Genomic DNA, 56126 nt, shown 5'->3' on the forward strand with positions numbered 1-56126 from the left:
GCTGTGGCAGGGGCCGGCGGCCTCGACCAACGCCCAGAACCCCGAGCCCCAGACCTGGACCACCTGCGTGCTGGTGGCTCCGACCGGCCAGGGCCCGGTGCGTCCGGCCACCCCGCGCGAGATCGCCAGCATCCGCGACCCGGGCGCCTGCAAGACCTTCCTGTGGGCGCCGATGAGCACCTTCTACTCGGTCAAGCTCAGCGCCGCCGAGGCCAAGGACTACAACACCGCCAACAGCCTGACCGGCGCCGACGCGGCCGCGGCCGGCGACTTCGCCGTGCTGCAGGCCATGCACGTCAACAGCAAGGAAATCCCGTTCTGGACCTGGCAGACCTTCTGGTGGCAGCCGGGCGCCGACACGCCCAATGGCTTCCCCGGCAGCAAGCAGGGCCAGCCGGCGAGCCTGACCGGTCCGTGGACCAACTACGCCACCTGCACGGCCTACGACCAGACGACCACGCAAGGCGGCTCGACCATGACCGTCTGCTTCAACCCCTATCTGGAGACCAGCACCGGCATCCCGGCCGGCATCACCTCCAACTGCATGAGCTGCCACGGCGTGGCGGTGATCACCGCCGGCAACGCGCCCTATCCGGCCGACTACAAGAAGCCGATCGCGTTCTTCAGCGACCCGCTCTACTTCACGACCAGCAACACCCACGCCGACTTCTCGTGGGCGCTGGCGGGCAATTCCGACCCGAACTGACGACCCCGCGCCCGTCCCTTCGGGGGCGGGCGCGCGCCTCTCCCGATCCCGGCTCTCGCGCAACCGCATGCTGCGTCGCGGCATTGCTCGCAGGTGCGAAAGGGATCAAAGTGCCGGAAAACATAAGTACGGCGCAGGGGAGTTTGAGAGCATGACCGACGCGGTCGCCCAGGAGTCCAAGTCCCTGATCCTGCCGGGCCTGACGGGCCTGCTGCGCGAGGCGGCGACTTCGGCCCAGACCTTCGTCGCCGAAGCCCGGCCCGCGGTGAAGGCCGCCGTCGTCGGCGCCGACGGCAGGATCGACCGCAAGCTCGCCGACGCCCAGCAGCACGCCGTCCACGGCTTTGGCTGGTACGCCGCCTATGCCGAGCTGATGAACCAGGTCGCCGGCTGGGCCGAGCGGCTGGAAGGCGAGGGGCGTTTCGGCGAGATCGAGGCCCTGCTGGCCCAGCTCCTGTTCTCCGAATACGCCGCCCAGCTGATCGGCGGCGTGCCGATGAACCAGGGCGAGATCGTCCGCCCCGCCCACCTGGTCACCGACCGCGCGGTGATGAACCGCCTGTTCTCCAACGGGATCATGAAGCTGATGGTCGAGGGCGGGACGCAAGCGGTGAAGACCCGCATCGCCCAGCGCCTGGCCGAAGCCAAGGGCCGCCCGACCCTGGAGCACACCGGTCTCGACGAGACCTTCGAGATGATCCGCGACCAGTTCCACGCCTTCGCCGAGGAGAAGGTCACGCCCTTCGCCCACGAGTGGCACCTGAAGGACCAGCTGATCCCGATCGAGCTCGTCGAGGAGCTGGGCGAGCTGGGCGTCTTCGGCCTGACCATCCCCGAGGAGTACGGCGGCAGCGGCATGGGCAAGACCGCCATGTGCGTGGTTTCCGAAGAGCTGTCGCGGGCCTGGATCGGCGTCGGTTCGCTGGCCACCCGCTCGGAGATCGCCGGCGAGCTGATCCTGACCGGCGGCACGGAAGACCAGAAGCAATACTGGCTGCCCAGGATCGCCAGCGCCGAGATCCTGCCGACCGCCGTGTTCACCGAACCCAACACCGGCTCGGATCTCGGCTCCTTGCGCACCCGCGCCGTGCTGGAGGGCGAGGCCTATGTGGTGACGGGCGCCAAGACCTGGATCACCCACGCCGCCCGCGCCGACGTCATGACCCTGCTGGTGCGCACCGACCCGGCCACCGCCGACTATCGCGGGCTGTCCATGCTGCTGGCCCCCAAGCCGCGCGGCGTCGAGGGCGACGATTTTCCGGCGCAGGGCATGAGCGGCGGCGAGATCGGCGTCATCGGCTATCGCGGCATGAAGGAATACGAGCTCGCCTTCGACGGCTTTTCCGTGCCGGCCGAGAACCTGCTGGGCGGCGTCCCGGGCCAGGGCTTCAAGCAGTTGATGGCCACCTTCGAGAGCGCCCGCATCCAGACGGCGGCGCGGGCGGTGGGCGTGGCCCAGGCGGCGCTCGAGGTGGGGCTTTCCTACGCGCTGGACCGCAAGCAGTTCGGCGACGCGATCTTCGCCTTCCCCCGGGTGCACAACAAGCTGGCGATGATGGCCGCCGAGATCATGGGCGTGCGCCAGCTGACCTATTTCGCCGCCCGCCAGAAGGACGAGGGCAAGCGCTGCGACCTTGAGGCCGGTATGGCCAAGCTGGTCGCCGCCCGCGTGGCCTGGGCCGCGGCCGACAACGCCTTGCAGATCCACGGCGGCAACGGCTTCGCCATGGAATACGCCGCCAGCCGCCTGCTGGCCGACGCCCGCATCCTCAACATCTTCGAGGGGGCCGGCGAGATCCAGGCCCAGGTCATCGCCCGGCGGCTGCTGGAGGACGGGAACTAGGGGCGCCCCCCTGAAGGGGGAGCTGTCGCGAAGCGACCGAGGGGGATGTGGTTTCAGGGCCGGCAGCCGCCTCGACGTCGGCAGGGACTTCTCCCTCCGGCCCTCCGGGCCGCCTCCCCCTTCAGGGGGAGGACCTTACGGCCGCGGCGTCCAGCCGGCGGCGATCAGGGCCACCTGCTTGTCCATGGCCGCCGACATCTCCTCCGCGCCCGCGCCGCGCGCGGCGGCCAGGCGGTAGTTGGAGGCGTAGCAGGCCTTCAGCACTTCCACCGTCAGGCCCAGATCGAGGTCGCCGCGCACGTCGCCGCGCGCCACGCCGTCATGCAGCACCTGCTCGAGCATGTCCGACAGCCGCTCGTTACGGCCGTAGGGGGTCACCCCCGGGTCGTTGCTCGGGCTGTAGGAGGCGGCGATGTGGGCCAGGAACAGCCGCACCCGCCGGGTCTCGAACTCGTAGTGGATGGCGAAGATCGAGCACAGCCGATCGGCCGTGGAGCCGCGCAGGAACGGCAGCACCCGGTCGAATTCGGCATAGAGGTCGCCGAGGCGCCGCTCCATCACGTGGCTGAGAACCTCGGCCTTGGACGCAAAGGTCGTGAAGACGCTGCCCACGGACACGCCCGCCCGTTCGGCGATGGCGCGGATCGTGGTCTCTTCGTAACCGGTCTCATTGAACAGGTCTCGCGCGGCTTCGAGCACGCGCTCGCGCGTCGCCTGTTTCTGTTCGTCGCGTACGCCCACGCAGTTCCCCCTCCGGACACGCAGCGCTGATTTCAAAACATCGAAACGCGCGCCCGACCCCAACGGGCGCTCGTCTCGTTCTTATTGTCGTTGACCTGGACGACCGGGGGGCGCTTCCGCCCCCCGGCGGAACCGTCCTCAGGCGCGCACGCCGGCGAGGATCAGCTTCAGCTGTTCACGCAGGTGAGCCACCAGGTTTTCGACCGTCCAGCCGTCGTAGACGGCGCGGCGGTAGTTGGCGACATACACGTCCCAAGCGATCTCGGCCACGAGTTTCGCGTCGACGTCGGCCTTCAGCTCGCCGGCCTGCACGCCGCGCTCCAGAGCGTCGGTGATCAGGGCGAACAGGTGCTTGATATCGGTGCGGGCGCGCTTTTCGGCGGCGTCCGAACGGGTCCAGCTGACCGCGATGCTGGCTTGCAGCAGCGGCAGTTGCTCCAGGTGGAAGCTGTAGGCGACGCCGAACAGGCCGATCAGGGCGTCGGCGACGGTCTCGCCTTCGCGGGCGGCCTGCTTCATCTGGGCGTAGATGACTTCGTAGTCGGCGGTCAGGATCTCGTCGAACAGTTCCGACTTGTCCGAGAAGCTGGCGAACACCGCGCCGGTCGACATGCCGGCGGCCTGGGCGATGTCACGGATCGTGGCGCCCTCATAGCCGCGCTCGCTGAACAGGCGGCGGGCGGCCGACAGGACGCGTTCGCGGGTGCGCTGCTTGGCGAGCGCCCGGCGGGTCAGCTTCACCGGGGTTTCGGAACCGGACTCGATGTTGACGGAAACAAAGCTCATGCGGCGGCCTCCAGGCGGGCGAGCGCGGCTTCGGCGCGCTTCTCAAATTCGATGCAATACTCGTCGACGACGTTTTGCAGGACGTCGGCGTAGCGGCGGGCGAGATCGCGCCCGTCCTGGGCGGCGTCTCGAAGGTCGATGATCAGTTGGCGGACTTCCGCGAGGGCTTCGTCCCTCTCGGATGGGGCCGCGGCGAGCCGTGCGCTCTGCGACATGATTTCTCTCTCCAGGCCGGCCGCGGGAACAAACTGCGCTGAACGATCCGCGGCTTGGCGTCGATCATGTTCAACGAACGCGCACTGTGAATTCAGGTGGGGCCGTCTACCCTTGCAAACAAGGCTTTTCAACCCACAAAACGTGTCAAAGTCTGTCAAACTTTGCTGGAAATCGTTCTATGGTAGCGCTGCTCATCCGTCGATGCGGCAAATGCGCTCAACGAACACACTCGGCGAACGTGTTTTGCGATTTTGAGGCGAGCGGGGCGGCGCTGGCGTTCGCTAGACGAGAGGCCTAGGTTGCGCCGCATGGCCAACCTGTTCCAAATCGCCATCCCCGTCGCCCTGTTCGCCGTGCTGGCGACGCTGTGCGTGGGGATCTACGCCCTCTTCCGCGGCGGCGACTTCGGCCGCTCCTATTCCAACCGGCTGATGCGCCTGCGCGTGGTGCTGCAGTTCGTCGCCGTGCTGGTCCTGGTGGCCGCCTTCTGGTGGAGCCACCGGTAAGGCTGTAGCCGGCTGATTTTGCAGCTTTGTTTCAGGAGGTAACGGCGTGGTCGTGCTCAACCGCATCTATACGCGCACGGGCGACAAGGGTTCGACCCGCCTGTCGACCGGCGAGCCGGTCAGCAAGGCCTCCCTGCGGGTCGAGGCCTATGGTGGCGTCGACGAGACCAACGCCTTCATCGGCGTGGCCCGCCAGCACGCCGGCGGCGACCCCGACCTGGACGCCATGCTCGAGCGGATCCAGAACGACCTCTTCGACCTGGGCGCGGACCTGGCCACCCCCGAGCAGAACGAAAAGCCCGAGTGGGAGCCGCTGCGCGTGGTCGAGAGCCAGGTCGAGCGGCTGGAGGCCGAGATCGACCTGATCAACGAGCGCCTGTCGCCCCTGACCTCGTTCGTGCTGCCGGCGGGTTCGCCGCTGTCGGCCGCCCTGCACGTGGCCCGCACCGTCTGCCGCCGGGCCGAGCGCACCTGCGTGGCGCTGGCCGCGACCGAGGGCGAGATCGTCGGTCAGCCGGCGTTGAAATATCTCAATCGCCTGTCGGACCTCTTGTTCGTGGCCGCCCGGCGCGCCAATTCCGACGGCGCGAGCGACGTGCTGTGGAAGCCCGGCGCGACGCGATAGGATCTCTTCGATGCGCATCGGCCTCCTGGAAACGGGCGAACCGCCCGAAAGCCTGATTTCGGACTACGGCCGCTACGGCGGCATGTTCCAGCGCCTGCTGGGGCCGGGCCACGACTACGCGACCTTCGACGTCCAGGCCGGGGCGCTGCCCAAGGCGATCGACGCTTGCGACGCCTATGTCGTCACCGGCAGCTCGGCCGGGGTCTATGACGACCTGCCGTGGATTGACCCGCTGAAGGGCTTTCTCGCCACGGCCCGCGACCAGGTTCCGCTGGTGGGCGTGTGCTTCGGCCACCAGGTGATGGCCGAGGCCTTCGGCGGCAGCGCGGTGAAGTCCGACAAGGGCTGGGGCATCGGCCTGCAGAGCTATTCGGTTGCGAAGCCGGCGGCCTGGATGGACGACGTGGCCCATGTCAGCGCGCCGGGTTCGCACCAGGACCAGGTCGTGGCCCTGGCGCCGGGCGGCCAGGTGCTGGCCGGCAGCGACTTCACCCCGTTCGGCGTGCTGGCCTATGGCGACAAGGCCTTCTCGATGCAGTTCCACCCGGAGTTCGATCCGGCCTACGCCGCGGCCCTGATCGAGAGCCGGCGCGGCACGCGTTTCTCCGAGGAACAGGCCGACGCGGCCGTGGCCTCGCTGGCCGCGCCCAACGACAGCAATCGCATCGCCGGCTGGATCGATAGCTTCTTGCGGAAAGCAACCAAGGCCTGACTTGGCCGTTGCGGCTGGGCAAGCGGGAGAACAACGCCATGCGTCTCGCCACCGTGATGCTCGCCGCCGGCCTGACCCTCGCGGGCGGCGCCGTGATCGCCATGACCCAGGGCGCGGCCGGTCCCGCGCCCGCCGCGCCGCCAGCCGAGGGCCTGAAGACCGTCGCCAGCTTCCAGTCGATCAAGGATCCGGCCGCCCGCTCGGCCGCCCTGTTCACCGAGGCCGGCAAGGTGATTCAGAGCCCGCGCTGCCTCAACTGCCACCCGGTCGAGCGCGCGCCCACGCAAGGCGACGACCTGCATCCGCACAATCCGCCGATGGTCGCCGGCCAGAGCGGCCATGGTCCCACCGGCATGCCCTGCCTGTCGTGCCACGGCCCTGCCAACGTCAGGACCTTCGGACAGCAGGTCAAAAGCATCCCCGGCGACCCGCACTGGGCGCTGGCTCCAGCCGAGATGGCCTGGCAGGGCAAGTCGCTGGGTCAGATCTGCGCCCAGCTGAAGGATCCGGCCCGCAACGGCGGCAAGACCCTGGCCCAGATCCACGAGCACATGGCCCGCGACCACCTGGTCGGCTGGGGCTGGAACCCCGGCGAAGGCCGCAAGCCGGCGCCGGGCACGCAGGCTCAGTTCGGCGAGATCATCAAGGCCTGGATCGACACCGGGGCCAAGTGCCCGAAGGCGTGAGGGAGCGCGCGAGCCTCACCCTTTGCCTCCAGCGGACGCTTCTTGACCCTCTCTCCATGAGAGAGGGTTTCTTTGGGCCGCCCTCCACCCTTAGCTGACACCAATTGTGTTCGTTCACCGGGGGCTATGCCGATAGCGGTGGAGATCCCCGGTTCCAGGGCGGAATGACGCGAAGACTTGAGATGGCAGCCTAGACAACCCGCAACCGGCCTGACCAATATTCCGGCCAATGACAACGTTGGCATTACCAGCGTTGCGAAGGCAGGGAGAGGCGGATGCGGCGGGTGTTCGAGCGCGTTCTGGCGGCTGCGGCCGTGCTGGTCATGGCCGCGTCGGCGGCGCAGGCGGGGCCGACCCTGACGCGGGCCGACCGGCGCGACGGCCAGGACCTGTCGGGAACCTGGAACTACTCGGTCGACCCCTATCGAGACGGGATCGCCGGCTTCCATCGCGGCCCGCCCGGCGTCGGCCACCGACGCTACGACGACAGCGACGTCGAGCAGGTCACCCGCGCCGATCCCAAGGCGCTCTATGAATACGACATGCAGCGCTCGCCGACCGCGACCCTGCCGGCCTCGTGGCTGACCCATGCGCCCGAGATGCGCCACTATCAAGGCCTGGTCTGGTACCAGCGGCGGTTCGAGACGCCGGCGCTGAAGCCCGGCCAGCGGGCCTTCCTGCGCTTCGAGGCCGCCAACTACACCGCCAAGGTCTATCTGAACGGCCAGGCCGTGGGCGAGCACGAGGGCGGCTTCACCCCGTTCTCGCTGGAGGTGACCAGGCTGCTGCGCGCCGGCCAGAACCAGGTGACGGTCGGCGTCGACTCCACCCCCGCCGTCGACGGCGCCCCGCCGCCGGTCACCGACTGGGAGACCTATGGCGGCATCACCCGGCCGGTGCGGCTGGTGATCACGCCCGCCACCTTCGTCGACGAGGCCTGGGTGCGCCTGACCCGCGACGGCAAGGCGATCGCCGCCGACGTGCGCCTCGACGGTCCGGCCGCCGCAGGCCAGACGGTCAGCGTCAAGGTCGCGGGCCTGAACCTCACCCTCTCCGGCCAGGCCGGTTCGGATGGCGTGGCCAGGCTGTCGGCCCCCGCCCCCAAGGGCCTCAAGCGCTGGGCGCCGGGAGCGCCCGTGCTCTATAACGTCCGCGTCGAGGCCGGCGACGACGTGCTGACCGATCGTGTCGGCTTCCGCACCGTCGAGGTGCGCGGCGGCGAGATCCTGGTCAACGGCAAGCCGGTGTTCCTGCGCGGCATCTGCCTGCATGAGGAAGAGCTGGGCGAGAACCCGGCCCGCACCATCACCGAAGCCTCCGCCCACGCCCTGCTGGCCGAGGCCCGCGACGGCCTGCACGCCAACTTCGTGCGCCTGGCCCACTATCCGCATTCGGAGGTGACCACGCGCCTGGCCGACGAGATGGGCCTTCTGGTCTGGAGCGAGATCCCGATCTACTGGCTGGTCGATTTCGGCAACGCCCGCACCCTGAAGCTGGCCCGCGACATGCTGGCCGACTCCATCCGCCGCGATCGCAACCGCGCCTCGATCGCGCTGTGGAGCGTGGCCAACGAGACCCCGATCAGCGACGCCCGCAACGCCTTCCTGGGAACCCTGGCCGACGACGTCCGCGCGCTGGACGATACCCGCCTGGTCACCGCCGCCCTGCTGGCCGACCGCAAGATCGAGGGCGGCAAGCAGGTGATGGGCATCGACGATCCGCTGGCCGCCAAGCTCGACGTGCTGGCGGTCAACACCTATGCCGGCTGGTATTCCGACGATGGCCTGGACGCGGTGGCCGCGATCGCCTGGCGGCCCACCGACAAGCCGATGGTGTTCTCCGAGTTCGGCGCCGACGCCCTGGCCGGCTTCAGCGACCCGGCGCTGATGCGCAAGTTCTCCGAGGACTTTCAGGCCCGCTACTACGTCCAGACCCTGGCCATGGCCGCCAACGCGCCGTCCCTGCGGGGTATGTCGCCGTGGATCCTGAAGGACTTCCGCTCGCCGCGCCGCCAGCACCCGGTCTACCAGCAGGGCTGGAACCGCAAGGGCCTGATCTCGCCCACCGGCCGGCGCAAGGCCGCCTTCAAGGTGCTGGCCGACTACTACGAGAAGTTGACCATCGGCGCGAGGTAAGCGATCATCGCAAATACACTTCGATGGGGGCAAGGGTGAGAAAATATTTCAAAAATATTGAAAATTGCTCAAATCTTAATTACAAATCAGGCTCATCTATAGTTGTTGCTCATGATTTTTATGTTTTAAGCGCAATTGTTGTTTCTAAGTGCTCATTTATTCAAGATCAAATACAGCAGATAATATACAGAACTCATGGTCGCGAGTTATTGGGAGCGAAAAGGGCGCTTAAAAATTTTCCAAATCCAAAGTCTAGAGTCGATTTTCTGTGCTCATACCCGTATAGTAATAACGACAATACAATAAAAATTGTATTCGATTATGTGAGAACTATTTTTAGTAATTTATATGAGTTGAGAAATATTCTTTCCCACGAAGTATGGTTCTCAAGTGATGATTTTCCGAGCAAGGTGCTTTTCCATACTTTGGATGAGAATTCCAAACTCCTAATGGCGCAAGGCAAGATATGGCACGATGAAGATGCAGGCGCTCAATACACCTATGATGCAATCATAAAATTCATAAAAAGCGTTAAGGTTATTGATAAGTTTGATCTCGAAATGTCCATAAAAGACATAGATGTGTGCAGCTGGTCATTGATGATTATTAGTGGCATTCTTGATTGCGACGATGAGGAGCGTAGGGAGGCGGCTCGTCAATCTTTTCTGGTTTTTCGTGGAACGTCTCATCTGTTTGATGAGGCGCCAGCTTCGCCGGGGGGCGTTGAATTTTCGTCCTCTCGGAACAAAACTATAAACCAATAAATAATCGGTCGAATTTTTCCTCACCACATCGGTCCGAAATTCCTGCCGTGAGACCTAAAGCCTTGCCGCCAGGGCCGCCATCTGGTCGGCGGCGATCCCCCAGCCTTCGTGGAAGCCCATCTGCTCGTGCATGGCCTTGTCCTCGGCCGACCAGTGGCGGGCGATGGCGGTGTAGCGGGTCTTGCCGCCGCCCAGGTCCTCGAAGCGGACGACGCCGACCATGAACGGCTTGTCGGAAGGAACCCAGGCGCTGGTGAAGGCGTCGGTGAAGACGATCAGCTGGTTCTCGACGACCTCCAGATAGACGCCTTGATTAGGCATCTCTTCGCCGTTCGGGCCGCTCATGACGATCAGGCTGGAGCCGCCGGTGCGCACGTCCATCTGCGCATGGCTGACGCGCCAGGGCGGCGGGCAGAACCATTCGGGCAGCAACTCGGGCGTGGTCCAGCACTTGAAGAGCTTTTCGGCCGGCTGGTCGATGATCCGGGTCAGGACCAGTTCGTGGGCGGCGGCCTGCGGGGCGGCGGCCTGCGGGGCGGCGGCGTCGAGAGCCATGGCGTTTTCTCCGTATCGTTGGAAACAGTGTTCGGCCCAAGGACGCGCCGGGTCGACCCGTCCCGACAGGCGCCCCGCATTTTTTCGAAGCCGGTTGACCCGCTCCCTCCCGGGGGCCACTGTGCCGGAAATTCAAACAAACGTTTAGGGTGCGCGCCGTGAGCCTCTTCGACCTTTCCGGCAAGGTGGCCATCATCACCGGATCCTCGCGCGGGATCGGCAAGGCCATCGCCGAGCGCATGGCCGAGCACGGCGCCAAGGTGGTGATCTCGTCGCGCAAGGCCGGTCCCTGCGAGGAGGTGGCGGCGGCCCTCAACGACAGGCATGGCGAAGGAACCGCCATCGCCGTGCCGGCCAACATCGCCTCGAAGGAGGACCTGCAGCGCCTGGTCGACGAGACCCGCGCCGCCTTCGGCCGCGTCGACGTCTGCGTCTGCAACGCCGCCAGCAATCCCTATTACGGCCCGCTGGCCGGGATCAGCGACGACCAGTTCCGCAAGATCCTCGACAACAACATCATCAGCAATCACTGGCTGATCTCGATGGTCGCGCCGGAGATGCGCGAGCGCAAGGATGGCGCGATCGTCATCGTCAGCTCGATCGGCGGCCTGCGCGGCAACGCTATCATCGGGGCCTACAACATCTCCAAGGCCGCCGACTTCCAGCTGGCCCGCAACCTCGCCCACGAGTTCGGCCCCGACAACGTGCGGGTCAACTGCATCGCGCCGGGCCTGATCAAGACCGATTTCGCCAAGGCCCTGTGGGACGATCCCAAGACCCTGGAGCGCTCGACCGCGGGGGTGCCGCTGCGCCGGATCGGCGAGCCGGACGAGATCGCCGGGGCGGCGGTCTACCTCGCGTCAAGCGCGGGCAGCTTCATGACGGGGCAAGCCCTGGTGGTGGACGGCGGGGCGACCATCTGAGCCGGGCTCCACCGATACGCGATAACGGCGGTTTCTGGTGCGGCCTAGAGACGCGCCCCGCCGGAAATTAACCGTCAGCGTAAGAGGTTGCCGCTAGGAGATACGGGTCAATCGAGGACCCGCCGTTTGAAGCGTATCCTGCCCCTGCTGCTCGCGCTCGTCGCCCTGGTCGGCGTGGCGCCGGCTCGCGCCGCGTCGCCTGAGGTCGGCGGACAGGCCAGCAAGCTGCAGACCCTCTATCGCGAGATCGGCGTCCAACGGGCGGGACCCGCGCCGCAAGCCAACGAGGACGTCGAACGGGCGGGCCGCCGGGCCCTGCGCCAGCGTGGCGACACGCGGCTCTACGCCCTGTGGCGGGTGCTGTACGCCTACAAGAGCAATCACGTCGACCAGGCCTTCAAGGACTGGATCGCCACGGTGCGCGCCACGGCCCGCGCCGACGACGACGCCGAACTGACCACACTGGCCGAGATGATGGAGGCCGCCTACGAGCTGGAGACCCGCGGACCGAGCGGTGTCGACGACGCCCGCTGGGCCCGGTTCCTGGAGGGCTCGGGGCGCGAGATCGGCCTGATGGCTGGCGTCGAGCGCATCCGCCTGCTGGCCCGCAGCGGCCGCTGGACCCAGGCCAGCCAGTTCGCCGGCGAGCTGTTCGAGGACCTGGAGGAGCGCGGCTCCATCGCCCGGCCGCTGCTGGCCGAGGCCCACCAGGTGCACTCCTACACGCTGTCGGAAATCGGCGACAAGGACGGGGCCCTGGACCACATGGCCGAGGCCGCGCGGCTGGACGAGCGCGACGCCTTCTACATGCGCAAGATCGAGCGATTGTACGACATCGCCTACACCGCCGCCGAGCTGGGCGAGATCCAGGCCGCCGAGCGGTTCGCCGACATGCACCACCGGATGAGCGAGGCCACCGGCGACCAGGACCTGCTGACCTGGGACCAGAACCTGTGCGCGGTGATCGCTGACGCCCGCGACGACCCGCGCGCGGTGCTGCGCTGCCTGGTCGACGCGGGACCGGCCCTGGCCGCGCCGCGCGACCGGGTGTCGGTGTCGATGCTGCGCCTGCGGGCCAAGGCCCTGGCGCGCACGGGATATGCGGCCCGGGCGCGCGCGGATCTGGCCGTGCTCGACCAGGCGCCGCCGCGCGCCGCGCGTCCCGATCCGATCGGCCGCCTGCTGGTCGAGGCCTACATCGCCAACGCCGAGGGGCGCGGCAAGGACGCCTTCGCCCTGTTCGACCGCTGGCGCGCCACCCACGCCCGCGAGGCCAGCGCCACCCAGGCCGCCACCGCCGCCCAGATTTCGTCGGCCCTCGAGGCCGAGCTTCGCGCCAAGCGCAGCGAGAGCCGCCGCCTGACCGCCGAGGTCGAGCTGACCCGGCGCCTGGCCCAGGCCACCGGCGTGATCGCCGCCCTGATGGCCCTGCTGGTGGTCGGCGGGATCGCCTGGGCGCTCTACATGCGCCGGGCCCAGGCCAACCTGAAGGACGCCCGCGGCCGGGCCGAGGCCGCCAGCGACGCCAAGTCGTCGTTCCTGGCGGTGATGAGCCACGAGCTGCGCACGCCGCTGAACGGCATGCTGGGCATGGCCCAGGCCCTGCGCGCCGACGACCTGGGCGCGGGCCAGCGCGAGCAGGTCGACCTCTTGATCGACTCCGGCGAGACCCTGCTGGTGCTGCTGAACGACATCCTCGACCTGTCGAAGATCGAGGCCGGCAAGCTGGAGATCGCCCCCACGGCCGGCGACCTGGTCCAGACGGTGAGCCGCCTCGTCAACGGCTTCCAGCCGACCGCGCGCGAGAAGGGCATCGTCCTGTCGTTCAACATCGACGGCGATCCGCCGCCGTGCCTGATGTTCGACGTGGTGCGGGTGCGCCAGTGCGTCGCCAACCTGGTGTCCAACGCCCTGAAGTTCACCAGCGAGGGCCGCGTCGAGGTGACCCTGGCCTGCGCCGTCGAGCCGAACAGCGGCCGCCAGGCCGTGCGGCTGACGGTCAGCGACACCGGCATCGGCATGAGCTCGGCCACGCTGGACAAGCTGTTCGGCGCCTTCACCCAGGCCGACGCCTCGACCACCCGCAATTACGGCGGCTCGGGCCTGGGACTGAACATCACCCGGCGGCTGGCCGAGCTGATGGGCGGTTCGGTCAATGTGCGCAGCCGCGAGGGCGAGGGCTCGCTGTTCACGCTGAGGTTCATGGCCGACGTGGCCGAGACCCCGGCCATGGCGGTTCCGGCCGAGGCGCCGACGGCGGTGTTCGAGCTGGACGCCCTGACCTCGCTGGGCGGGCGGCGGGTGCTGGTGGTCGACGACCATCCCGTCAACCGCCGGGTCATCCGCCTGTTCCTCGAGCCGTTCGGCTGCGAGCTGGTCGAGGTCGAGAACGGCCAGGAGGCGCTGGCGGCCGTCGAGGCCGAAGCCTTCGACATCGTGCTGATGGACGTCAACATGCCGGTGATGGACGGACTGGAGGCCACGCGCCGCCTGCGCGCCGATCCGCGCTGGCGCAACCTGCCGATCGTCGCCCTGACCGCCGACGTGATGAGCACCCAGATCCGCACCTGCCTGGAGGCGGGCATGGACGCCCACGTCGCCAAGCCGATCGACATGCGCAACTTGCTGACCATCCTGGCCCAGGTGGTGGTCGCCGCCCAGGCGCGCACGGCCGCGCGTGTTCGCAAGGTCGCGGCGGGCGCCTGACGCGACGATCGCGTCTGGATCGCCTCACCCTTCTCCTGGAATAGTCGGGTCATCAAGGGGGCTGTCAGATGATGATCCTGTTCGCGAGCCTGCTGGTCGCGGGAGAGCCGCAAGGGCTGAAGCTCCTGACGGGCGAGGAACTGAAGGCGACGGTAGTCGGCTCCAGGATTTCGTATGGCGGGCGCGAAGGCGACGAAAGTTTCGGGCCTGGCGGCGCATACACCGTCTTCAATCGGGCGCCGTTGGCGGGAACCTATGTCGTCACGGGTGACCAGGTGTGCGTCACCCTCTCCGGGACGCGCCGTTGCTGGCGACTGCTGCGCAACCAGGAGGGCGGCCATGTCATGGACTTCGCGTTGCCGGGAGGGCAGCACGCCCTGCAACGCGTCCTGATCCGGCCGGGCGACTAGTCGATCTCGAAGGTGTCGGGCTGCCGCGGCGCGGCGGGCGCCGGAACCGGCGCGGGCGGCGGCGTCACGGCCTTGGGTTCGTGGCTCAGCAGGGCGTTGACCCGCTTGGACAGGTCGGCGGCGGTGAACGGCTTGACGATGTAGCCGTTGGCGCCCTCGTTCAGGGCCAGCTTGACGGTGTCGATGTCGCCGCGGGCGGTGATCATCATCACCGGCGTGCGCAGCTTGCGGTGCTTGCGCATCAGCCGCAGCATCTCCAGCCCGCTCATGCCGGGCATCTGGATGTCGAGCAGCACGAGGTCGGCGCGAACGTGGCTGAGGGCTTCCAGTCCGATCGTACCGTTGGGCGCGGCCGAGACCCGGTGGCCCGACTGGCTCAGCACCAGGTCGACGAAGTCGCGGATCAGGGGATCGTCGTCGATCACCAGGACAGAGTGCGGCATCGGCGGGATTTCCAGAATCTACGCGTCGGGTACTCGACCAACTATAGCGCGCGTTGCGAGCCTGTCGCACCCCCGCGTGCGCGCCGGGGGCGCGCTTATTGTCGCGGTGTCAGCGGCACAGGCGGTAGGAACTGAGGTCCAGGTGCAGGTGGTCGGCGTGAGCGGCGTTGTAGTCGGGGCCCAGCACCGCGCCGAACAGCTCGCAGGCGCCGGCCCGGGCGACCCGCAGGAAGCGGCCCTCGGGGCTGTCTTTGCGGAAATCGGCCGCGATGGTCAGCCGGCGTCCGTCGGCCAGCCGCACGCCGGAGACATCAAGGGCCGAGGCGCTGGCGTGCTGGCTGGGGCGTTCGCCCTCGCGGCCGTAGATCGTCCGGCAGGCATAGGTTCCCAGGTGCTCGACCCTGACCAGATCGCTGTCCAGCAGGTGCTCGGCGGCGGGGTCCAGCACCTGCCGTTCCCAGACCGCATAGCGCAGCGCCAGCGGGCAGGTCATCACCGGCGCGGCTGGGGAGAGGCGGGTTTGCGCCCGCACCGTGTCGCGGGTCGAGCAGAAGCCGTCCTCTCTGACGGGCTGGTCGACCGAGACGATCCCGACGTCGCGCAGGGCGGCGCGGCAGGCGGCCGGATCGGCGCCGACCCTGGCCAGCTTGGCCTGCGTCGCCAGGCCCAGCGGCTGGTCGATGGAGAACGGCTTCCAGGCCAGGTCCTGATGCGGCGCGATGCGGTCGACCAGCGCGAAGACGAGCAGGCCGACGAGGGCCGCGTCGAGCAGCAGGCCGCCGATCTCGGCCAGAGCCAGGGACTGGGGCGAAGCGGGTTTCACCCAGGCTGCAACGGTCCGCCCGAGCGGAGGTTTCGCCACGTGGTGCTCGCCGAAGGGCGAGGACGGCGCGCATGGCCTTGGCGGTCGGCGCTGAACAGGGCATGACCGCCTGCCCGGTCCGAAGGGATCGCACCAGAGACCTTGGATGTCCGCCGACCGCATCGTCCTGCTCGACCGCGCCCTGCTGCCGCGCTTTGGCCTGCTGTGCCTGGGCATCTGGCTGAACGCCGCCGACACCCTGGTCACCGCCACCATCATGCCCAGCGTCGCCCGCGAGATCGGCGGCCACCAGTATTTCGGCTGGTCGGTGGCGGCCTACCTGATCGGCTCGATCGTCGCCGGCGCGTGCAGCGGCAAGTTTTCGCAAGGGCTTGGCCTTCGGCGGGCCACGGCCTTCGCAGGCGTGGTCTATGCGATCGGCTGCGCCATGAGCGCGCTGGCCCCCGACTTCGTCACCTTCGTCGCCGGCCGCTTGGTGCAGGGTCTGGGCGCGGGGGCGGTGGTGGCGCTGTGCTACGTGGCGATCACGGCCCTCTTTCCCGAAAGCCTTTGGCCGCGCGTCTATGGCGCGGTGGCCGGGGTGTGGGGCGGGGCGACCCTGCTGGGGCCGATGCTGGGCGGGCTGTTCGCCGCCGCCGGCTTCTGGCGCGGGGCGTTCTGGGCCTTCGTCATCCAGGGCGTCGTCTTCGTCGTCGCCGTGCTGGCCATGCTGCCGGGCGAGAAGCGCGAGGCTGGCCGCACCCGCATTCCCAGCCGCCAGCTGCTGCTGCTGGTCGTCGGCGTCGGCCTGATCGGCGCGGCCGGGGTCGTGGCCTCGCCGGCGGTGGCGGGCGCCTGCGCCGTCCTCGGCGTCGTGGCCATGGCCGCGATGCTGGCCGTCAACCACGCCTCGCCCGACCGCCTGTTGCCGCGCTCGGCCGCCGACCTGTCGACCGCTACCGGTCTTGGCCTTCTGACCATGTTCGCCTGCGAGGCCGCCGCCATCGGTTTCACGGTCTATGGCCCCGCCTTCATCCAGGCTCGCCACGGCGCCTCGCCCCTGGTCGCCGGCTATGTCACCGGCGGCATCGCCGCGGGCTGGACCGTCTGCGCCATGCTGGTGGCCCGGCTGAAGGCTAAGCGCGAGCCCCTGGCCATTCGCGCCGGCGCCCTGGTGATCCTGCTCGGGGTGGCGCTGGCCGCGCTGGCGGTGACGCGCGGCGGCCTGTGGAGCACGGGCCTGTCGCTGCTGGCCGTCGGCTGCGGCTTTGGCCTCTGCTGGGCGTTCCTGGCCCGCCGCACCATCGCCGGCGCGCCGGTCGAGGAGCAGGCCCTGGCCTCGTCCGCCGTACCCACGGTGCAGCTGATCGGCGGCGCGGCCGGCTCGGCCGCCGCCGGGGCCATGGCCAACCTGCTGGGTTTCGGCCACGGCATCGATCCGGCCGCCGCCTTCGTCCATGGGCCGTGGTTGTTCGCCGCCTTCGCGCCGCTGGCCCTGGTGGGCTGCCTCGCGGCCTGGCGGCTGGCGAGGGCCTAGAGCCGCTCTATTCGCTGCCGCCCAGCGTCAGCAGGATGGCCGGGTTCTGGGCGATCAGGATGACCCCCACCGCGCCCAGCGCCGTCTCGTCGCGCTCGTCGGACTCGGTGGCCGCGCCGACGATGGGGGCGACGATCAGGCCGCCGGGCAGGTCGGCCGGCGGCGCGGCCTCCAGGTCGGGGCGGTGCTTGAAGATTTCGGCGCGGATCGTGTCGACGCCCACGGCCATCGGCGCCAGGTCGATCTCGATGTCGGTTCCCACCGTGCGGTCGGCGAGGCTGAGGTTCGGCAGATCGCTTGGGCCCAGACGCAGGCCGAGCTTGCCGCGCCGGTCGCGGCTGCGCGGACGCACCGCCTGGATGGCCGCCCAAGGGATGGTCCAGCCCAGGCCTCGATCGTAGATCCCGGCCTCGTCGATCCGCAGTTCCACGGCGGCGGGCTCCAGCGGCGGGCGTCGCCAGATCAGCCAGCCGAAGCCCAGGTTCAGGGCCATGGCGTAGATCACGCCCCAGAGGTCGCCGTACCACCAGGACTGGCCGGTCAGCAGCAGGGCGATCGCCAGGCCGGCGAAGGGGATGCGGTTCTTCCAGCGCGCCTCGAGCTGCGCCTTGCGGCTGGTCCGCCAGACGCCGGGCGCGGGCTGGTCGGGCGCATCTTCGCGCCGGCCCGCGATCCAGAAGGCCAGGGCCAGGCCGAAACCCGCGATCCACAGCGGCGGCTGCACCTCCGGCGAGCCGCCCCAGACGCCCAGGGCCAGGCCGCTCCAGATCGCCGTCGGCGCGATCTCCTGGCCCAGCTGGGCGGCGGACATGTGGACGCGGATGCCGTCCGAAACCTTGCGAAGCGGGTTCATGCGCGGAAAGGTAGCGCTTGCCTGGGCGGACTCAAGCCTGCTCCAGCGCGGTCGCTTCGACCAGCCGCACCACGTCGCCCATGATCTGCGTGATCCTGAAATCCTTGGGGGTATAGATCCGCGCCACGCCCATCTGTTTCAGGATCAGGGCGTCGGCCTCGGGGATGATGCCGCCGGCCACCACGGGCACGTGGTCCAGCCCCTCGGCGCGCATCAGCCGCACGACCTCCTGCACCAGGTCGAGGTGCGAGCCCGACAGGATCGACAGGCCCACGACGTGGGCGCGGCTTTCCTTGGCGCGGCGGACGATCTCTTCCGGGGTCGAGCGGATGCCGTCATAGACCACTTCCATGCCGCAGGCCCGGGCGCGGGTGGCGATCTGCTCGGCGCCGTTGGAGTGGCCGTCCAGGCCCGGCTTGCCGACGAGGTAGGTCAGGGTGCGGCCCAGCACTTCGGACACCCGCTCGACCTCGGCCTTCACCGCCTCGACATCCTCGGCCTCGCCGGTCGAGACCACGATCGCCACGCCGGTCGGGCCGCGATACTCGCCGAACACCTCGCGCAGGGCGCCGGCCCATTCGCCGGTGGTGACCCCGGCCTTGGCGGCGGTGATCGAGGGCTCCATGATGTTTCGGCCATCGATCGCGGCGGCCTTCAGGTCGGCCAGGGCGGCCTCGACGGCGGCCGCGTCGCGGGCCGCGCGCCAGGCCTGGATGCGGGCGACGACCTCGGCTTCCAGCTTCGGGTCGATGGTCTCGATGGCGCCTTCGCCCGCCGACAGGGGCGAGGGCTCGCTGTCGGTCCAGCGGTTGACGCCGACCACGGTCAGCTCGCCGGTCTCGACCGCCCGCACCCGCTTGGCGTTGGAGGCGACAAGCTCGGCCTTCATGTAGTCGATGGCGCTGGCCGCCCCGCCCATCTGGTCGATCAGGCCCAGTTGCTCCAGCGCGCCCTTCGACAGCTCGGCGACCTTGGCCTCGACCACGTGGGAGCCGGCGAACAGGTCCTCGTATTCCAAGAGGTCGGTCTCGTAGGCGAGGACCTGTTGCAGCCGCAGCGACCACTGCTGGTCCCACGGGCGCGGCAGGCCCAGGGCCTCGTTCCAGGCCGGCAGCTGCAAGGCCCGGCAGCGGGCGTCCTTGGAAAGGGTGACGGCCAGGGCCTCTATGAGAATGCGGTAGACGTTGTTCTCGGGCTGCGGCTCGGTCAGGCCCAGCGAGTTGACCTGCACGCCGTAGCGGAAGCGCCGGGCCTTCCTGTCCTGCACGCCGTAGCGCTTGAGCAGGATCTCGTCCCACAGCTTGGTGAAGCTGCGCATCTTGCAAAGCTCGGTGACGAACCTCACCCCGGCGTTGACGAAGAAGCTGATCCGCGAGGCGACGATCTCGAAGTCTTCCTCGGGCACCTGGCCGCCGGCGCGGACGGTGTCGAGCACGCTGATCGCGGTGGCCAGGGCGAAGGCCAGCTCCTGCTCCGGCGTCGCCCCGGCCTCCTGCAGGTGGTAGCTGCAGACGTTCATCGGGTTCCATTTCGGAACCTCGCGATAGCACCAGGCGATCATGTCGCCGATCAGCCGCAGGCTCGGGCCGGGCGGGAAGATGTAGGTGCCGCGGGAGAGGTATTCCTTGATCAGGTCGTTCTGGGTGGTCCCCTGCAGGAGCCTGCGGTCGGCCCCCTGCTCGTCGGCCAGGGCGACGTACATCGCCAGCAGCCAGGCGGCCGGGGCGTTGATGGTCATGGAGGTGTTCATCTTCTCCAGCGGGATCTCGCTGAAGAGGGCGCGCATGTCGCCCAGGTGGCTGATCGGCACGCCCACCTTGCCCACCTCGCCGCGCGACAGGATGTGGTCGGGGTCGTAGCCGGTCTGGGTGGGCAGGTCGAAGGCCACCGACAGGCCGGTCTGGCCCCGCGCCAGGTTCGAGCGATAGAGCGCGTTGGACTTCTCGGCCGTCGAGTGGCCGGCATAGGTGCGGAAGATCCACGGCGGATCGGGCGCGTGCTGATAGGCCTTGTCCGACATCCTCGCGCTCCCGGCGGTCTTTTATGTTTATCGCCGGATGATGCGCTCGTGTTGGGTGCGGTGCAATATGAGGCTTCGCAGGTGCGAGTTCAGATCCTCCCCCTGTAGGGGGAGGTGGCCCGGAGGGCCGGAGGGGGAAGAGACCGCAGCCTCCCATCCCGCTCTGAGTTCAGCAGACACGTCCCCCTCCGTCGGCTTCGCCGACACCTCCCCCCTCAGGGGGAGGATCTTCATTCCCGGCTGAAGCTCTCGGGAATTTCCGGATTCTGGCCCGCCTTGCCCCACAGCACGATCTCGTTCCCCCACGGATCGCGGAAGGCGTGGTTGTAGCCGTTGAACTCGGCCCAGTAGTGGTCGCGCCAGAGCAGGGTCGCGCCCAGGCTTTGCGCGGTTCCCAGGATCCGGTCGGCGCTGTCGTCGTCGCCGATCAGGATCCAGATGCGCGGCTTGCGGCCGTCGGTCGACAGGGCGCGGGGCTCGACGCCAGCGGCCTGCGGATGCGGGCGGGCGTTGGCGGCGTCGAAGATGCCCAGGTGCAGGTTGCCGATCTGGCTGTCTGCGCCGTCGGGGTTCTTGAACTGACCGCCCGGCACCATGCGGTGATAGATCCCCTGCGGCCGGGCGTCGTTCTGCCAGCCGAACACCTGCGCATAGAACTCGCCGGCCTTGGCGGGGTCGTCGCTGGCCAGGTCGACGAAGATCAGGGTGTTGGTCACGGGCGGGCGTCCTTGGTTGCGGTGGTGGTGGCCGCCCTCGTGCTTCGACAGGCTCAGCATGAGGGCTGCTGTTGAAGCAGCATTCCGGACCTCACCCTGAGCTCGTCGAAGGGCGGGGTCCGGCTTCTCAGTCGAAGCCGATCGACAGCGAGGTCTCCCGCCAGGCCTCGATGTCGGCCTTCAGGCCGTCGGCGGCGTAGGCGGCGTATTTCAGGGCGTCTTCGCCGAGCAGCAGGTGCAGGGGCGGCTCGGGCGCATCGACGATGGCCAGCACCGCGAGCGCCGCCTTCTTCGGATCGCCGGGCTCGGAACCGGCGTGGTCGGCCATGATCCGCTCGGCGTCGCGAGCCAGGCCGTCATAGTCGGCCAGCTTGCTCGCCACGATGGTCTTGGAGCCCTTGGCGAAGCTGGTGCGCAGGCCCCCGGGGGCGACGTTGACGACCTTGATCCCCAGCTCGGCGACCTCGGCCGCCAGGGTCTGGGTCAGGCCTTCCAGCGCCCACTTGCTGGCGCAGTAGACGCCGGTGCCGGCCCAGACCGCCAGGCCCGAGACCGAGGTGATGTTGACGATCCGGCCCGCACGCCGGGCCCGCATGGCCGGCAGCACGGCCTTGAGCATGCTGAGGGGCCCGAAGACGTTGGTTTCGAACTGGGCGCGGACCTCGTTGAGCGAGGCTTCCTCGACCGCGCCCACCAGGCCGTAGCCGGCGTTGTTGACCAGCACGTCGATGGCGCCGGTCAGGGCTTCGGCGGTCTTCACGGCCTCTGCGACGGCGACCGGGTCGGCGACGTCCATGACCAGGCCATGAGCGCGGCCCGGCGCCAGGGCCTCGAAGGCGGCGACGTCGGCGGCCTTGCGCACCGTGCCGGCGACGACGTCGCCCCGCGCCAAGGCGGCCGCGGCGATCTCGCGCCCGAGCCCGCCGGACACGCCGGTGATCAGCCAAGTCTGGGTCATGGGGAAGTCCGATCAAGAGGATCCTCCCCCTGTGGGGGAGGTGGCCCAGAGGGCCGGAGGGGGGACGTTATCAACTGACTAGGCGTCGGCCGTCTCAGCAGAAACTTCCCCCTCAGTCGCTCCGCGACAGCTCCCCCTTCAGGGGGAGCATCTTGAAACTCTAAAACGGCTTGTCGCCCTTCACCCACAGGCGGTGCATCGTCCGGAAGTATTTCTTGTCGTCGTACAGCGTTCCCGTGTGCAAGGTGCAGCGGTTGTCCCACATCAGCAGGTCGCCGACGCGCCACTTGTGGGCGTGGACGAAGCGCTCCTGCGTCATGAACGCCACCAGCTCGTCCAGCAGGGCCAGGCCCTCCGGCCCGGGCTTGCCGATCACCTCGGTCACCGTGCCGGTCGAGGGCCACAGCGCCTTGCGGCCGTCGGCCGGGTGGGTGCGGATCAGCGGGTGCTCGACATCGGGATTGGCCGCCGCCATCTCGGGCGACAGGATCTGGGCCCCGAACTCGCGCGTGGCCATGAAGTGCTTGTAGCTGTGGTGCAGCCGCAGCGGCAGGAGCTCGGCCTGCCTGTCGGCGCTCAGCGCCTCCCAGGCCGCGCAGCCGTCGGCCAGCAGGGTGTCGGAGCCTTCCTCCGGGGCCTCCACGCAGTAGAGCATGGTCAGCATCACCGGCTGCGGCTTGTAACTGTAGTCGGTATGCCAGCCGACGCCGTCGTTGTGGGCCCCGATCGGCTTTCCGTCGACGACGCGGTTGGAGAGGATGAAGATCTTCGGATAGCCGGGCAGGGTGAAGCGGGTCTGGGTGTGGTCCTCCGGATCGCCGAACCGGCCGATGAAGGCCATCAGGTCGTCGGGGGTCATGGTCTGGTCGCGCACCAGCACCGCGCCGTGGGCGTGGAAGGCGGCCACCACGCCGTCGAGCTGCGCGTTCGACGCGGTCGGCAGGTCGATATCGAGGATCTCGGCGCCGAAGTCGTCCTTCAGGGGTCTCTTGGCCAGGGCGGGCAGGGCTTGCGCGAGCATGTCGGCGACCTTTGGTGACTGTCTGGCGTCGAGCCTAGGCGGTTGAAAAACCACGGTCTTGCCTCAGCGCGCACTGTCTCTTGCCCGCCTCTCGTGCGCGTACGGTCAAAAGCAAGGTCCTTGCGCAGCGCGTCGACAGCAGCGCCCGATCGGCGGGCGACCGTGCGGCGCGGGCCTGCCGCTGACCAAGTTTTCGTGCGCGCTGGAGCAAGACCGGGGCGTGTCGCGGCGCCAGCCTTGAGAGGTCTTCCCCTTCAGCGAGCGCCCGGCCGTGACCCTGTTCAGCGACGCCTTCTTCGACGGGCTGTCCAGCTCCACCCACGAGGTGGGCGCGGCCGAGACCCTGCCGCCGGCCTGCTACACCGACGCGGCCTTCTACGATTTCGAGAAGGCCGCCCTGTTCGACCGCGAATGGCTGTGCGTGGGCCGGGTGGACCAGGTGCGGGAGCCCGGCGACTTCTTCACCACCGAGATCGTCGGCGAGCCGATCCTCGTCACCCGCAACCGGGCCGGCGAGATCAAGGCGATGTCGTCGGTCTGCCAGCACCGCGCCATGCTGGTGGCCGAGGGCAAGGGCAACGCCCGCGGCTTCGTCTGCCCCTATCACCACTGGGTCTATTCGCTGAACGGCGACCTGGTGAACGCCCCGGCCATGGACCGCACCTGCGGCTTCGACAAGAAGAAGGTCAGCCTGCCGGCCTTCAAGGTCGAGATCTGGCTGGGCTTTATCTTCGTCAATTTCGATGCGGACGCAGAACCCTTGGCCCCGCGCTTGGCGGCCGTCGAGAGCGCCATCGCCAATTTCGACCTCGAGACCGCCGAAGCGCTCGAACCCATGACCGGCCAGTTCGCCTGGAACTGGAAGGTGATGTTCGAGAACAACAACGACGGCTACCATGCCAGCAAGCTGCATCGCGGCGTGCTGCACGACTTCATTCCCAGCGAGCTGGCCAGCTTTCCCGAGGCCGAGCCCGGCGATGCGGGCTTCCTGCGCTACAACGGCACCCTGCACCCGGACGCGAGTTTCAACCCGACCCAGAAGGCGGTGCTGCCGATCTTCCCCAAGCTGTCGGACGAGGACCGGGGCCGGGCGACCTTCGCCAACATCCCGCCGACCCTGTCGCTGGTGATGACCAGCGACATGGTCATCTACCTGATCCTGCGGCCCACGGGCCCGGAGACCATGGCCCAGGACACCGGCATCCTGGTCGCCCCCGGCGCGCGGGACTCCTACGGCTTCAAGGAGCGGCTGGAGATGATCATGACCTCGGCGGGCCAGATCATCGCCCAGGACATGCATGTCGACGAGCTGGTCCAGAAGGGCCTGCGCTCGCGCTTCGCCATCCGCGGCCGCTACTCCTGGCAGGAGGGGGCGCAGGTGCAGTTCAACCGCTGGCTCGCCCCGCGCTACCAGGCCCAGTGGGACCGGATGAAGGGCGCGCCCGCCGCGGCCTCCACCCCGGTGGAGGCCGCCTGAGATGACCTCGCGCCTTCCCGTCGTCTTCTTCGGTCACGGCAGCCCGATGATCGCGCTGGAGACCAACGACACCACCAAGACCTGGCGAGCCATGGCCGAGGGCATCGAGGCCGCCCACGGCAAGCCCAAGGCCATTCTCTGCGTCTCGGCCCACTGGATCACCAAGGGCGTCGGGGTGACGGCCATGACCAGCCCCCGCACCATCCACGACTTCGGCGCCTCGTTCCCGCGCGCCCTGTTCGAGGTGCAGTATCCCGCGCCGGGCTCGCCGGAACTGGCGGCGCGGGTGCGCGACCTGCTGTCGCCCGAGATCCCGGTGGTGCTGGACGAGCGCCAGTGGGGCCTGGATCACGGAACCTGGTCGGTGCTGTGCAAGGCCTGGCCCGACGCCGACGTGCCGGTGATCCAACTGTCGATGGATGGCGCCAAGCCTCCCGCCTGGCACTACGAGATGGGCCAGCGCCTGGCGCCGCTGCGGGATGAAGGCGTGCTGATCGTCGGCACCGGCAACATCGTCCACAACCTGCCGGCCATGGACTGGGGCGACCGGCACTGCGCGCCCTACGACTGGTCGCAGCGCTTCAACGAGGCGATCAAGGCGGCCATCGTCGACGACCAGCCGCTGGCCGCCGTCGAGTTCGAGAAGCTGGGCGAGGACGCCCGCCGGTCCGTGCCGACGCCCGACCACTACTGGCCGCTGCTCTACGTGCTGGGCGCGCGCCTGCCCGGCGACGTCGCCCGCTTTTCCCCCGACCACATCGAGCACGGCTCGCTGAGCATGACCAGCGTGACGCTGGCTGCCGCTTGAGAGGACACTTTCCCATGCCCTTCATCTGCGAACCCGGCCAGGTCCGTCCCGACGTCGCGCCCGGCGCCCTCCACCATCTGAGGGCCACGCCCGAGACCATCCACTGGGGCTACTTCGATCCGTCGATCAAGCCGGCCCTGCGCATCAAGAGCGGCGACCTGATCCAGGCCGAAGCCATCACCCACCACGCCGGCGACGCCCCCGAGCTGATGATGGACGAGGCGGTGACGCGGATCTTCACCGAGGTCCCCGAGGACGACCGCAATCCCGGCGTCCACATCATGACCGGCCCGATCCATGTGGAGGACGCCAAGCCCGGCGACGTGCTGGAGGTGCGTTACCTGCGCATGGTTCCGCGCAACCGCTACGGCTCCAACCTCGCGGCCAACTGGGGCTATCTCTACAAGGAGTTCGGCGAGAAGGAGCGGGTGACGATCTACGAGCTGGACGCCGACTTCAACACCGCCAGCGCCCTCTATGCCTACGACTTCCCGGGCAAGTACCTGACGCCCGGCACGATCACCAACTGCCCCGAATGCGACCGCCAGAGCGCATTGCCGGGCGTGCGAATCCCGGCCCGCCCGCACCTGGGCACGGCGGGCGTCGCACCGGCCGTCGACGGTCGCGTCAGCACCATCCCGCCCGGCCTGCACGGCGGCAATATCGACAACTGGCGCATCGGGGCGGGGGCGACGATGTATTATCCCGTGCAGGTGGAGGGCGGCCTGTTCTCCATCGGAGATCCCCATGTCAGCCAGGGCGATGGCGAACTTTCAGGCACCGCGATCGAAAGTTCGCTCAACGTCCTGATGCAGATCGTCCTTCGCAAGGATTTCGAGACCCCCGGGCCTTTGCTGGAGACCCCCAAGTGGTGGATCGTCCACGGGTTCGACGAGGACCTCAACGTGGCCATGAAGCAAGCCTCCCTCAACATGCTGAGCCTGCTGTCCGATCACGTGGGGCTGAGCAAGAACGACGCCTATTCGCTGATGAGCGTGGCCTCCGACTTCGGGGTGACCCAGGTGGTCGACGGCAAGCAGGGCTGCCACGTGCGCATCCCGCGCGACATATTCCCGAAGAGAACCTGAGGTCTTGCGCGCCTGGTCGTTCAGCACCGACAGCTATCCTCGCGCCGAGCGTTCGGACGCCTGGCGCGAGGCCATGTCGCGCCTGGGCCTGCCGGTCGAGGGGCTGTCGGAGCTGGAGCCGGCCTCGACCTCGGTGGTCTGCCTGACGAGCCCCCTGGGCATCGAGTTCGCCCTGGTCAACGCCGGGGCCCAGACCATCTCGGGCCGCCTGACCAACCAGCCGGCGGCGGTGTGGATGGCCGTGCTGCTCGACGGCCAGGCGGCGGTGGTCAGCGACGACCTGGCCGAGGACCTGACGGTGGGCGACATCGCCTTTGGTCCTACCGGCCAGGCGGCGGCCCTGCGCCTTGCCACCCGCTGCCGGCTGATGTTCGTCCGCGCCCCGCGCGTGGCCCTGAACCATCGCCTGGTTGCGCCGCGCGCCCTGCGGGTGGGCAGGCTGCGCGGCGAGGGCGGGGTCAAGCACATCCTGTCGGGCCTGCTGCGCTCGACGGCCGACTCGCTGGAGGACCTGACCGTCGACCAGCTGCGGCCCGTCGAGCTGGCTCTGGCCGAGTTCCTGGGCCTGTGCCTGCTGGAAGCTGGCGAGGAGCGCGGCGCGGCCTGGCCCACCGACGCCCGCAGCGCCCATTTGCAGCGCCTGCGCCAGACGATCGAGACCCTGCTGCCCGATCCGAACCTGACCATCCGCCGGGTGGCCGACGAGGAGGGCGTCTCGCCGCGCTATGTGCAGAAGCTGTTCGAGGGCGTGGAGGAGACCTTCAGCCACTACCTGCGCACCCGCCGGCTGGAGCGCTGCCGCAACGACCTGGCCAGCCCACAGTTCGCGCGGCTGTCGATCTCGGAGATCTGCTTTCGCTGGGGCTTCAACGGCAGCGCCCATTTCAGCCGCGCCTTCCGCGACCAGTACGGCTGCTCGCCGCGCGACTTCAGGCGCAGCGTGCGGGATGAGGAGCGCGTGGCGGCTTAACCCCCACCTCTCACCCTCTTCTCCCGTCATTCCCGCCCTTGTGGCGGGATGACGGGAGAAGAGGGATGGGCGTTGCCAGCATCCCCAACCGCCCCTAGCGTCCCACGCACAACAAGGGGGAGGGACGCACCGATGAAGACGCTGCTGGCGATCGTCATGAGCCTGGCGTGCGGAGTCTCCGCCGCCTACGCGACCCAGTGGCCGAACGGGGCCAAGGCGGCCGTGGCCCTGACCTATGACGACGCCCTGGCCTCGCAGCTCGACAACGCGATCCCGGCGCTCGACGCGGCGGGCTTCAAGGGCAGCTTCTTCCTGTCGGGTGTGAAGGCGGCCGACATTCCGCGCTGGCGGGCCGCCGCCGCGCAGGGCCATGAACTGGCCAACCACACGATCTTCCACGCCTGTCCGGCGGCCAACTTCCCGGCCGATCCGCGCTACGTGGCCGAGGCCTACACGCCCGCCAGCCTGCTCAAGGAGATCGAGCAGCAGAACGTCCTGCTGACCGCCATCGACGGCAAGGCCCGCCACGGCTTCGCCACCCCCTGCGGGGCCAGCAAGGCCGGCGGCGTCGACTATCTGGAGGCGCTGCGGGCCTCGAACCTGGTCACCTATGCGCGCGGGGTGGTGACGACGCCGGAGGATCTGGCCGGCCGCCGGATCGATCCGATGCACGCACCCTCGCGCGGCTTTCCCGAAGGCGTCACCGGCGCCCAGCTGATCGACTTCGCCAAGAGCGCCTCGGCCGGCGGCGGCGTGGCGGTGTTCCTGTTCCACGGCGTGGGCGGCGACTACCTCCAGGTCTCCAATCCGGCGCACCAGGAGCTTCTGGCCTGGCTGAAGGCCAATCCGAAAGAGGTCTGGGTCGCGCCGCTGCAAGAGGTGATGGACTGGGCCGCGGCGCATCCGTGAGCCTCCTCTCGCCCCCAAAGCCCGTCCGGGATGACGATGAGGGAGCGTGTAGGGTGCTTTACCCGCACTTCGCCCGCGCCAGCCGTTCCACCGCCGCGTCCAGCACGTCATCCCCCTTGGCGAAGCACAGGCGCAGGACGCTGGTCACCGGATCCTGCGCGTAGAAGGCCGAGACCGGTATTGCCGCCACGCCGTGCTCGCGCACCGTCCGCAGGGCGAAGGCGCGGTCGGGCTGGTCGATCCCCGAGGCGGCCAGATCGATATTGAGGAAGTAGGTGCCGGCGCTGTCCAGCACCGAAAAGCCAGCCTGCCGCAGGCCCGTCGCCAGCCTGTCGCGCGAGCGTTGAAGGCCGGCGGGCATGGCCTCGAACCAGTCGCCCGGTTGGTCCAGCCCGAAGGCGACGGCTTCCTGCAGGTTGGGCGGGGTGGTGAAGGTCAGGAACTGGTGGGCGCCGGCCAGGGCCTTGGCGAGGGGAGGGGCGGCGCACAGGAAGCCGACCTTCCAGCCGGTCATGCCGAAAAGCTTGCCGGCCGAGCCGATCTTGACCGTCCGCTCGCGCATGCCGGGGAAGGTCATCAGGGACTTGTGGGCGCGGCCGTCGAAGACCACGGCCTCCCACACCTCGTCGCACACGGCGATGACGTCATGGCGCACGCAGAACTCGGCGAGCAGGGCCAGATCCTCGTCGGCCATGACCACGCCGGCCGGATTGAGTGGGCTGTTGAGCACCACGAGCCTGGTCTTCTCGCTGAACGCCGCCTCCAGCATCGCCCGGTCGAACCGCCAGTGCGGCGGCGACAGGCGCACGAGGCGCGGGATCCCGCCTGCCCGCCGCACCATCGGCAGGTAGGCGTCGTACAGCGGCTGGAACAGCACCACCTCGTCGCCGGGCGAGATCAGCGACAGGAAGGCCGCGGCCAGGGCCTCGGTGGCGCCGGAGGTGACGATGATCTCGCGGTCTGGATCCAGGTCCAGGCCCTGGGTGCGGCCATAGTGGGCGGCGACGGCCTGGCGCAGCTGCGGCAGGCCGCGCATCGGCGGGTACTGGTTGGAGCCCTCGATCAGCGCCTCGCCCGCCTTCCGCCGCAGGGCGATGGGGCCTTGGTCGTCGGGAAAGCCCTGGCCCAGGTTGATCGCCCCCAGCTCGCGGGCGAGGCCGCTCATCTCCTCGAACACGGTGACGGGCAGGTCGGCGAAGACGGGGTGGACCATGGGAGACTCGTGATGTGGCCGGCGACCTTGGCGCGGCTCCGCCGAACCGCCAAGACTTTCCGCCGGGCCGGCCCCCTCAGTCGCTCCGCGACAGCTCCCCCAGGGGGGAGCATCTTGGCGCAATAGATCCTCCCCCTCTGGGGGAGGTGGCCCGGAGGGCCGGAGGGGGGCGTTTTCAGCTGCCGAACGGCTGGCCGACTTCCCCCACCGATCGCTCCGCGATCGCCTCCCCCACAGGGGGAGGTTCCTGACAGCCCAAGCAACCTCTGCCGCATCCCGCGCATTTTCCTCACCGCCAAGGACTACAGGAGGACGACGGCATGAACGGCGTGGGTTTCATCGGCGCGATCATCATCGGTATCTTCGCCGGATGGCTGGCCGAGAAGATCATGAAGCGCGACCACGGGCTGTTGACCAATCTGGTGGTCGGTCTGGTCGGTTCGCTGATCGGCGCCTTCCTGGCCAGCATGCTGGGCCTGGGCGCGACCGGCTGGATCGGCAGCCTGGTGGTCTCGACCGTGGGCGCGGTGGTGCTGCTGGCCCTGCTGGGCCTGTTCCGCCGACGCGCCTGATGCGGCGTCTTCTGCTGGCCGCCGCGGGCGCGGCGGCCTTGAGCGTGGCGGCCTGCGGCGAGCGGGCCAAGCTCGACGTGGCCGCCGGCACGGGCGCCAACCCGCAGCTGCCGGCCCCGAAGAAGACGCTGCTGCCGACGATCAACATCGCGCCGGCCAAGGGCTGGCCGGCGGGCGGCGCGCCCAAGGCGTCCGACGCGCTGCAGGTGCGGGCCTTCGCCGACAAGCTGGACCACCCGCGCTGGATCCACGTGCTGCCCAACGGCGACGTATTGGTCGCCGAGACCAACGCCCCGCCCAAGCCCGAGGACGGCAAGGGCCTGAAGGGCTGGATCCAGGGCCTGGTGATGAAGCGCGCCGGCGCGGTGACCAAGAGCGCCAACCGCATCACCCTGCTGCGCGACACCAATGGCGACGGGGTGGCAGACCTGCGCTCGACCTTCCTGTCGGGCCTGAACTCGCCCTTCGGCATGGCCCTGGTGGGCGATACCTTCTACGTGGCCGACACCGACGCGGTGCTGGCCTTCGCCTACAAGGAAGGCGAGACCGCCATCACCGCGCCGCGCCGGCGGGTGACCGACCTGCCGGCCGGTCCGCGCAACCACCATTGGACGAAGTCGCTGATCGCCAGCCGCGACGGGACGCGGCTCTATGCGACCGTCGGCTCCAACAGCAATGTCGCCGAGAACGGCATGGCCGAGGAGGAGGGCAGGGCCGCCATCTGGGAAATCGATGTGGCCACCGGCGCCAAGCGCCTGTTCGCCACCGGCCTGCGCAATCCCAACGGCATGGACTGGGAGCCGACCTCCGGCGCCCTGTGGACCGTGGTCAACGAGCGCGACGAGATCGGCAGCGATCTGGTGCCCGACTACATGACCTCGGTGAAGGACGGCGGGTTCTACGGCTGGCCCTACAGCTATTACGGCCAGCACGTGGACGCGCGGGTGAAGCCCCAGCGGCCCGACCTGGTGGCCCGGGCGATCAAGCCGGACTACGCGCTGGGACCCCACACCGCCTCGCTGGGCCTGGCCTTCGACGGCGGCGGGGCCCTCCTGGGTCCGTCGCGCGGCGGGGCGTTCATCGGCCAGCACGGGTCGTGGAACCGCAAGCCTCACAGCGGCTACAAGGTGGTGTTCGTGCCCTTCGCCGGCGGCAAGCCGTCGGGACCGCCGCGCGACATCCTGACGGGTTTCCTCAACGCAGACGGCGAGGCGCTGGGGCGGCCGGTGGGAGTGGCGATGGACATGGACGGCGGCCTGCTGGTGGCTGACGACGTCGGCAACGTCATCTGGCGGCTCTCCCGGCGCTGATCCGATTCCGCCGGAAACGCCTGCGGCGCCCAAAAGCCGGGCGTTCGCCGGAGCCTCCGATCCGGCTCCAGCGGCGAGGCGTTGTCATTCACAACTACAGTGATGGAAATCATAACCGCCAGTATCGGCGTGTTTCAAAATTGAATCTATAAAACTATTAAATAGAATACATGTCTTTCGGTCGGGAGATAACGACCGAACTGTGACGAACTAATGTCCGACCCATGATCTTTGGCGGCCAACTATTGCTGTCGAAGGCGGCTTTGCCGGGAAAATTGGGTGGAAAGTCGATCGGCGAGGCGTGTTCGCGCTTCTTCGGCGGCTTCCGCGTCCTAAAGACCCCGTCAGGGCAGGAGCTTCGCGAGGGGCGAAGTTTCCACGCAAACCTATCCATGGGGGCATATTCTAGATGCTTGATCGCAAGTTGCTGCTGGCCTCGTCGGTGATCGCCGGCCTGGGGCTGGCGCCCGTCGGCGCGTGGGCCCAGGCCCAGACCCAGACCCAGACGAAGTCCGACAAGGCCGCGGCCTCGAACGCCGACGACGCCGTCGATGTCGAGGCCATCGTCGTCACCGGCTCGCGCATCAAGCGCAACGCCTACAACAGCGCCTCGCCGATCCAGGTGATCACTTCGGAACAGAGTGAACTGGAGGGCCTGGTCAACACCACCGAGATCATCCAGAGCTCGTCGCTGGCCAGCGGCTCGTTCCAGGTGGCCGACGAACTGACCGGCTACAACGTCACCGGCGGTCCGGGCGTCAACACCATCTCGCTGCGCGGCCTGGGGGCCAACCGCACCCTGGTGCTGCTGAACGGCCGTCGCCTGACGCCGTCGGGCGTGCGCGGCACGGTCGGCCCGGTCGACCTGAACACCATCCCCAACGCCATGATCGACCGCGTCGAGATCCTCAAGGACGGCGCCTCGTCGATCTACGGCTCGGACGCCGTCGCCGGCGTCGTCAACTACATCACCAAGACCGACTATGACGGCGGCCGCGTGCGGGTCTACGGCAATGCGCCGTTCGCCAAGGGCGGCGGCGGCCAGGAGTATTCGGCCGAAGCCTCGTGGGGCAAGACCTTCGAGCGCGGCTATCTCAGCGCCTCGGCCAGCTACTACAAGCAGAACGCCCTGCGCCGCGGCGACCGCGACTACACCAGCTGCTCGGCCGACAACTACTACAGCACCACCACCGGCGCCCGCGTCGACCTGACCGATCCGGCCACCGGCGACTACAAGTGCTTCAACCAGATCAACAACGTCGCCTACACCAGCGGCTACGGCGGCTACTTCCAGTACATGGTCCCGGGCACGAGCTATTCGTACACCGGCAACACCGCGCCGAACTTCGTGGCCAGCAACGCCGCCTTCGCCAACCTGGCCCGCGTGGCGCGCGCCAACTATCCGGAGACCTACCGGGTCGCCAACTACGACTCGTCGGTCTGGCAGCGGGCCACGGTCATCAGCCCGGTCGAGCGCGCCAGCTTCTACGTCACCGGCGGCTATGACCTGGGCGCGGGCGTCGAGGCCTATGGCGAGCTGCTCTACAACCGCCGCAACTCCGAACAGAACGGCGCCCGCCAGCTGTTCCCGACCGTCAGCACCACCAACCCGAACAACATCTTCGGCGCGGCCGGCGGCACGGCCTATCCGGTCATCGCGGTGGCCTACGACTCGATCCAGAAGGTCGACTACTATCGGGGCCTGGGCGGCCTGCGCGGCGACTTCAAGTTCCTGGAAGGCTCCAAGCTGGGCTTCCTGAGGGGCTGGGACTGGGACGTCTACGGCCAGTACGGCAAGTCGGACGGGACCTATTCGGTCAGCTCGATCAACAGCGACGCCATCGCCGCCACCACCTCGGCCGGTTCGTACTGCAACCAGTCGCTGGTGACGATCTCGGGCGGCGACTGCTCGACCCTGCCCAACGGCATCCCGTGGTTCAGCTCGCGCGTCATGGCCGGCCAGTTCACCGACGCCGAAAAGGCCTTCCTGTTCGGCGTCGACGTCGGCCACACCACCTACGAGCAGTCGCTGGTCGAGGCCAGCTTCTCGGGCGAGCTGTTCAGCCTGCCGGCCGGCAAGGTCGGGGCCGCCTTCGGCTTCACCTGGCGCCATGACGACTTCGACGACAGCCCGGGCACGGCGTCGCTGACCAACAACAACTGGAACCTGACCCGCGCCGGCCACACCTTCGGCACGGACACCACGACCGAGGCCTTCGCCGAGATCGACGTGCCGGTGCTCAAGGACCTGTTCCTGGTCAAGAGCCTGGACCTGCAGGTCTCGGGCCGCCACACCGAGGTCGACAGCTACGGCGACAGCGACACCTACAAGATCGGCCTGAACTGGCAGATCACCCCGACCTGGCGCCTGCGCATGAGCGACGGCACCTCGTTCCGCGCCCCGTCGCTGTACGAGCTCTACCTCGCCGACCAGACCGGCTACAGCGTCGCCGACCCCTGCATCCTCTACGGCAGCAGCGGCGCCAGCCAGACCATCGTCACCAACTGCGCCGCCCAGGGCGTGTCGGCCACCCAGGCCAGCTACTCCACCCTGGTCACGGCCGGCGGCGGCAAGGGCATCCTGAAGGCCGAGACCTCGGAGTCGAAGACCATCGGCGTGGTGTTCACCCCGAGCTTCATCAACCTGAAGGTCGCGGTCGACTACGCCGACATCGACATCAGCAACGAGATCACCCAGTTCGGCGCCGCCAAGATCGCCTCGCGCTGCTACGAGTCGGTGGGTCTCTCCAGCCCGTTCTGCCAGCTGGTGACGCGGGACCCGACCACGCACCTGCTGACCCTGGTCAAGAACGACTACGTCAACGTCGCTTCGCAGAAGAGCCGCGCGATCGACCTGACGACCGACTACCGCCACGACTTCGACAACGGCGGGCAGCTCTATTTCAACAGCCAGTTCAGCTGGCAGCTGCAGGACACCTCGAACCTGTTCGGCGAGACCGAGGAGGACGACTACAACGGCACGACCTACATCTACGACGGCCCGGACTTCTCGGGTAAGGCCAGCCTGTCGTACCGCAAGGGGCCGTGGACCTACACCTGGTCGTCGACCATCACGGGCAAGGCCTCGGACGCCGAGATCCTGGGCGACACCGTGGGCAGCGCCAAGTACGCCACCTCCACGAGCTACGACTACGTGGTCGGCTCGACGTACTACAAGTACGTCCACGTGAAGTACCACACCGAGTTCATGGCCTATCACAACGTCTCGGCCCGCAAGGTGATCGACGACAAGACGACCATGACCTTCGGCGTGCAGAACCTGTTCGACGAGGCCCCGCCCTCGATCTCGAGCAGCTATCGCGTCGGCAACTCGGAAATCTGGGGCTATGAGCTGCGGGGCCGTCGCGGTTTCCTCAGCATCGAGCGCAGCTGGTAAGCGGCGTCCAAGCCTGAAAGCCGGAAAGGCCGTCGCCCTCGCGGGCGGCGGCCTTTTCTTTGGATCCTCTCCCGCGAAGCGGGGGAGGTGGCGCGGCGCGGATACGCGCCGTGACGGAGGGGGCGAGGGAAGGGGCGCAGTACGCGCGGCCGCCCCCTCCACCGCTTCGCGGTCCCCCTCCCCCGTTGCACGGGGGAGGAGCTTGCCGCCGCCCACGAAAAAGGCCGCCGACCCGGAGGTCGGCGGCCCGTTTCAAATCCCGAAGGATGCGAAGAACTAGTCTTCCTTCACGCGCTTCTTGCGGAAGGAGGGGTTCAGCGTCTGCTTGCGCAGGCGGATGTTCTTCGGGGTCACTTCGACCAGCTCGTCTTCCTCGATGTAGGCGATGGCCTGCTCGAGGGTCATCTTGCGCGGCGGGGTCAGGCGGATCGACTCGTCCTTGCCCGAGGCGCGGACGTTGGTCAGCTGCTTGGCCTTCATCGGGTTGACGTCCATGTCATCCTGGCGGCTGTTCTCGCCGATGATCATGCCCTGATAGGTCTTCTCGCCGGCGCCGACGAACATCGTGCCGCGCTCTTCCAGGTTCCACAGCGCGTAGGCGGCGGTTTCACCATCCGAGTTCGAGATCAGCACGCCCTTGCGCTGTTGGTCGATGGCGCCCTTGTAGGCTTCGTAGTGGCTGAACACGCGGTTCAGCACGCCCGAACCGCGCGTGTCGGTCAGGAACTCGCCCTGGTAGCCGATCAGCGAGCGCGACGGAGCGGTCAGCTGGATGCGGGTCTTGCCCGCGCCCGACGGACCCATGTCGCGCAGTTCGGCCTTACGCAGCGACAGCTTCTCGATGACGATGCCCGAGAACTCGTCGTCGACGTCGATCATGACGTCTTCCATCGGCTCCAGGCGCTTGCCGGTTTCCGGATCGGCCTGGAACACGACGCGCGGACGCGAGATCGAGACCTCGAAGCCTTCGCGGCGCATGTTCTCGATCAGGACGCCCAGTTGCAGTTCGCCGCGGCCCGACACTTCATAGGCGTCGCCTTCGGTGCTCTCGGTCACCCGGATGGCGACGTTGCTCTCGGCTTCCTTCAGCAGGCGGTCGCGGATGACGCGCGACTGGACCTTGTCGCCTTCGCGGCCGGCCAGCGGGCTGTCGTTGACCGAGACGGTCATCGAGATGGTCGGCGGGTCGATCGGCTGGGCCGGCAGGGCCTCGGTCACTTCCATGGCGCACAGGGTGTCGGCCACGGTCGCCTTGGACATGCCCGCGATGGCGACGATGTCACCGGCTTCGGCGCCCTCGTCGATCGGCTGGCGCTTCAGGCCGCGGAAGGCCAGCACCTTGGTGATGCGGCCGCGCTCGATTTCCTTGCCGTTGCGGTCCAGGGCGTGGATGGCCATGCCGGGGACGGCGCGGCCGCTCTCGATGCGGCCGGTCAGCAGGCGGCCCAGGAACGGGTCGCTTTCGATCAGCACGTTCAGGATCTGGAACGGCTCGTCCTTCTTGGCGATCTGCTTGGGTTCCGGCACGTGGCGGACGATCAGGTCGAACAGCGGGGCGAGGTTGTCGCTGGGCACGTTCATGTCCAGCGTGGCCCAGCCCGAACGGCCCGAAGCGTAGATGTGCGGGAAGTCCAGCTGCTCGTCCGTGGCGCCGATGGCGGCGAACAGGTCGAAGGCGGCGTTGTGGACGCGGTCCGGATCGGCGTGGGCGCGGTCGACCTTATTGATGCAGAGGATCGGGCGCAGGCCCATCTTCAGCGCCTTGGTCAGCACGAACTTGGTCTGCGGCATGACGCCTTCCTCGGCGTCGATCAGCAGGACGCAGCCGTCCACCATGCCCAGGATCCGCTCCACCTCGCCGCCGAAGTCGGCGTGTCCGGGGGTGTCGATGATGTTGATGCGGGTTTCGCCCGCTTCACCGTTCCACAGGACGCTGGTGCACTTGGCCAGGATGGTGATGCCGCGTTCGCGCTCCTGGTCGTTGGAGTCCATGGCGCGTTCGGTCGTCGCCTCGTTGGCGCGGAACACGCCCGACTGGGCCAGCAGCTGGTCGACGAGGGTGGTCTTGCCATGATCGACGTGCGCGATGATGGCGATATTTCGCATGGACATGGGAGGACGGCGGGCTTTCGGAGAAAATCGGATGAGACGCTGCGCGCGTCAGGCGCGCGGCTTTTACGCGACTGCGCTGCGTTTATCCACCCCGTGCGTAAGGCGCCTTATGTCGCGGTTACCGGTGTCATCTCGCAAACCCTTATTCCTACCGGGTTTGAGGTGGTTTCTGGCGGTTGTCGTTTCTTGGGCAACTAATGCTGCGGCGCAGCAATGCCTATTTTATGGTCAAGCTTGAAGATCGGCGTTCTCCGATCCTTGCTGTGCAAAGGGTTGCTTCATGTTGATGCAGAAAATTCGACAACGTTGTCCAACTTTCCGCTTGCTCGATTTCGCAGCGCACCCTATAAGCAAGGGGTGAGGCGGCGCTGCCGCCTCTGCCCTTCCTGGGCGTTTCCTCCCTAATGAACTAGCCCGGCCTTACCGCCGGGCTTTTTTTTGGCCCGAGCCCGGGCGGCCGCGAGTTTGCAGGCCTTTGCGGCGGTTTGCGGGCGTATTGGGGCGCTCGGCCCGCCTTATCCCCTACTTCAGCGCCGCCCAGTCCGTCTTCGTCAGCAGGGCTGTCAGCTGCTCCACGTGCGCGGTCAGCGTCGAGAGGCCCTCGGTCGGCTCGCGGGTCGTCTCGTTCATGTAGAGGGCGCGGTTGATCTCGACCTGCAGCGCGTGGGTGCGGCGGGCGGGGCGGCCGTAGTGTTCGGTGGTGTAGCCGCCGGCATAGGGGCTGTTGCGGGCCACGCGATAGCCCATGCCCTCCAGCGCCTCCTCGACCAACCTGGTCAGGCCCGGGGCGCAGGCCGCGCCGAAGCGGTCGCCCAGCACGATGTCGCAGGGACCGCCGACCCTGGCCCGCGTGCCGCGCGTGGCCGCCGCCGGCATCGAGTGCCAGTCGATCAGCACGGCCAGGCCGTGGGCGGCCCGGGCCTGGGCCAGCAGGCGGTCGAGCATGTCGTGATAGGGGCGGTGGCCGTACTCGACCCGGGCCTTGGCCTCCTCGAAGGTCAGCTTGCGCACGTAGATCGGCCGGCCGTCGGCGACGCGGGCGATGGCCCCCAGGCCGGCGGCGACGCGGGCGGTGCGGCCGCGGGCGAACTCCGGCAGGGCGTTGTCCTCGAACATCGCCGGATCCAGCTCCCAGGGATCGCGGTTGAGGTCGATGTAGGACCGGGCCAGGCGCGAACGGATCGTCGCCGCGCCCAGCATCGGGGCGCCGGCGATCAGCCGGTCGACGAAGGCGTCCTCCGAGCCCTTCAGCACCGCCTCGGGCAGGCGGGAAACGGCCATCATCTCCGGCGGGTACAGCGCCCCCGAATGGGGCGAGGCGAACACCAGGGGGGTCGGCGGCGGCGAGCCCTCCGGCGCGGCCCGCACGGCCTCGAACGCCGCCTCGCGGCCGGGCGCGGCTCCGGCGCTGCTCGAGGCGGAGGCCGTCGTCGGCGTGATCGGGTCCCATGCGTTCATGCGTCACATAGTCGAGGGCGCCGGGCTTGCGGTCAAATGGCCTCGCGCCCTGTCGTATCTGTGGACGGTCCGCGCCGGTTCACCGGCGATTTACCGTCCTGGACATAAGATTCGGCCTTCCAGAGACGAGCTCCAACGGAAACGTAAGCGACATGGCCCGCATCCTCCTCGCCGAAGACGACGACTCGCTGCGGGGCTTTCTCGCCCGGGCGTTGGAACGGGCCGGCTTCGAAGTCACCGCCTGCGCCGACGGCGAAGAGGCCGTCAGCCACCTCGAGCATCCGTGGGACCTGCTGCTGACCGACATCGTCATGCCCGGCATGGACGGCATCGAGGTCGCCCGCCAGGCGGCCGCCCGCGACCCCTCCCTGCGCATCATGTTCATCACCGGCTTCGCCGCCGTCGCCCTTTCGGCCCAGGACCGCGCGCCGGCCGGCGCCAAGGTGCTGTCCAAGCCCGTCCACCTGCGCGACCTCGTCTCCGAGGTCGAAAAGATGATGGCGGCGTAAGGGCTCCACAGGTTCGAGAAAAACTTCTCGGAAAAGTTTGCGAGGCGGCTTGCGCCCCGGCCAAGCCGCCGCTATACCCCCACACCTTCCCGGCCGGGACGCCTTCACCAAGGCGCTTCGGATCGCTTCGGCGGACGCGTAGCTCAGCGGGAGAGCACTACGTTGACATCGTAGGGGTCACAGGTTCAATCCCTGTCGCGTCCACCATTCCCTTTCTTCAATGAAATCAATGACTTAGCGCAAGTAATCGCGCTTAACTTGTCTGTGGTTATCTGCGGCGCCCCCCAGAATGCCCCCCAGAAATCCATCATTTGCGGACGAAATTCAGCGCTCAAGTCTGACGTGGCCACTCTTCGTAAGCTGCGCGAACAGACAGGCGCTGCTTCGACAGTTGGGTCGGTTGAGATCGTCGCTCAGTTCGGCGACGCGCTAGGATCCGCTACGACGCATCTGGTTGCCGTGGACAAGGCCGGTGGTCGCCGGTTTGAATGCCGTCCATGGACATGGAAGCGGAAGCGGATGATTTGCTGGCGCGGATCCGACTGGTCCGTGAGGATCTCGCTGCGGGCCGGCTGACGCCCAGGCAGGTGCGGCTCTATGCAAGGCTCGGCCGCGAGGTGGAGCGTATTACGCGCTGCATGGATCTAGCGCCTGACTGTGAGGCGGCCGAAGCGCTCTGGGCGCAGGGCGCAAACCTCATCCGGTCGTTCCTGGACGAGCATTTCCCAACGCCGACACGGCACTGATCGCGGAAGTTCAGTTTTCGGACCGGGCCTGAGCAAGGAGGAACCGGTAGCCGACTTCGGTCATCCACCTCGCCCGGCGCAGATGGCTTTCCCAGCAGCGTCGAGCGCCGTCGGGATCAACACGGGCATCGCGATCGAGCACCAATCTGGCGACCTCTCGCCACTCCGCGCCGTCGCGATCAGCGTCCAGAAGGCGCAGATAGACCGCAAGATGATCCTGGTCGTACGTGGTCAAGGTCTCCGACCAGACGACCTCGTCGGCGATGTCGGGCTCGAGTTCCAAGAAGCCTATCCGTGGTGGACCCGTCGGCCGGGCGCTCGCCAGACAAGCCCCTGGGCGTCGCCGATGCAAGCCGCGTGGTCGGCTCGACATAGGCTTCAGCCGCGTGGACACTTTGCTGGGGGGCCTGCTTGCGGGTCGCCATGGCGCAACAAGAGGAGCAACGCGGGGACTGGCGTGCGGCCGAAACCTATCGGCCGCTCCTGTCGGCCGACGCCTCGTCCTGGGCATGGGAGTTCGCTCGTCGCGGCGTCGCAGCCGGAAGTGACGAAGCCGCAGCCCCTCCAGATCTCTGCTTCGCGGGCGCTGCGGTCGGCGCTGCGGAAGGGCCGCTGGCCATTTGGCGCTTCGAAGCCGACCCGAGCATCCCCGCTTTCGAAGCGCGACCGGCCGACGCCGCGGATAGCGATGCGCTCGATGTGCGCGCCCTGGGCCTCACCGCCTTGGTGGTCACCAGCGACCTGGGCGATCAGCACGTCCTGATCGCCGACGGCGCGCGCCGGTTGCGCTTGGCCGTGACGCACGGTGATGTTCTGGCAGGCCCGGTCCTCTTGAGTTTCAAGCTGCCGTCGCGGGGCTTTGGCGCGGCATGCCTGCCCGCTGTTCGCGACTTGCTGGTTCTGCGTGACACCGGACGACTTCCACGGCCGCCCCGGAACGAATCTCAGCGGGAAAGGCGCTGGCTGCGAGCGCTCCAGGCACTGGACGCCCGCCGCGCAGGGGCCAGCCAGAGGCAGATCGCGACCCTGCTCTTTGGCGATAGCCGGGTGGCTCAGGACTGGAGCGGGGCGTCGGACTATATGCGGATGAGGGTCCAACGGCTCGTGCGTTCGGCTGAACAAATGGCGGCAGGTCGCTATCGCGCGGTGTTCGGACTGCGACCTCTAGGGAGCCGCCCAGGACGGCCGGTGGCGATCTGGCTGTCCGCCTAGCGGCGGTGCGGTCCTCCGGCGATGTCTGTGGATGGTTCGGGGCTGGGGTCCCAAGGCGCCCAAGATATGCTTGATACCGTCACACGCTGTGCCGGATTCCGGCACGCTTGGACGCACTGCTGGCGCGACCTCAGTTCATTCGCCGCCACCGAGGCGATTGATGCGGCTGCATGTCACGCTCCCAATTCCGATGCGTTCCGTGTTCGGGCTCAATCGCTGGTATGGCGAAGTACCGTGTGACCCATGCAGACGACGGCGTGACCGCTGCGCGCGTTCCTGCGCAAAGTCGGCTCGGCGACCCCCAAGCCGCCGCCTGGGAGTTTCTGCGGCGCAACCCCGCCTACCAAGCCGATGTCGCGAAGATCGAGGCGGGCGAGGCTGACGGCCTGCCCGATCATTGGGGCCTCACGCGAGCGGTGGATCCTGACCTGGAGACGCCGCCCGCCGGCGCGTGGCGCCTTGCGCCTATGACGACCGCTAGTCCTCGTCACGGGGAAAGAGCTTTGGAATATTCTCGGCGAGCCAGCGCTCGGTGCTCTGATCGCGCTTCTCCAGATGTTCCTCGAGGCAGTCGTACGGGCGCTTGAGAGCCTCGATCCAAATCGAAGAGGCGATGTTCGTCATTCGATCACCGACGCGATCGTTGAAACGCTTGAACGACGCCGCGCCGATCGAGGCGCCCTGATTTTCCATGCTGCGGACCGCGATTTCGGGCTCGCCGTAGATGACGGCGTAGATGATGGCCATGGGATCAGCGCCCGTGGCTTCGGCGAAACGCCAGATCCTCGCGAAGGAGAATTCGCCCTTTCCCGCTTCGAAGCTGTAGTAGGTCCGACGCGCCATCCCCATCGCGTTGGCTATCTTGGGAGCGCTCAGCCGCGTGACCTCCCGGACCAGCTTCAGGGTCCTGGAGATCATGGCTCTCTGCTGCTCCAACTCTGCCGCTGTACGGTCGTCCAAAACCCAATCCGAACAAGAGACGAAGTCTTCTCGACACCGCCGGACCAGACGAAAAGCGGCGCGACCGCCTCATCTTTCTGCAACCGTACGTATTTTGCGCGGGTCGGCCATAGATAATGCGACACGCTGCTCGGCCCGATCTCGCAACGCACAACCTGTACCTCTAGCTTGTCGCGGCTGTGCATGACCCCAGCACGAGGCGTGCGGCCAAACCGCTGGCGAGCGCCGCTTTGCCGCCCAATCGGTCGTCCGAGTGCAAGCTCGTCGCGTTGCGCGCGGCAGCTTCCTGTCGATTGCGCTCACCGTGGGCAAACTGGGCGAACCTGGTGTGAGTTCGTCCGTGCCGCCGTCTCGAGACTCCTTCGCTCTGGCGCTCAGCGCCCTTCGCAGCCGCCTGCGTCAAGCGATCGACGCTCCGGGCGCGGCGATACCGATCAACCTGATCGCCCAGGAGCTGCGCCTGTCGCCCACGCCGGTGAGAGAGGCGCTCTCGCGCTTGGCGGGAGAGGAGTTGGTCGAGAAGCAGGGGCACGCCTACACCCGCCCCATGCTCGATGGGGCTGCGCTGGCCGAGCTCTACAACTTGCGTTGGCTATACCTCGCCCGCGTTGGATCGAGTCCGGCCGCGAAGCCGGGCGTTGGCCGTTTCCCGCATCGACCACGCTTGGTGTTCTCGTCGCTGCTAGCGCAGAGACCTGGCGAAGCCCGCGACGTCGTCGACGCCATGATGCTCGATTGGATCCTGAAGGCTGACGACCTGATCCTTGCCCAGGCTTTCAGGCGCGCGAGCGAGCGCTTGGCGCCCCTGCAGTTTGCGGAGGCGGAACTGTTTGGAGATCCGACGACCGAAGCCTTCGACCTGGCGCGTCTCTACGATGTCGGGCCGCATGCCGAGCTGCGCCGCGCCTTGAGATCCTATCACCGGCGACGGATGGCCGCCGCCCCAGCCCTCGTACGGATCGCCGCCTCGAAATATCGGCCGGATATCGTTTGAATATCAAACGACGGGGGCGCTGGCTTGAGGAGCCGCGATCGGCGGCGAACTCGAAGACAGGAGTCCTGTCATGACCACCAACAAGTCCGGCGCGCCCCTGCGCCTCCTGCGTCTGGGTCGCGCCTTCAGCCTGACCAAGGCGCTCATCCAAGGCGGCGAGCGCGAGTCGTTCGTCACCCAGGACAAGTACCCGTAAGGGCCGCCTGCCTTGCCCGGATGGCGCTGGCGTCCGGGCAAGGCGCTCTTTCGCCAGGGGCGGAAGCCTTCACCGCCGCCCCGCTCCGCCGCCTGGCGTCCGTGAGCATGGCGGCGCCTTCGACAAGGAGCTTCCGATGCTCTTCTCATCTGGTCGTCATCGCCAGCGCCTGGTTCGCCTGGGCCTGGTTCACCTGGGTAAGGCGTCGGGCCTGACCCGCGCGGTCATGGATCTCGGCGACCGCGAACCGCTGGTCGCCATGCACTACTGGCCCTGAGCCTCGACCTTGCCCGCCAGGCCTTGCGTCGGCGGGCAAGGGATCTTCTGAACCGCGCTTCCCGGAGCTTTAAATGAAGCCCGTAAAATCGCCCGCCTCGCCCAGGGTGCTCGCCCTCTGTCGCGCGTCCCGCCTGACCCGCGCCACGGGGCCGGGTGTTGAGCCCGAGCCCTCCGTCTCAATGGACCGCTGGCCATGACGTTGGCAGCGACATCAACGGCTGAGTCGCATTGCTCTGGATCGAATGCGATTTGGCTAGCGTCGGACGTCCATGCCGTGGCGATCGACGCCGATATCGTCTTCCTAGACGCGCGCGCCGACAGCTACCTTTGCCTGGTGGGCACGGCTGACCGCATCGGCATCCGGGGCGACGGACGCATGACCGCCGGCGACGAAGACGCCCAAGCCCTGATGGCCGCCGGTCTGGCGAGCCGCGCGCATCGGGCCGCCGCGGCCGCGCTGCCCGCAAAGCCGAGCCGGGACCTGCCCTGGAACGGCCGCGCCATGAGCGGCCGCGAGATCGCCGCCGCGAGCGCGGCGATCGTCCACACCGCTCTGGCCTTTCGAACCCGCACCTTCCTGCAACTGCTCGGAGACGCGCGAACGCTCGGCGCAGGGCGCGAGCGCGCTTTGGCCTCCGAGCCGTTGCTCGACGCCGCCGCCGCCTTCGCCCGCGCCCGACCCTGGATGCCGATCGGCGGCGAGTGCCTTAAAAGAAGCTACCTGCTGCTGGCCTACTTGCGACGGCTGGGGCTGGATGCCGATTGGGTGATCGGCGTGCGCACTTGGCCGTTCCGCGCCCATTGCTGGCTCCAGTCGGGCGAGGTCGCTCTGGACGACGACGCCGAGCGGCTGGCCGCTTACACGCCGATCCTGCGTGTCTGATGGGCGACTACCTCGTCATGACCTGGCCGCCGGGCATGCCCAGCCTCGCCGCCGAGGCGATGCGGGGCCAGATCGAGGCCGATCGCGCCAGCGGCTGGCGCCTGGCCCATGCGGCGTTCTGCGTCGCTGTCTATGTCCGCGGCGCCCACCCGCCAATGGTCCGGATACTGGCAGACCGCGGCGGCGTGATCATCGGCGATGTCTTCGATCTTTCGGCCACGCGCCAGGGCAAGGTCGCCGACTTCGCGCTCGAGGGCTTGAGAGGGCTAGAACCGGACGAGGCCGCCCGACGCCTGTGCGGCCGAGCCTGGGGTCGCTACGTGGCGGTCCTGCGTGACCGTGACGCGTCGCCCACGGTGTTGCGCGATCCGACGGGCGCCCTGGAATGCCTGACCTGGACGCGCGAGGCGGTGACCATCGTGGCCTCGGACGTTCCGGCGACCGGCGCGGTCGCGCCCCAGGGCCTGGCGATCGACTGGGCCGCGGTGAGGGGCCTGATCGCTCGCCATGGCGTCGGCAGCCAGATCTGCCCGCTGGCCGGCGTCGAAGTCGTGGGACCTGGAGAGCTTCGCGATGGCCGTGGTGGACGCCGCGAGCGCCTGTGGAGCCCCGCTTGGTTCGCGCGCAGGACCCGCCGCGCCGATCCGGCCGAGCTGGCGGTGACGATCGACGCCGTCGTCGCGGCCTTGACCCGGGACCGGCGAGCGATCCTGGCCGAGATCTCCGGCGGCCTGGATTCGGCGATCGTGGCCACGAGCCTCGCGCGCTGCGGCGCGCCCGTCGCGGGGGCGATCAACTACTACTGGCCCCAGCCCGAAGGCGACGAGCGGATCTGGGCGCGCCAGATCGCCGAGGTCTGCGGCTTTTCCCTGACGGAGGTCCCTCGCGACATGCTGCGGCTCGACGCCGAGGTCCTGATGCGCCACGCCCATGGCCCAAGGCCGGGCTTCAACGCCCAGGATCCCGATCTCGACGCGGATCTGGCCGGTCGCGCCCAGGCGCTCGGCGCCGACGCTCTCTTCTCGGGCCAGGGCGGCGACGGCGTCTTCTACCAGATGGTCCCCGCCGCCCTGGCCAGCGACATCATGCTGGGACATGCCGTCGACGGCGGACGCATAGCGGCCCTGGCGACCCTGGCCCGCCGCGCGCGCGTGACGATCTTCGGGCTCTGCGCCGCCGCGCTCTCCAGGCGCGGCCGCGTCATGCCCGACGTCCCGCCGCCGCCCTATCTCGGCGGCCAGGGGCCAAGGCCCGGGCCCCACGCCTGGATCCGCGACGCGGGCCACATCTCGCCGGCCAAGCGCATCCAGGTCCGCGGCCTGGCCAACGCCCAGGCCGCGTTCGGCGACAGCCTGCGCGGACGAGCGGCGAGCCTCTGCTATCCCTTGATGAGCCAGCCGGTCATGGAACTGTGCTTTTCGATCTCCGCGCCGCTGCTGGCGATCGGGCCGGTCGACCGGCCCTTCGCCCGCGCCGCCTTCGCCGATCGATTGCCGCCTGCCAGCCTGGCGCGCCGCTCCAAGGGGGCGGTGACCAAGTATTTCGCCTGCAGCTTGACGGCCAGCCTGCCAGCCCTGCGGGACTTCCTGCTCGAGGGGCGGCTGGTGGCGAGGGGGCTGGTGGTTCGCGAGCGGCTCGAGGACCTGATGGATCCGGAGGCGATGATCTGGCGCGACAGCGTCGGGGAGATCTTCCTGGCCGGCTATCTCGAAGCCTGGGTCCGCGTCTGGGAGGCCAAGCTTGCCGGTCGCGCCGCGCCCGACCCCAGGCTGGTCTTCGGCGCCAGCTTGGAGGGGAGGTCGGTGGGCGCGACCGGCGCCTGAGACGAGCTACCGGGGAGGGACGCCCAGATGCTCGTCCAGGAACGTGAACACCCGGCCATAGAGGTCGGCGATGTTGGCGGGACCGACGACGCCATGGCCCTCGCCGTGATAGAGCAACGACACCGCGTCCTTGTTCTGGCGGAAGAGCGCCGAGAACATCCGGTCGATCTGGCCAGGATCGGCGTCGAGGTCGCCCATGATCATCATCACCGGCGCGGAGACCCTGTCGGCGGCCATCAGCGGACTGTTGCGCAGGTAGCGCTGGGGATCGACCCAGGGCGCGGCGCCCATCCGGCCCTGGCCGCCTTCCATGTAGCCGGCCCGTACCGACTGGACGAGGCCGGCGTCCGGCGCGATCGAGCTCAGCAGGCTGGTGCGGCTGTAGAAGCCGATCCAGTCGGCGGCGAAGGCCCCGGCGATCACCGCCTTGAAGCGCGGCGACTGGGTGGCCGCCATCAGCGCCGTCCAGCCGCCGTAACTGTGGCCCCAGATCGCCAGGCGCGCCGCATCGATCCTCGGTTCGGCCGCCGCGGCCGCATCGACGATGGCCAGGATGTCGTCGGCCAGCCCCTGCGCCGGCTCGCGGCGCTCGTCGACCGGCAGGCTGGTGACCAGCACCGCGTAGCCATGGCCGGCCAGGAGCTGGGCGTTGGAGTCGGCGCTGCTGGTCGGCAGGGCATGGTGGGGCGGCGGCGTCTCGTAGACCGCGCTAGGGTAGGGGATGACGATGAGCGGCGCGCGGGATCCCGCAGGCAGGGTCGGCGGCAGGTAGAGCCAGCTTTTCAGGGCGCGGCCGCCTGGACCGGCGTGGGCGATCGCCCGCGGGACGGCCGGGTCGACGCGGGCCAGCTCGGGGTTGACGGTGGCCAGGATCCGGCGCGGCTTGCCGGTCCGCTCAAGGGCGACGGTGTCGACGCCATGGTCGTCGCGCGCCACGGTGACGGCCGCGCCGCCGGCGGACGCCGCCGCAAGGCGGGCCGAGCTCGGGACCGGCGGGGCGACGGCGCGGAGGCCTCCGGCCTTCAGTACAGCGGGCGCGGTCCCGCCGGACCGGACCTGCGCGATCATCAGCGCTTCCGGGGACGGGCGGTTGTTGAGGCTCAGGCGCTCGGACCACGCCGCGCCCGCGCCCCTGGCCCGGCGTCCTGCCCCGAGGGGGCGCGAGCGTCCGGCCGCGTCGATGGAAAAGAGCTGCTCGCCGACGGCGACGACCAGCGCCTTGGGGGACACCGCTTCCAGGCTGCGGGGGCCCGGCGGCAGGCCGCCGGTGAGATTGACCGGACCCTTGGCGTCGAGCGCGAACCAGTCGGCGTCGGCCTGCGCTGGGGCGCTGGCCTGGCGGCCGAGGATCAGCGGACGCGCGCCCATCCAGTCGCCGAGCGGGGCCAGCACGCCGGGCGCGGTCCGGCCGGGGGCGGACAAGACGCCGGCGGTGTCCAGCGGCGCGGCGGCGCGGCCGCGCGGGTCGATCCGCCAGTAGCGCGCCGCCTCCCAGCCTGCGCCGTCCTGGCGGGCATAGGCCAGGAGCGAGCGGCCGTCCGGCGACCAGCCCATCAGGTAGGGGGCAACGTCGCAGTCTACGCAGGACGACCAGGACTCGCCGCTGGCCAGGTCGACGATGACCAGGCGATGTCGGCGGAAGGTCGTCGAGGTCGACAGCGGCGCGGCGGGGTCGAGCGCCAAGGGCTCGCCGTTGGCGAAGAGCGCGGCGTGGGCGCCGCCTGGCGCGATCTCCAGATCCAGGAAATCGCCCTCGACCAGGACGCGGGTCGCGCCGCTGGCCGCGTCGACCAAGACCAGCCGCGTGGCCTTGCTGGTCGGATTGGAGGCCAGATACCGGCCGCTGCCGCTCGCCGTCACCGAGACGCGGCCCTCGTTGGCGGCCCGCCACGCCTTGATCCAGCGCTCCTCGACCTGCCAGCCGTGGATCCCGCTCATGATCGGCGCGTCCGGATCCTGGGCGATGACCAGCAGGCTCTCCTCCGAGCGCCATTGCACGGCCCGGCCGATCTGGTCGGCGACGGGATAGAGCCCGCTCCACACCGTCTCGCCGGTCGCCAGGGTCAGCACCCCGACCTCCAGGGTGCGGCCGCGCGCCCGGGTCACGGCCATCTTGGCCCCGGACGGCGAATAGGGACCCGGCGTGTAGCCCCAGTCCTCGGCCCCGCCGACCCTGGATGGGTAGATCCTGGGCGGGCCGTCGCCGGCGAGGTCGAAGACCCGTAGCTGGCTGATGGTCTTGAGGGAGGTTTCCTCGAGGTCCCAGCGCGGCGCGGACCGGTAGGGCCCGGTGACCGGCGCCACGATCCAGCGCTGGGAGGGATCGATGCTGATCCGGCCGAGAACCTGGCGGTCCAGGTAGCGCTCGACGGTGAAGGGGTCGGCCTTGGCTGCGCCGGCGCCCATCAGGGCGCAGGCGAGCAGGCGCGGCGCGAGGCGGCGCATGAAGGTCTCCGATTTTGTGGAAAGGTGGCGGCTCTGGCGGCTACCAGCTGCGGGTCAGCTGGAGGGTGATTACCCGTCCGAGCGGATCGGCGTTGGCCGGATCATAGCCGAGGGACAGCGGGGAGTCGTAGAACGGCGGGTCGCGGTCGAAGAGGTTCTGGACGTTCAGCGACAGCGAGGTTCCGGCCAGGCGTCCGCCGTTCGCGCGGTAGCGCAGATTGAGGTCGACCGTTGTCCAGGCCTTCACCCGGTCGCCCTTGTCGGTGGCCAGGTCGCCGACCCGGTTGACCGCCGCCGTGGTGGCGATCGGCCCATGCAGCCAGGTGGCGCTGGCCCGGGCCCTCAGGTCGGCCGGCTCGCCCACGAAGCCGGCGCGTTCGACCGTCGCCGACAGCGGCGTGACCTTGCGCTGGTAGTCCATCAGCCAGGTGAGGTCGGCGGCCAGGATCAGCGGGTCGGCGCCGACCTTGGCCCTGTAGCTGGCCGAGACATCCAGGCCCCGGGCGCGCACCTGGCCGGTATTGACGTAGCGCGCGTCGATGATCGCCCCATAGGAGGTCGGGGCGAACACGCCTTGGGCCAGGGAGCGCGGATCGTCGATCAGCGCCTGGATCCGGGCGAGGTCGGCGGGGTTGCTGGCTGGCGAGACGCGGGTGACGAACGGCGCGAACTCCGGCGCGGTCAGGACGCGCAGGAGGTTGTCCGAGCCCGGCTGGCCGATGCGGCCCTCGAAGGTGGTGTCGAAGAGGCTCGCCGTGGCCTTGAACCTCGGCCAGGCTGGCGGCGCCAGTTCGACGCTGATGGTCTTCGAGGTCGCGGTCTCGGGCTTCAACTCGGTGTTGCCGCCCGACAGGATCATGACGATGGTCGACACCCCGTCGGTGGTGATGGTGGTGGGGGCGATCGACTGCGGCTGGTTGAGCTCGATCAGGGTCGGCGCCCGGAAGCTCGTGCCGTAGGAGGCCTTGATCGTCGCGCCGGTCATGGGCTCCCAGATCAGACCGAACTTCGGGTCGGTGCTGGAAAGGCCATGGCCATAGTCCTCGCGCCGGACGGCCGCCGACAGGTCCAGGCGCTTGAAGCCCGGTCGCGTGACCGCCCCGCCGAAGAGCGGCGCGCGAAGTTCGGCGAAAACCGCCCGCACCGTCCGCTCGGCGTCGCGCCGGGTGACCGGGACCGGGACATAGCCCGAAAGCTGGCTCGTGCCGCCGGCCTTGAAGCCCTCGCGCCGGACCTGGCCGCCGACCGCCAGGGCGACGGGGCCGGCGGGCAGGTTGAACAGGGTCCCGTCGAGCTTGAGGTTGCCCGAAGCGGTCTCGCCGCGGGTCTTGCGGTGGACATAGCCAGAGCCGATGAAGTCCAGCACCGCTCTGGAATTGGAGGCCGTGCCGGTGAACGGGTTGAAGAAGCCGTTGGCGGCGGTTCTAAAGGTCGAGGCGGGATTGTCGGGCGTGGTTCCCAGCGCCTCGTTCAGGTAGCTGGAATTGAGCAGCCCGGTGGTGTCGGCCACCGAATACTCGAGGCCATAGGCGCCGTAGGCGTCCAGGCGCCAGTCGGCCGGCAGACGCACCAGGGTCCCAAGGGAGACACCCAGGCTTTCGGCGACGCCGTTCAGCCTCTGGCCGCCCAGCTCGCTCTGGAACGAGTAAGCGATGCGCTCGGACGACGCCCCGGTCGGCGAGACGAAGTAGGGATTGGCTCGCGTTACCGAAAGCACGGTCAGCGGCGCGGTCCCGACGCTGGTGTAGTGGCGGCGGCTGGCCCGCAGGTCCGCCGAGACCTCAATGGCGGCGGTCAGGTCCTGGGCGACATAGGCGTAGACGCTGTCGCGTCGCTGGCGCGGCAGAATGTCGTAGGTCGCCCGCCAGTTTTCCAGGTTCACTTGCCCAGCCAGGAAGCTCGACGGCGTCAGCGCCGTGCCGTCCTGTCCCGGCGGGATCGCATAGGCCGGGGCCAGCACGCCGGCGGCGTTGGGGCGCAGGATGTTGCCGGGGCTGGCGTAGAACCGCCTCTGGTCGGTCCCGCCCCAGGGGCGAAGGTCGGTCTGGCCGGCGAAGTCGCGGTCGCGGCCCCGAAGACGATCACGGTTGGCGTGCTCGTAGGAGGCCACCAAGCTGCCGCCGTCCCAGGTCTTGCCGAGCGTCTGGCCAAACGACCACTGGGTCGCGCCGCCGCGTGTGGCGCCGCCCGTGAGCAGGCGCGTCTCGCCGCCGTCGAAGCGGCGGCGCAGCACGATGTTGACCACCCCGCCGACGGCGTCCGAGCCATAGAGGGCCGAGGCCCCGTCCAGCAGCACCTCGATGCGGTCGACCGCCGCCATCGGGATCGAGGAGACGTCGGCGAACTCGCCGCGCAGGCCCGTTCCGGCCAGTCGGCGGCCGTTGACCAGCACCAGGGTGGCGTCGGTTCCGAGGCCCCGGAGGTTCACGCCCGTGGCCTGGGTGGAATTGGTGCTGCTCGGATCGGCCCCGGTCGAGGCGGTGTCCTCGGTCGCCGCGCCTCCGAACGCCTGGGGCAGGGCCGACAGGGCGTCGGCCACGCTGGTCCGGCCGGCTTCGTCGAGGGCGGCGCGATCAAGCACGATGACCGGCGAAGCCGTGTCCTTCACACCGCGAAGATGGGTGCCGACGACGATTTCGGAGAGCTGCGTCACCTGGTCGTCCTGGACGGCCGCCGGGGCCGCCTCGGCGGGAAGCTGGGCGGCGGCTTGGTCGTGCGACCGGGGCGAGGGGCCGGGCGGCCCAGCGCCGGGACCGGCCGTCGGCAGGAGGCCGCCGCGCGTGCGCACCACCAGCACCCGCGTCCCGGCGCGATGGACCAGGAGGTCGCTGCCGGCCAGCAGTTGCTCGAGCGCCTGGCTCGCCGACAGCCGGCCCTTGACCGCCGGCGCCGCCCGGCCCGCGACCACCTCGCCGGCGAAGATGATCTGCACGCCGGTCTGTCGCGCCAAGGCGTAGAGCGAGGCGTTCAGCGGGCCCGCCGCCAGATCCACCGCCGCGGCCTCGTCGATGCGCGGCGCGGCGATCGCCGGTCCGGCCACGGCCGCCGCCAGGGCGGCGGTCCCCACGCCCCAGAGCCCGAGCCCGAAGAGCTCGCGTCCAAAGTGCCCAAGTCCAAGTCGAGCGCCCATCCTTCTAGTCCCCCTCCACGCGCCGGGGCCGCCGTCTTGGCGGTCGCTGCCGGAGCGCTTGCGAGGTGGAGACACCTCAGAGGGCGCTTTACCCTACCGCGATACGAAAGATTTGTGACGCCTAGCCGGGCGTGGCGGCGCTGAGCTCAATGTCGCCATTGGCCAGGCGCGTGGTCTTCAAGCCATGCAGCGCCCCGGCTCCCAGGGCGAAGGCCTCGGTGTCGCCAGCGTCGAACACGCCGCTGATCGGCAGGTTTAGCGGCGCCCCCGGACCGAGCCGCACATGGCGGCGGCTGTAGCGATTGACCTCGGCGACGGCCTCGGCCAGCGGCGCCTCACGAAACGTCAGGCGCCCTTGCGTCCAGCCGGTGGCGGCGGCCACGTCGATCTTGGTGGGCAGGGCCGGCGTCGCGGGCGCGGTCTCCACCCGCTCGCCGGCCTTCAGTTCGATCGGCGCGGCGGCGCCCGTGCTGCTGACCCGCACGCGCCCCTCGGCCAGGGTCACGCGTACGGCCTCGCCGCTGCGATAGACCTCGAACCGGGTGCCGATCGCTCGTACCCGCGTGTCGCCGGCGGTGACCACGAACGGCCGGACAGGATCATGATGGACCGAGAACATCGCCTGGCCGCGCATCAGGGTCAGGGCGCGCTCGGTCTTGCTCAGGCGCACCCGCACCTGGCTATCGGTATTGAGCTCGATGCTGGAGCCGTCGGCCAGGGTGACGGCCCGTCGTTCGCCGACCGGGGTGCTGTAGACCTGGCCCGCCCAGGGCCGCCAGGCCACCGCGCCGGCGATCGCCACGGTCGTCAGGGCCGCGCCGACCATGAGCGCGATGGCGCCCTGTCTTGGCCGCGTCCTTGGCCTTTCGCGCCGGCGCGCCACGGCCTCGTCGGCCAAAGCCCTAAGGGCCGGGGCGTCGGCCAGGGCGCGTGCGGTGGTCGTCAGGGCCTCGATGCGGGTATAGGCCGCGTCGTTGAGGGTCTTGGAGCGCCAGGCGAAGAAGGCGTTGAGCTCGCCGTTGCTGACCGGGCCGCCCGAGAGCCTGGCGTACCAATCTGCGGCCTCCCTGTCGGCGGCGTCCCTTTCTGCGGCGTTCTTGTCGACCGCCCGCGCCATCGCCCCGTCCTTGTCCATCGCCTCCCCCGTGTTCTAGGGGCGCATCAGCTTTGCGCAGCGCGCGATCGCCTGGCTCATCCGCTTTTCCACCGCCTTTGCGGAGATTCCCCGCAAAGCGGCGATCTCGCGATACGTCAGGCCCCTGACGTGGTTTAGGACGAAAACATCGCGCAACTTAGGCGGCAAGGCGAGCAACATCTTCGTCAGGTGCGCCGCCTCTTCCTGGGTGCTGGGGGACGGCAGGCGGGTGAGCACCTTGTCGTCGGGGGCGATGGGGATCTCGCGGTCGGCCTTGCGCCTGCGGTTGGAGGCCAGGTTCAGAGCGATGCGCATCAGGAGCCGTTGGGGGCTGCGCACCGGGGCGGCCGGCTCGTAGGCGTGGACGCGCAGATAGGTGTCCTGGGCCAGATCATCGGCCACGTCCTGGCCATAGCGCAGGGCCAGCACTCCTCGCAGCCAGTCGCGGTAGTCGAGATAGGCGCTAGCCAGCGCACGGGGCGAGGGCGGCGCTTCGACGGCCTGGGCCGCCTCATCCAGCAAGGCCTGGGCGTCGGGGTCGGCGATGTGGCCGTCGGGCGGGGACATGGGCGCCGTTCCAAACCGGTGGTGCGGGGCCGAATTCTAGCCAAATACGGAAAAACTGCATACGCGAATTTTCCGTATAGGTGGTGTGCCGATCAACGATCGGCCGTCTCCATGGCAAGTTCCATCTTCGACGAAACGCACCGCCGGATGACCGCGCTCCTTGTTTCAGTGCGCCGAGGCGCAGGTGTTACCCAGGCGGAATTGGCTCGACGCGTTGGCAGGAGCCAAAGCCTTATTTCCTTGGTCGAACGCAACCAGCGACGGGTCGATGTGATCGAGTTTGTCGCTTTGTGCCGCGCCTTGGATCAGGACCCTGAGCAGATGTTCGAGCGCCTTGTCCAATTTGATGAGGCGGCTCAGAGCTAGAGCAGCACCGTTGAAATACGGAAAAAATGCATACGGTGATTTTCCATATAGCTGGGTGGCCGATCAAAGTCTTGGTCGGCCACAATGCCCAAAACTATCTTCGACGGTGCCCATTCGATGCTGGTCGAAGTCCTTCTCGAAGCCCGTAAGAGGTCCGGTCTGAGGCAGGCTGACTTGGCCGATCGGCTCGGCAAGGACCAAACGTTCATATCTCTGATCGAGCGGTCGCAACGGCGCGTCGATGTGCTGGAGTTCATCGCGCTGGCGCGGGCGATGAACGAACGGCCGGAGGCGCTGTTCGCAGATCTCCTCACGCGTATTCCAGGAAAGATCGAGATCTAGCTGGACGTCTCGCGCGCTGGCGCGCGCGACCGCGCTCTACGGCGCCGGCTGCGCCGGACGCCGCCCAGCCCGCTACGCGGTCTCGGCCCATTCGGGTGACGATCGCTGACGCGACCTGCGGCCACCGCGAATGCCGCTAGCTGACTCATCGCTGACCTTGGAAAGGTCTGCTCCCCGAATGGGCGCGTCCGAGCGGAACGGCGAGCTGGTCTCTGCGACGGTCAACAACCGCGCCAAGTAGTAGAGGCTTCGGCGCGCCAACCAACAGTTGTTGTAATTCGGAGCGCGTGCGAGATTGTGGCGTTCGCGGCAAATGTCCGCCTCGGGGGAGTGGATGAGACTTGCCAAGGTAGGCGTCGAGAACTTCCGACTCCTTGCGGACGTGGCGGTGACCCTGGACGCCGAGAAGGCGACGACTGTGCTCGTCGGTCCTAATAACAGCGGCAAGACCTCAATGGCCGAGGCGCTCGACCTATTTGTCGCGGGCTCCGGCAAGGCCTTCTCCATCAGCGACTTTTCCGTCGTCACCCACGCCGCGTTTAAGGCGTTCGGCAATTGGGCGCTGAAGGATAAGGACGCCGAGGCTGCGGAAGATGGCGAGGCCAACGCGGCACCGGCGCTGCCGGCCATGGCGATGACGCTCGACTTCACATACCAAGAGACGGCCGAGGATTTGGCGGTGGTCGGCGAGTTGCTGATGGATCTGGATGACCAGGCCTTCGCCATCGCCCTGCGAATCGAGTTCGGCGCGCAGGACCCCATCCAACTCGCTGCCGACTACCGCGAGCAATATGCCAAGGAGCCGGTCTCCTTTCTTGACTTCCTGGCCGGGCGGTTGAGCGACGTCTACGCAGTCTCATTCTCGAAGGTGCATCCCGAAACGCGGGTTGGCGAGCTGTTGGACGACGGCGGCCTGCTGAAGCGTTTGCTCAAGATCGATTTCCTGCCAGCCCAGCGACACATGGAGGACCAGGAGGGGGCGCAGGCGACGCGACTCTCACGCCTCCTGAACGTCCACTACGAGCGGCGCTACAAGGTGGCGGAGCCGGCGGGCTACGAGGAGCTGGAGAAGGCGGTGAAAGCCCAGTCCGTCGATCTGACGGACAAGTACGGGGCCGCCTTTCAGGACCTTAAGGATAGCCTCGGCCAGTTCGGCTATCCGCGCACGCCCAAGCTCACCATCAAGGCCGAGCTGTCGGCGAGCGCGATCTTCAAGGACAACACCCGCGTCTATTACGAAGCAGAGATCGAGGCCACGGCTGGCGGCGCTCCGCAGCCCGCCTACGAGTTGCCGGAGCGGTACAACGGTCTCGGCTTCAAGAATCTCATCTACATGGTCCTCCAGTTGAAGGCCTATCGCGACGAGGTCGAGAACGGCGACGGTCCGCGTCCGCGTGTCCACCTTATCATCGTCGAAGAGCCGGAGGCGCATCTACACCCGCAGATGCAGGCGGTATTCATCGACAAGGCCGACAAGTTCATCAACCCCGGCGGTAACGGTGGCGCCCAGCTCATTCTCACCACCCACTCGCCGCACATCGTGGCGAACTGCGGTTTCTCGCCGGTGCGCTATTTCCGGCGCCGGGGGGCAAAGGTCGTCGTCAAAGACCTCCTGGCCTTCCAGGCGACGCAGACAGAACCGGAGCAGCGGGCAGCGCTGCAATTCCTCTCACAGTACCTCACCCTGACCCGCTGCGACCTGTTTTTCTGCGACAAGGCCATTCTGATCGAAGGAGCCGTCGAGCGCCTACTCCTGCCCAAGATGATCGCCAAGGCGGCGGTGGACGGGATCGGCGATCTGACCAGCACCTATCTCGCGGTTATCGAGGTGGGCGGCGCCTATGCCCACACCTTCAAGAACCTCGTGCGCTTCATCGAGGTGCCGACCCTGATCGTTACCGACTTGGACGCCATCGACGGCGACCGGAAGAAGTGCCCGGTGGCGGGCGGCGTTTCGACGAGCAACGCGACGCTCAAGAAGTGGCTGCCGGGGAAGTCGGTGCTCGGCGAGCTTCTGGGCGCGACGGCGGAACAGAAGACGGAGGACGGAATCCAAGTCGCCTATCAAGTCGCCGAGGCGGGGCATCTGCCCTGCGCCCGGAGCTTCGAGGAGTCGTTCATCTATGCGAATGCCGACTGGCTCCTGGCCGAGAAGGCGAAGTTGATCGGCACGGGCGAGCTTCTGCCTGGGGCCAATGCTGACGAACTGCGCGCGCAGGCCTTCACGACCAGCTTGCCGAAGGTCGACTTCGCGCTCGACCTTCTCGTCCACGGCGGATGGTCGACGCCGAAATACATCGCCGACGGTCTGGTCTGGCTGGCGGCGCAACCGTCATGACCAAGGCCGACGAAGAGATTGCCGAGTGCCTGAAGGCCAGGATAAGCTTTCTGCTGGACGCCGGCGCCGGGGCCGGCAAGACCTACTCCTTAGTGCAGGCCTTGCGCGCCGTATTAAAAGAGCACCGTCGACAGCTCGCGGCCAACGGGCAGACCATCGCTTGCATCACCTTCACTAATGTCGCGAAGGACCAAATCCTTGAACGGATCGGTCATGACGCGGT

Annotated in this window: 53 protein-coding genes, 1 tRNA gene and 1 pseudogene (2 of these 55 running past the window's edge); 34 read left to right on the top strand and 21 right to left on the bottom strand. The window is 68.4% G+C overall.

All coding sequences use genetic code 11. The annotated features are described in order from the left end of the window. Together DDF62_RS06745 and DDF62_RS06750 are read left to right on the top strand one after the other, a co-directional pair. On the top strand, positions 1-706 hold the end of the coding sequence (locus DDF62_RS06745) for a hypothetical protein (protein ID WP_116488412.1). Its footprint begins 713 nt before the window's first position; the window shows 706 of its 1419 coding nt (coding positions 714-1419); its start codon lies off the left edge, out of view; its stop codon occupies positions 704-706. A gap of 151 nt (positions 707-857) precedes the next feature. Further along, positions 858-2549: an acyl-CoA dehydrogenase family protein gene (locus DDF62_RS06750; RefSeq protein WP_116488413.1), complete on the top strand. Its 1692-nt coding sequence runs from the start codon at positions 858-860 to the stop codon at positions 2547-2549. 135 nt (positions 2550-2684) lie between these two features. On the opposite strand, the gene DDF62_RS06755 is transcribed toward DDF62_RS06750, so the two are convergent. The 3 genes from DDF62_RS06755 to DDF62_RS06765 form a co-directional block, all read right to left on the bottom strand. Then, entirely contained in the window at positions 2685-3290 is a 606-nt protein-coding gene (locus DDF62_RS06755; RefSeq protein WP_116488414.1) for a TetR/AcrR family transcriptional regulator, read from the bottom strand. Positions 3291-3428: 138 nt separating this feature from the next. After that, positions 3429-4076 carry a TetR/AcrR family transcriptional regulator gene (locus tag DDF62_RS06760; RefSeq protein ID WP_101717069.1) on the bottom strand — a complete coding sequence of 216 codons (648 nt, stop codon included), beginning with the start codon at positions 4074-4076 and terminating at the stop codon, positions 3429-3431. Beyond that, the gene (locus DDF62_RS06765) at positions 4073-4291 is read right to left on the bottom strand and encodes a CC0731 family SpdR-regulated protein (protein ID WP_101717070.1); all 219 of its coding nucleotides are present in this window, start codon (positions 4289-4291) and stop codon (positions 4073-4075) included. The genes DDF62_RS06760 and DDF62_RS06765 overlap by 4 nt, the downstream gene beginning before the upstream one ends. 309 nt (positions 4292-4600) lie before the next feature. Here DDF62_RS06765 and DDF62_RS06770 point away from each other — a divergent pair, with 309 nt between their 5' ends. The 6 genes from DDF62_RS06770 to DDF62_RS25370 all read left to right on the top strand — a co-directional run bounded on the left by DDF62_RS06770 (position 4601) and on the right by DDF62_RS25370 (position 9720). Then, positions 4601-4798, top strand: a complete 198-nt coding sequence (locus DDF62_RS06770) for a twin transmembrane helix small protein (protein ID WP_101712735.1) — start codon at positions 4601-4603, stop codon at positions 4796-4798. A gap of 46 nt (positions 4799-4844) precedes the next feature. Next, complete coding sequence (locus tag DDF62_RS06775; protein WP_116488415.1) at positions 4845-5423, top strand: cob(I)yrinic acid a,c-diamide adenosyltransferase; 579 nt, start codon at positions 4845-4847, stop codon at positions 5421-5423. Positions 5424-5433: 10 nt separating this feature from the next. Beyond that, positions 5434-6135: a type 1 glutamine amidotransferase gene (locus DDF62_RS06780; RefSeq protein ID WP_116488416.1), complete on the top strand. Its 702-nt coding sequence runs from the start codon at positions 5434-5436 to the stop codon at positions 6133-6135. Between the two features lie 38 nt (positions 6136-6173). Further along, positions 6174-6821, top strand: coding sequence for an Isoquinoline 1-oxidoreductase subunit (locus tag DDF62_RS06785; RefSeq protein ID WP_116488474.1), 648 nt, complete (start codon positions 6174-6176; stop codon positions 6819-6821). 275 nt (positions 6822-7096) lie between these two features. Beyond that, entirely contained in the window at positions 7097-8956 is a 1860-nt protein-coding gene (locus tag DDF62_RS06790) for a glycoside hydrolase family 2 protein (RefSeq protein ID WP_116488417.1), read from the top strand. A 35-nt stretch (positions 8957-8991) separates the two neighbouring features. Continuing rightward, a complete protein-coding gene (locus tag DDF62_RS25370) occupies positions 8992-9720 on the top strand; it encodes a hypothetical protein (RefSeq protein WP_133244895.1) in 729 nt (242 codons plus the stop codon). 54 nt (positions 9721-9774) lie between these two features. On the opposite strand, the gene DDF62_RS06795 is transcribed toward DDF62_RS25370, so the two are convergent. Next, positions 9775-10275 carry an SRPBCC family protein gene (locus tag DDF62_RS06795; protein ID WP_116488418.1) on the bottom strand — a complete coding sequence of 167 codons (501 nt, stop codon included), beginning with the start codon at positions 10273-10275 and terminating at the stop codon, positions 9775-9777. A 158-nt stretch (positions 10276-10433) separates the two neighbouring features. Between DDF62_RS06795 and DDF62_RS06800 the strand changes: the two genes are divergently transcribed. From DDF62_RS06800 to DDF62_RS06810, 3 genes are all read left to right on the top strand, one after another. Beyond that, positions 10434-11198, top strand: coding sequence for an SDR family oxidoreductase (locus tag DDF62_RS06800; RefSeq protein WP_116488475.1), 765 nt, complete (start codon positions 10434-10436; stop codon positions 11196-11198). 126 nt (positions 11199-11324) lie between these two features. After that, positions 11325-13904, top strand: a complete 2580-nt coding sequence (locus DDF62_RS06805; protein WP_116488419.1) for a hybrid sensor histidine kinase/response regulator — start codon at positions 11325-11327, stop codon at positions 13902-13904. Between the two features lie 68 nt (positions 13905-13972). Next, entirely contained in the window at positions 13973-14314 is a 342-nt protein-coding gene (locus tag DDF62_RS06810) for a hypothetical protein (protein WP_116488420.1), read from the top strand. Here DDF62_RS06810 and DDF62_RS06815 read toward each other — a convergent pair. Both DDF62_RS06815 and DDF62_RS06820 read right to left on the bottom strand, forming a co-directional pair. Beyond that, positions 14311-14757, bottom strand: a complete 447-nt coding sequence (locus DDF62_RS06815) for a response regulator transcription factor (protein WP_116488421.1) — start codon at positions 14755-14757, stop codon at positions 14311-14313. The two genes, DDF62_RS06810 and DDF62_RS06815, sit on opposite strands and share 4 nt — an antisense overlap. A gap of 109 nt (positions 14758-14866) precedes the next feature. Beyond that, entirely contained in the window at positions 14867-15580 is a 714-nt protein-coding gene (locus DDF62_RS06820; protein WP_116488422.1) for an extensin-like domain-containing protein, read from the bottom strand. 145 nt (positions 15581-15725) lie between these two features. Here DDF62_RS06820 and DDF62_RS06825 point away from each other — a divergent pair, with 145 nt between their 5' ends. Beyond that, positions 15726-17096: an MFS transporter gene (locus DDF62_RS06825; RefSeq protein WP_116488423.1), complete on the top strand. Its 1371-nt coding sequence runs from the start codon at positions 15726-15728 to the stop codon at positions 17094-17096. Positions 17097-17103: 7 nt separating this feature from the next. Here DDF62_RS06825 and DDF62_RS06830 read toward each other — a convergent pair whose 3' ends face one another. The 5 genes from DDF62_RS06830 to DDF62_RS06855 form a co-directional block, all read right to left on the bottom strand. Beyond that, positions 17104-17949, bottom strand: coding sequence for a hypothetical protein (locus tag DDF62_RS06830; protein WP_116488424.1), 846 nt, complete (start codon positions 17947-17949; stop codon positions 17104-17106). 31 nt (positions 17950-17980) lie between these two features. Further along, on the bottom strand, positions 17981-19969 hold the full coding sequence (locus tag DDF62_RS06835) for a protein meaA (RefSeq protein ID WP_116488425.1): 1989 nt from the start codon (positions 19967-19969) through the stop codon (positions 17981-17983). A gap of 230 nt (positions 19970-20199) precedes the next feature. Beyond that, complete coding sequence (locus DDF62_RS06845; protein ID WP_244286731.1) at positions 20200-20745, bottom strand: VOC family protein; 546 nt, start codon at positions 20743-20745, stop codon at positions 20200-20202. Between the two features lie 67 nt (positions 20746-20812). Then, complete coding sequence (locus DDF62_RS06850; RefSeq protein ID WP_116488427.1) at positions 20813-21643, bottom strand: oxidoreductase; 831 nt, start codon at positions 21641-21643, stop codon at positions 20813-20815. 160 nt (positions 21644-21803) lie between these two features. Continuing rightward, positions 21804-22664, bottom strand: a complete 861-nt coding sequence (locus DDF62_RS06855) for a TauD/TfdA dioxygenase family protein (RefSeq protein WP_116488428.1) — start codon at positions 22662-22664, stop codon at positions 21804-21806. A gap of 271 nt (positions 22665-22935) precedes the next feature. Between DDF62_RS06855 and DDF62_RS06860 the strand changes: the two genes are divergently transcribed. From DDF62_RS06860 to DDF62_RS06880, 5 genes are all read left to right on the top strand, one after another. Beyond that, a complete protein-coding gene (locus DDF62_RS06860; RefSeq protein ID WP_116488429.1) occupies positions 22936-24141 on the top strand; it encodes an aromatic ring-hydroxylating oxygenase subunit alpha in 1206 nt (401 codons plus the stop codon). A gap of 1 nt (position 24142) precedes the next feature. Next, complete coding sequence (gene ygiD, locus DDF62_RS06865) at positions 24143-24949, top strand: 4,5-DOPA-extradiol-dioxygenase (protein ID WP_116488430.1); 807 nt, start codon at positions 24143-24145, stop codon at positions 24947-24949. Positions 24950-24963: 14 nt separating this feature from the next. Next, a complete protein-coding gene (locus DDF62_RS06870) occupies positions 24964-26037 on the top strand; it encodes an acetamidase/formamidase family protein (RefSeq protein WP_116488431.1) in 1074 nt (357 codons plus the stop codon). Between the two features lie 4 nt (positions 26038-26041). Then, positions 26042-27007: a helix-turn-helix domain-containing protein gene (locus DDF62_RS06875; RefSeq protein WP_109100458.1), complete on the top strand. Its 966-nt coding sequence runs from the start codon at positions 26042-26044 to the stop codon at positions 27005-27007. 132 nt (positions 27008-27139) lie between these two features. Further along, positions 27140-27916, top strand: a complete 777-nt coding sequence (locus tag DDF62_RS06880; protein WP_116488432.1) for a polysaccharide deacetylase family protein — start codon at positions 27140-27142, stop codon at positions 27914-27916. Positions 27917-27974: 58 nt separating this feature from the next. Here the strand turns inward: DDF62_RS06880 and DDF62_RS06885 are convergent, their stop codons facing one another. Then, the gene (locus DDF62_RS06885; RefSeq protein WP_116488433.1) at positions 27975-29129 is read right to left on the bottom strand and encodes an aminotransferase; all 1155 of its coding nucleotides are present in this window, start codon (positions 29127-29129) and stop codon (positions 27975-27977) included. A gap of 320 nt (positions 29130-29449) precedes the next feature. Between DDF62_RS06885 and DDF62_RS06890 the strand changes: the two genes are divergently transcribed. The 3 genes from DDF62_RS06890 to DDF62_RS06900 all read left to right on the top strand — a co-directional run bounded on the left by DDF62_RS06890 (position 29450) and on the right by DDF62_RS06900 (position 34408). Then, on the top strand, positions 29450-29701 hold the full coding sequence (locus DDF62_RS06890) for a GlsB/YeaQ/YmgE family stress response membrane protein (RefSeq protein WP_101717094.1): 252 nt from the start codon (positions 29450-29452) through the stop codon (positions 29699-29701). Continuing rightward, a complete protein-coding gene (locus DDF62_RS06895) occupies positions 29701-31011 on the top strand; it encodes a PQQ-dependent sugar dehydrogenase (RefSeq protein WP_116488434.1) in 1311 nt (436 codons plus the stop codon). The genes DDF62_RS06890 and DDF62_RS06895 overlap by 1 nt, the downstream gene beginning before the upstream one ends. Positions 31012-31420: 409 nt before the next feature. After that, the gene (locus tag DDF62_RS06900) at positions 31421-34408 is read left to right on the top strand and encodes a TonB-dependent receptor plug domain-containing protein (RefSeq protein WP_116488435.1); all 2988 of its coding nucleotides are present in this window, start codon (positions 31421-31423) and stop codon (positions 34406-34408) included. 63 nt (positions 34409-34471) lie between these two features. On the opposite strand, the pseudogene DDF62_RS26595 reads toward DDF62_RS06900, so the two are convergent. The 3 genes and pseudogenes from DDF62_RS26595 to DDF62_RS06910 all read right to left on the bottom strand — a co-directional run. Further along, positions 34472-34624 (bottom strand): annotated as a pseudogene (locus DDF62_RS26595) (hypothetical protein); the annotation flags it as partial. Between the two features lie 60 nt (positions 34625-34684). Further along, positions 34685-36520, bottom strand: coding sequence for a translational GTPase TypA (gene typA / locus DDF62_RS06905; protein ID WP_116488436.1), 1836 nt, complete (start codon positions 36518-36520; stop codon positions 34685-34687). Between the two features lie 522 nt (positions 36521-37042). Next, positions 37043-37978, bottom strand: a complete 936-nt coding sequence (locus DDF62_RS06910) for an N-formylglutamate amidohydrolase (protein ID WP_116488437.1) — start codon at positions 37976-37978, stop codon at positions 37043-37045. 152 nt (positions 37979-38130) lie between these two features. Between DDF62_RS06910 and cpdR the strand changes: the two genes are divergently transcribed. The 3 genes from cpdR (at position 38131) to DDF62_RS06925 (ending at position 39233) form a co-directional block, all read left to right on the top strand. After that, positions 38131-38487, top strand: a complete 357-nt coding sequence (cpdR, locus tag DDF62_RS06915) for a cell cycle two-component system response regulator CpdR (protein ID WP_116488438.1) — start codon at positions 38131-38133, stop codon at positions 38485-38487. 132 nt (positions 38488-38619) lie between these two features. Next, a tRNA-Val gene (locus DDF62_RS06920) sits at positions 38620-38694 on the top strand. A 290-nt stretch (positions 38695-38984) separates the two neighbouring features. Beyond that, entirely contained in the window at positions 38985-39233 is a 249-nt protein-coding gene (locus DDF62_RS06925) for a hypothetical protein (RefSeq protein ID WP_133244896.1), read from the top strand. Positions 39234-39243: 10 nt separating this feature from the next. On the opposite strand, the gene DDF62_RS06930 is transcribed toward DDF62_RS06925, so the two are convergent. After that, positions 39244-39516, bottom strand: a complete 273-nt coding sequence (locus DDF62_RS06930) for a DNA -binding domain-containing protein (protein WP_244286732.1) — start codon at positions 39514-39516, stop codon at positions 39244-39246. A gap of 128 nt (positions 39517-39644) precedes the next feature. Here DDF62_RS06930 and DDF62_RS06935 point away from each other — a divergent pair, with 128 nt between their 5' ends. Together DDF62_RS06935 and DDF62_RS26600 are read left to right on the top strand one after the other, a co-directional pair. Beyond that, positions 39645-40445 carry a DNA -binding domain-containing protein gene (locus DDF62_RS06935; protein ID WP_133244897.1) on the top strand — a complete coding sequence of 267 codons (801 nt, stop codon included), beginning with the start codon at positions 39645-39647 and terminating at the stop codon, positions 40443-40445. Positions 40446-40666: 221 nt separating this feature from the next. Continuing rightward, entirely contained in the window at positions 40667-41032 is a 366-nt protein-coding gene (locus DDF62_RS26600) for a transcriptional regulator domain-containing protein (RefSeq protein ID WP_425267025.1), read from the top strand. On the opposite strand, the gene DDF62_RS06945 is transcribed toward DDF62_RS26600, so the two are convergent. Continuing rightward, positions 40923-41363 carry a helix-turn-helix domain-containing protein gene (locus DDF62_RS06945; RefSeq protein WP_116488443.1) on the bottom strand — a complete coding sequence of 147 codons (441 nt, stop codon included), beginning with the start codon at positions 41361-41363 and terminating at the stop codon, positions 40923-40925. The two genes, DDF62_RS26600 and DDF62_RS06945, sit on opposite strands and share 110 nt — an antisense overlap. Positions 41364-41658: 295 nt before the next feature. On the opposite strand from DDF62_RS06945, the gene DDF62_RS06950 reads away from it, so the two are divergent. The 5 genes from DDF62_RS06950 (at position 41659) to DDF62_RS06960 (ending at position 45580) form a co-directional block, all read left to right on the top strand. Continuing rightward, complete coding sequence (locus DDF62_RS06950; RefSeq protein WP_244286733.1) at positions 41659-42399, top strand: GntR family transcriptional regulator; 741 nt, start codon at positions 41659-41661, stop codon at positions 42397-42399. 70 nt (positions 42400-42469) lie between these two features. Next, positions 42470-42595 (top strand): hypothetical protein, encoded by a 126-nt coding sequence (locus DDF62_RS26460; RefSeq protein WP_279629657.1) that lies wholly within the window; start codon positions 42470-42472, stop codon positions 42593-42595. A gap of 136 nt (positions 42596-42731) precedes the next feature. Continuing rightward, entirely contained in the window at positions 42732-42872 is a 141-nt protein-coding gene (locus DDF62_RS25550) for a hypothetical protein (RefSeq protein ID WP_165832189.1), read from the top strand. 276 nt (positions 42873-43148) lie between these two features. After that, positions 43149-43757: a lasso peptide biosynthesis B2 protein gene (locus DDF62_RS06955; protein WP_244286734.1), complete on the top strand. Its 609-nt coding sequence runs from the start codon at positions 43149-43151 to the stop codon at positions 43755-43757. Further along, complete coding sequence (locus DDF62_RS06960) at positions 43757-45580, top strand: asparagine synthase-related protein (protein ID WP_244286735.1); 1824 nt, start codon at positions 43757-43759, stop codon at positions 45578-45580. Before DDF62_RS06955 ends, DDF62_RS06960 begins: the two co-directional genes overlap by 1 nt. Positions 45581-45586: 6 nt before the next feature. On the opposite strand, the gene DDF62_RS06965 is transcribed toward DDF62_RS06960, so the two are convergent. From DDF62_RS06965 to DDF62_RS06980, 4 genes are all read right to left on the bottom strand, one after another. Beyond that, positions 45587-48025: an alpha/beta hydrolase family protein gene (locus DDF62_RS06965; protein WP_116488445.1), complete on the bottom strand. Its 2439-nt coding sequence runs from the start codon at positions 48023-48025 to the stop codon at positions 45587-45589. Between the two features lie 40 nt (positions 48026-48065). Then, positions 48066-51092: a TonB-dependent receptor gene (locus DDF62_RS06970; RefSeq protein ID WP_279629658.1), complete on the bottom strand. Its 3027-nt coding sequence runs from the start codon at positions 51090-51092 to the stop codon at positions 48066-48068. 184 nt (positions 51093-51276) lie between these two features. After that, positions 51277-52290 carry a FecR family protein gene (locus DDF62_RS06975; protein ID WP_116488447.1) on the bottom strand — a complete coding sequence of 338 codons (1014 nt, stop codon included), beginning with the start codon at positions 52288-52290 and terminating at the stop codon, positions 51277-51279. Between the two features lie 15 nt (positions 52291-52305). After that, positions 52306-52857, bottom strand: coding sequence for an RNA polymerase sigma factor (locus tag DDF62_RS06980; RefSeq protein WP_116488448.1), 552 nt, complete (start codon positions 52855-52857; stop codon positions 52306-52308). Positions 52858-52968: 111 nt separating this feature from the next. Between DDF62_RS06980 and DDF62_RS06985 the strand changes: the two genes are divergently transcribed. The 4 genes from DDF62_RS06985 to DDF62_RS07000 form a co-directional block, all read left to right on the top strand. Further along, on the top strand, positions 52969-53223 hold the full coding sequence (locus tag DDF62_RS06985; RefSeq protein WP_116488449.1) for a helix-turn-helix domain-containing protein: 255 nt from the start codon (positions 52969-52971) through the stop codon (positions 53221-53223). A gap of 117 nt (positions 53224-53340) precedes the next feature. Further along, positions 53341-53565, top strand: coding sequence for a helix-turn-helix domain-containing protein (locus DDF62_RS06990; protein WP_244286736.1), 225 nt, complete (start codon positions 53341-53343; stop codon positions 53563-53565). 334 nt (positions 53566-53899) lie between these two features. Further along, complete coding sequence (locus DDF62_RS06995) at positions 53900-55903, top strand: ATP-dependent nuclease (RefSeq protein ID WP_116488451.1); 2004 nt, start codon at positions 53900-53902, stop codon at positions 55901-55903. Continuing rightward, positions 55900-56126, top strand: the start of a protein-coding gene (locus DDF62_RS07000) for a UvrD-helicase domain-containing protein (protein ID WP_116488452.1). The gene runs 1489 nt beyond the window's last position; 227 of the gene's 1716 nt are visible here — the first part of the coding sequence; it begins with the start codon at positions 55900-55902; the stop codon falls past the right edge of the window. The genes DDF62_RS06995 and DDF62_RS07000 overlap by 4 nt, the downstream gene beginning before the upstream one ends.

Origin of the sequence: Caulobacter radicis (genome assembly GCF_003094615.1) — a bacterium.
Taxonomy (GTDB): Bacteria; Pseudomonadota; Alphaproteobacteria; order Caulobacterales; family Caulobacteraceae; genus Caulobacter; species Caulobacter radicis.

Coding starts and splice junctions, on each gene's coding strand:
- DDF62_RS06750 (WP_116488413.1), top strand. CDS start 858: ATGACCGACGCGGTCGCCCAGGAGTCCAAGTCCCTGATCCTGCCGGGC.
- DDF62_RS06760 (WP_101717069.1), bottom strand. CDS start 4,076: ATGAGCTTTGTTTCCGTCAACATCGAGTCCGGTTCCGAAACCCCGGTG.
- DDF62_RS06765 (WP_101717070.1), bottom strand. CDS start 4,291: ATGTCGCAGAGCGCACGGCTCGCCGCGGCCCCATCCGAGAGGGACGAA.
- DDF62_RS06770 (WP_101712735.1), top strand. CDS start 4,601: ATGGCCAACCTGTTCCAAATCGCCATCCCCGTCGCCCTGTTCGCCGTG.
- DDF62_RS06780 (WP_116488416.1), top strand. CDS start 5,434: ATGCGCATCGGCCTCCTGGAAACGGGCGAACCGCCCGAAAGCCTGATT.
- DDF62_RS06785 (WP_116488474.1), top strand. CDS start 6,174: ATGCGTCTCGCCACCGTGATGCTCGCCGCCGGCCTGACCCTCGCGGGC.
- DDF62_RS06790 (WP_116488417.1), top strand. CDS start 7,097: ATGCGGCGGGTGTTCGAGCGCGTTCTGGCGGCTGCGGCCGTGCTGGTC.
- DDF62_RS06795 (WP_116488418.1), bottom strand. CDS start 10,275: ATGGCTCTCGACGCCGCCGCCCCGCAGGCCGCCGCCCCGCAGGCCGCC.
- DDF62_RS06810 (WP_116488420.1), top strand. CDS start 13,973: ATGATGATCCTGTTCGCGAGCCTGCTGGTCGCGGGAGAGCCGCAAGGG.
- DDF62_RS06815 (WP_116488421.1), bottom strand. CDS start 14,757: ATGCCGCACTCTGTCCTGGTGATCGACGACGATCCCCTGATCCGCGAC.
- DDF62_RS06825 (WP_116488423.1), top strand. CDS start 15,726: ATGTCCGCCGACCGCATCGTCCTGCTCGACCGCGCCCTGCTGCCGCGC.
- DDF62_RS06830 (WP_116488424.1), bottom strand. CDS start 17,949: ATGAACCCGCTTCGCAAGGTTTCGGACGGCATCCGCGTCCACATGTCC.
- DDF62_RS06835 (WP_116488425.1), bottom strand. CDS start 19,969: ATGTCGGACAAGGCCTATCAGCACGCGCCCGATCCGCCGTGGATCTTC.
- DDF62_RS06845 (WP_244286731.1), bottom strand. CDS start 20,745: ATGCTGAGCCTGTCGAAGCACGAGGGCGGCCACCACCACCGCAACCAA.
- DDF62_RS06850 (WP_116488427.1), bottom strand. CDS start 21,643: ATGACCCAGACTTGGCTGATCACCGGCGTGTCCGGCGGGCTCGGGCGC.
- DDF62_RS06855 (WP_116488428.1), bottom strand. CDS start 22,664: ATGCTCGCGCAAGCCCTGCCCGCCCTGGCCAAGAGACCCCTGAAGGAC.
- ygiD (WP_116488430.1), top strand. CDS start 24,143: ATGACCTCGCGCCTTCCCGTCGTCTTCTTCGGTCACGGCAGCCCGATG.
- DDF62_RS06870 (WP_116488431.1), top strand. CDS start 24,964: ATGCCCTTCATCTGCGAACCCGGCCAGGTCCGTCCCGACGTCGCGCCC.
- DDF62_RS06880 (WP_116488432.1), top strand. CDS start 27,140: ATGAAGACGCTGCTGGCGATCGTCATGAGCCTGGCGTGCGGAGTCTCC.
- DDF62_RS06885 (WP_116488433.1), bottom strand. CDS start 29,129: ATGGTCCACCCCGTCTTCGCCGACCTGCCCGTCACCGTGTTCGAGGAG.
- DDF62_RS06890 (WP_101717094.1), top strand. CDS start 29,450: ATGAACGGCGTGGGTTTCATCGGCGCGATCATCATCGGTATCTTCGCC.
- DDF62_RS06895 (WP_116488434.1), top strand. CDS start 29,701: ATGCGGCGTCTTCTGCTGGCCGCCGCGGGCGCGGCGGCCTTGAGCGTG.
- DDF62_RS06900 (WP_116488435.1), top strand. CDS start 31,421: ATGCTTGATCGCAAGTTGCTGCTGGCCTCGTCGGTGATCGCCGGCCTG.
- typA (WP_116488436.1), bottom strand. CDS start 36,520: ATGTCCATGCGAAATATCGCCATCATCGCGCACGTCGATCATGGCAAG.
- DDF62_RS06910 (WP_116488437.1), bottom strand. CDS start 37,978: ATGAACGCATGGGACCCGATCACGCCGACGACGGCCTCCGCCTCGAGC.
- cpdR (WP_116488438.1), top strand. CDS start 38,131: ATGGCCCGCATCCTCCTCGCCGAAGACGACGACTCGCTGCGGGGCTTT.
- DDF62_RS06925 (WP_133244896.1), top strand. CDS start 38,985: ATGGACATGGAAGCGGAAGCGGATGATTTGCTGGCGCGGATCCGACTG.
- DDF62_RS26600 (WP_425267025.1), top strand. CDS start 40,667: ATGGCGAAGTACCGTGTGACCCATGCAGACGACGGCGTGACCGCTGCG.
- DDF62_RS06945 (WP_116488443.1), bottom strand. CDS start 41,363: ATGATCTCCAGGACCCTGAAGCTGGTCCGGGAGGTCACGCGGCTGAGC.
- DDF62_RS26460 (WP_279629657.1), top strand. CDS start 42,470: ATGACCACCAACAAGTCCGGCGCGCCCCTGCGCCTCCTGCGTCTGGGT.
- DDF62_RS25550 (WP_165832189.1), top strand. CDS start 42,732: ATGCTCTTCTCATCTGGTCGTCATCGCCAGCGCCTGGTTCGCCTGGGC.
- DDF62_RS06960 (WP_244286735.1), top strand. CDS start 43,757: ATGGGCGACTACCTCGTCATGACCTGGCCGCCGGGCATGCCCAGCCTC.
- DDF62_RS06965 (WP_116488445.1), bottom strand. CDS start 48,025: ATGCGCCGCCTCGCGCCGCGCCTGCTCGCCTGCGCCCTGATGGGCGCC.
- DDF62_RS06975 (WP_116488447.1), bottom strand. CDS start 52,290: ATGGACAAGGACGGGGCGATGGCGCGGGCGGTCGACAAGAACGCCGCA.
- DDF62_RS06980 (WP_116488448.1), bottom strand. CDS start 52,857: ATGTCCCCGCCCGACGGCCACATCGCCGACCCCGACGCCCAGGCCTTG.
- DDF62_RS06985 (WP_116488449.1), top strand. CDS start 52,969: ATGGCAAGTTCCATCTTCGACGAAACGCACCGCCGGATGACCGCGCTC.
- DDF62_RS06990 (WP_244286736.1), top strand. CDS start 53,341: ATGCTGGTCGAAGTCCTTCTCGAAGCCCGTAAGAGGTCCGGTCTGAGG.
- DDF62_RS06995 (WP_116488451.1), top strand. CDS start 53,900: ATGAGACTTGCCAAGGTAGGCGTCGAGAACTTCCGACTCCTTGCGGAC.